This is a genomic window from Streptomyces malaysiense (genome assembly GCF_000980885.2).
Taxonomy (GTDB): Bacteria; Actinomycetota; Actinomycetes; order Streptomycetales; family Streptomycetaceae; genus Streptomyces; species Streptomyces malaysiense.
Genome location: NZ_LBDA02000008.1, coordinates 1 through 56,933, shown reverse-complemented (window position 1 = coordinate 56,933; position 56,933 = coordinate 1). Strand labels below are relative to the sequence as shown.

The 56,933-nt window shown below is 73.4% G+C and carries 47 protein-coding genes and 2 pseudogenes (1 of these 49 running past the window's edge); 13 read left to right on the top strand and 36 right to left on the bottom strand.

Annotation, left to right across the window (positions count from 1 at the left end):
- The 7 genes from VT52_RS05025 to VT52_RS04995 all read right to left on the bottom strand — a co-directional run.
- A protein-coding gene (locus VT52_RS05025) for an alpha/beta hydrolase (protein WP_071387402.1) crosses the window boundary here: on the bottom strand, positions 1–65 show its 5' end (the start). 1,030 nt of this gene lie to the left of the window's left edge; 65 of the gene's 1,095 nt are visible here — the first part of the coding sequence; it begins with the start codon at positions 63–65; its stop codon lies off the left edge, out of view.
- Positions 62–880, bottom strand: a complete 819-nt coding sequence (locus tag VT52_RS05020) for a 2-oxo acid dehydrogenase subunit E2 (protein WP_071387401.1) — start codon at positions 878–880, stop codon at positions 62–64. The genes VT52_RS05025 and VT52_RS05020 overlap by 4 nt, the downstream gene beginning before the upstream one ends.
- Positions 877–1,104 carry an acyl carrier protein gene (locus tag VT52_RS05015; RefSeq protein WP_071387400.1) on the bottom strand — a complete coding sequence of 76 codons (228 nt, stop codon included), beginning with the start codon at positions 1,102–1,104 and terminating at the stop codon, positions 877–879. Before VT52_RS05015 ends, VT52_RS05020 begins: the two co-directional genes overlap by 4 nt.
- Positions 1,101–2,999 (bottom strand): HAD-IIIC family phosphatase, encoded by a 1,899-nt coding sequence (locus VT52_RS05010; RefSeq protein WP_071387399.1) that lies wholly within the window; start codon positions 2,997–2,999, stop codon positions 1,101–1,103. The genes VT52_RS05015 and VT52_RS05010 overlap by 4 nt, the downstream gene beginning before the upstream one ends.
- Before the next feature lie 387 nt (positions 3,000–3,386).
- Complete coding sequence (locus VT52_RS05005) at positions 3,387–4,166, bottom strand: AfsR/SARP family transcriptional regulator (protein ID WP_071387398.1); 780 nt, start codon at positions 4,164–4,166, stop codon at positions 3,387–3,389.
- On the bottom strand, positions 4,163–4,942 hold the full coding sequence (locus tag VT52_RS05000; protein WP_071387397.1) for a thioesterase II family protein: 780 nt from the start codon (positions 4,940–4,942) through the stop codon (positions 4,163–4,165). Before VT52_RS05000 ends, VT52_RS05005 begins: the two co-directional genes overlap by 4 nt.
- 43 nt (positions 4,943–4,985) lie before the next feature.
- Entirely contained in the window at positions 4,986–5,231 is a 246-nt protein-coding gene (locus VT52_RS04995; protein ID WP_071387396.1) for a DUF5988 family protein, read from the bottom strand.
- A 390-nt stretch (positions 5,232–5,621) separates the two neighbouring features.
- Between VT52_RS04995 and VT52_RS04990 the strand changes: the two genes are divergently transcribed.
- From VT52_RS04990 to VT52_RS04975, 4 genes are read left to right on the top strand one after another with little or no spacing between them, the layout of a single operon-like run.
- On the top strand, positions 5,622–6,689 hold the full coding sequence (locus tag VT52_RS04990; protein WP_071387395.1) for a glucose-1-phosphate thymidylyltransferase: 1,068 nt from the start codon (positions 5,622–5,624) through the stop codon (positions 6,687–6,689).
- Positions 6,686–7,678, top strand: coding sequence for a dTDP-glucose 4,6-dehydratase (gene rfbB / locus VT52_RS04985; protein ID WP_071387394.1), 993 nt, complete (start codon positions 6,686–6,688; stop codon positions 7,676–7,678). Before VT52_RS04990 ends, rfbB begins: the two co-directional genes overlap by 4 nt.
- Positions 7,675–8,700, top strand: coding sequence for a dTDP-4-dehydrorhamnose reductase (gene rfbD / locus VT52_RS04980; protein ID WP_071387393.1), 1,026 nt, complete (start codon positions 7,675–7,677; stop codon positions 8,698–8,700). Before rfbB ends, rfbD begins: the two co-directional genes overlap by 4 nt.
- Positions 8,606–9,160, top strand: a complete 555-nt coding sequence (locus tag VT52_RS04975) for a dTDP-4-dehydrorhamnose 3,5-epimerase family protein (RefSeq protein WP_071387392.1) — start codon at positions 8,606–8,608, stop codon at positions 9,158–9,160. Before rfbD ends, VT52_RS04975 begins: the two co-directional genes overlap by 95 nt.
- Positions 9,161–9,203: 43 nt before the next feature.
- Here VT52_RS04975 and VT52_RS04970 read toward each other — a convergent pair whose 3' ends face one another.
- The 4 genes from VT52_RS04970 to VT52_RS04955 all read right to left on the bottom strand — a co-directional run bounded on the left by VT52_RS04970 (position 9,204) and on the right by VT52_RS04955 (position 16,563).
- On the bottom strand, positions 9,204–11,225 hold the full coding sequence (locus tag VT52_RS04970) for an ABC transporter ATP-binding protein (RefSeq protein WP_079174845.1): 2,022 nt from the start codon (positions 11,223–11,225) through the stop codon (positions 9,204–9,206).
- A gap of 43 nt (positions 11,226–11,268) precedes the next feature.
- Positions 11,269–13,002: an ABC transporter ATP-binding protein gene (locus VT52_RS04965; protein WP_071387410.1), complete on the bottom strand. Its 1,734-nt coding sequence runs from the start codon at positions 13,000–13,002 to the stop codon at positions 11,269–11,271.
- Between the two features lie 68 nt (positions 13,003–13,070).
- Positions 13,071–13,697 (bottom strand): TetR/AcrR family transcriptional regulator, encoded by a 627-nt coding sequence (locus tag VT52_RS04960; protein ID WP_071387391.1) that lies wholly within the window; start codon positions 13,695–13,697, stop codon positions 13,071–13,073.
- A 130-nt stretch (positions 13,698–13,827) separates the two neighbouring features.
- Complete coding sequence (locus tag VT52_RS04955) at positions 13,828–16,563, bottom strand: AAA family ATPase (RefSeq protein WP_167377654.1); 2,736 nt, start codon at positions 16,561–16,563, stop codon at positions 13,828–13,830.
- Positions 16,564–17,118: 555 nt separating this feature from the next.
- On the opposite strand from VT52_RS04955, the gene VT52_RS37790 reads away from it, so the two are divergent.
- Complete coding sequence (locus VT52_RS37790) at positions 17,119–17,568, top strand: SRPBCC family protein (protein WP_071387389.1); 450 nt, start codon at positions 17,119–17,121, stop codon at positions 17,566–17,568.
- A gap of 26 nt (positions 17,569–17,594) precedes the next feature.
- Here VT52_RS37790 and VT52_RS04945 read toward each other — a convergent pair whose 3' ends face one another.
- Positions 17,595–18,563 (bottom strand): SDR family NAD(P)-dependent oxidoreductase, encoded by a 969-nt coding sequence (locus VT52_RS04945; RefSeq protein WP_071387388.1) that lies wholly within the window; start codon positions 18,561–18,563, stop codon positions 17,595–17,597.
- A 63-nt stretch (positions 18,564–18,626) separates the two neighbouring features.
- On the opposite strand from VT52_RS04945, the gene VT52_RS04940 reads away from it, so the two are divergent.
- Complete coding sequence (locus tag VT52_RS04940) at positions 18,627–19,199, top strand: TetR/AcrR family transcriptional regulator (RefSeq protein ID WP_071387387.1); 573 nt, start codon at positions 18,627–18,629, stop codon at positions 19,197–19,199.
- Between the two features lie 9 nt (positions 19,200–19,208).
- Here VT52_RS04940 and VT52_RS04935 read toward each other — a convergent pair whose 3' ends face one another.
- Both VT52_RS04935 and VT52_RS04930 read right to left on the bottom strand, forming a co-directional pair.
- Entirely contained in the window at positions 19,209–21,098 is a 1,890-nt protein-coding gene (locus VT52_RS04935; protein ID WP_143070832.1) for a hypothetical protein, read from the bottom strand.
- Positions 21,099–21,118: 20 nt separating this feature from the next.
- Entirely contained in the window at positions 21,119–21,979 is an 861-nt protein-coding gene (locus VT52_RS04930; RefSeq protein ID WP_071387385.1) for a hypothetical protein, read from the bottom strand.
- A gap of 439 nt (positions 21,980–22,418) precedes the next feature.
- Here VT52_RS04930 and VT52_RS04925 point away from each other — a divergent pair, with 439 nt between their 5' ends.
- Positions 22,419–23,567 carry a thiamine-phosphate kinase gene (locus VT52_RS04925; RefSeq protein WP_071387384.1) on the top strand — a complete coding sequence of 383 codons (1,149 nt, stop codon included), beginning with the start codon at positions 22,419–22,421 and terminating at the stop codon, positions 23,565–23,567.
- Here VT52_RS04925 and VT52_RS04920 read toward each other — a convergent pair.
- The 3 genes from VT52_RS04920 to VT52_RS37465 are packed head-to-tail and all read right to left on the bottom strand — an operon-like array spanning position 23,460 to position 25,470.
- Positions 23,460–24,203, bottom strand: a complete 744-nt coding sequence (locus tag VT52_RS04920; protein ID WP_079174840.1) for a histidine phosphatase family protein — start codon at positions 24,201–24,203, stop codon at positions 23,460–23,462. The genes VT52_RS04925 and VT52_RS04920 overlap by 108 nt on opposite strands.
- Entirely contained in the window at positions 24,200–24,865 is a 666-nt protein-coding gene (locus VT52_RS04915; protein ID WP_143070831.1) for a hypothetical protein, read from the bottom strand. Before VT52_RS04915 ends, VT52_RS04920 begins: the two co-directional genes overlap by 4 nt.
- The gene (locus VT52_RS37465) at positions 24,841–25,470 is read right to left on the bottom strand and encodes an HIT family protein (RefSeq protein ID WP_071387382.1); all 630 of its coding nucleotides are present in this window, start codon (positions 25,468–25,470) and stop codon (positions 24,841–24,843) included. The genes VT52_RS04915 and VT52_RS37465 overlap by 25 nt, the downstream gene beginning before the upstream one ends.
- Positions 25,471–25,713: 243 nt before the next feature.
- On the opposite strand from VT52_RS37465, the gene VT52_RS04905 reads away from it, so the two are divergent.
- The gene (locus tag VT52_RS04905) at positions 25,714–28,155 is read left to right on the top strand and encodes a helix-turn-helix domain-containing protein (protein ID WP_071387381.1); all 2,442 of its coding nucleotides are present in this window, start codon (positions 25,714–25,716) and stop codon (positions 28,153–28,155) included.
- Here the strand turns inward: VT52_RS04905 and VT52_RS39360 are convergent.
- Positions 28,103–31,852 (bottom strand): CHAT domain-containing protein, encoded by a 3,750-nt coding sequence (locus tag VT52_RS39360; protein WP_071387380.1) that lies wholly within the window; start codon positions 31,850–31,852, stop codon positions 28,103–28,105. The genes VT52_RS04905 and VT52_RS39360 overlap by 53 nt on opposite strands.
- 142 nt (positions 31,853–31,994) lie before the next feature.
- On the opposite strand from VT52_RS39360, the gene VT52_RS04895 reads away from it, so the two are divergent.
- Positions 31,995–33,311, top strand: coding sequence for an SEFIR domain-containing protein (locus tag VT52_RS04895; RefSeq protein WP_071387379.1), 1,317 nt, complete (start codon positions 31,995–31,997; stop codon positions 33,309–33,311).
- Between the two features lie 90 nt (positions 33,312–33,401).
- On the opposite strand, the gene VT52_RS04890 is transcribed toward VT52_RS04895, so the two are convergent.
- Positions 33,402–34,613, bottom strand: coding sequence for an MFS transporter (locus VT52_RS04890; RefSeq protein WP_071387378.1), 1,212 nt, complete (start codon positions 34,611–34,613; stop codon positions 33,402–33,404).
- Positions 34,614–34,771: 158 nt separating this feature from the next.
- On the opposite strand from VT52_RS04890, the gene VT52_RS04885 reads away from it, so the two are divergent.
- Positions 34,772–35,593 carry a helix-turn-helix domain-containing protein gene (locus VT52_RS04885; protein ID WP_071387377.1) on the top strand — a complete coding sequence of 274 codons (822 nt, stop codon included), beginning with the start codon at positions 34,772–34,774 and terminating at the stop codon, positions 35,591–35,593.
- Between the two features lie 69 nt (positions 35,594–35,662).
- Here the strand turns inward: VT52_RS04885 and VT52_RS04880 are convergent, their stop codons facing one another.
- The 10 genes from VT52_RS04880 to VT52_RS04835 all read right to left on the bottom strand — a co-directional run bounded on the left by VT52_RS04880 (position 35,663) and on the right by VT52_RS04835 (position 44,399).
- Positions 35,663–36,769, bottom strand: a complete 1,107-nt coding sequence (locus VT52_RS04880) for a zinc-binding dehydrogenase (RefSeq protein ID WP_071387376.1) — start codon at positions 36,767–36,769, stop codon at positions 35,663–35,665.
- Positions 36,766–37,578: a phytanoyl-CoA dioxygenase family protein gene (locus tag VT52_RS04875; protein ID WP_071387375.1), complete on the bottom strand. Its 813-nt coding sequence runs from the start codon at positions 37,576–37,578 to the stop codon at positions 36,766–36,768. Before VT52_RS04875 ends, VT52_RS04880 begins: the two co-directional genes overlap by 4 nt.
- 53 nt (positions 37,579–37,631) lie before the next feature.
- On the bottom strand, positions 37,632–38,366 hold the full coding sequence (locus tag VT52_RS04870) for an SDR family NAD(P)-dependent oxidoreductase (RefSeq protein ID WP_071387374.1): 735 nt from the start codon (positions 38,364–38,366) through the stop codon (positions 37,632–37,634).
- Positions 38,367–38,397: 31 nt separating this feature from the next.
- Positions 38,398–38,814, bottom strand: a complete 417-nt coding sequence (panD, locus tag VT52_RS04865) for an aspartate 1-decarboxylase (RefSeq protein WP_071387373.1) — start codon at positions 38,812–38,814, stop codon at positions 38,398–38,400.
- Positions 38,815–38,884: 70 nt separating this feature from the next.
- Positions 38,885–39,403, bottom strand: a complete 519-nt coding sequence (locus VT52_RS04860; RefSeq protein WP_071387372.1) for a flavin reductase family protein — start codon at positions 39,401–39,403, stop codon at positions 38,885–38,887.
- Complete coding sequence (locus tag VT52_RS04855; RefSeq protein ID WP_071387371.1) at positions 39,397–40,587, bottom strand: acyl-CoA dehydrogenase family protein; 1,191 nt, start codon at positions 40,585–40,587, stop codon at positions 39,397–39,399. The genes VT52_RS04860 and VT52_RS04855 overlap by 7 nt, the downstream gene beginning before the upstream one ends.
- Before the next feature lie 44 nt (positions 40,588–40,631).
- A complete protein-coding gene (locus VT52_RS04850) occupies positions 40,632–41,789 on the bottom strand; it encodes an acyl-CoA dehydrogenase family protein (RefSeq protein ID WP_071387370.1) in 1,158 nt (385 codons plus the stop codon).
- A complete protein-coding gene (locus VT52_RS04845) occupies positions 41,786–42,049 on the bottom strand; it encodes an acyl carrier protein (protein ID WP_071387369.1) in 264 nt (87 codons plus the stop codon). The genes VT52_RS04850 and VT52_RS04845 overlap by 4 nt, the downstream gene beginning before the upstream one ends.
- Positions 42,046–43,620: an amino acid adenylation domain-containing protein gene (locus tag VT52_RS04840; RefSeq protein WP_071387368.1), complete on the bottom strand. Its 1,575-nt coding sequence runs from the start codon at positions 43,618–43,620 to the stop codon at positions 42,046–42,048. Before VT52_RS04840 ends, VT52_RS04845 begins: the two co-directional genes overlap by 4 nt.
- Positions 43,617–44,399: an alpha/beta fold hydrolase gene (locus tag VT52_RS04835; protein ID WP_071387367.1), complete on the bottom strand. Its 783-nt coding sequence runs from the start codon at positions 44,397–44,399 to the stop codon at positions 43,617–43,619. The genes VT52_RS04840 and VT52_RS04835 overlap by 4 nt, the downstream gene beginning before the upstream one ends.
- A 572-nt stretch (positions 44,400–44,971) precedes the next feature.
- Here VT52_RS04835 and VT52_RS04830 point away from each other — a divergent pair.
- Positions 44,972–45,826, top strand: coding sequence for a LysR family transcriptional regulator (locus tag VT52_RS04830; RefSeq protein WP_071387366.1), 855 nt, complete (start codon positions 44,972–44,974; stop codon positions 45,824–45,826).
- 10 nt (positions 45,827–45,836) lie between these two features.
- Here the strand turns inward: VT52_RS04830 and VT52_RS37785 are convergent.
- The 6 genes and pseudogenes from VT52_RS37785 to VT52_RS04805 form a co-directional block, all read right to left on the bottom strand.
- Positions 45,837–45,931: pseudogene (locus VT52_RS37785) on the bottom strand.
- A gap of 138 nt (positions 45,932–46,069) precedes the next feature.
- Positions 46,070–48,580 (bottom strand): acyl-CoA reductase, encoded by a 2,511-nt coding sequence (locus tag VT52_RS04825; RefSeq protein WP_071387365.1) that lies wholly within the window; start codon positions 48,578–48,580, stop codon positions 46,070–46,072.
- Positions 48,577–49,743 carry a LuxE/PaaK family acyltransferase gene (locus tag VT52_RS04820; RefSeq protein ID WP_071387364.1) on the bottom strand — a complete coding sequence of 389 codons (1,167 nt, stop codon included), beginning with the start codon at positions 49,741–49,743 and terminating at the stop codon, positions 48,577–48,579. Before VT52_RS04820 ends, VT52_RS04825 begins: the two co-directional genes overlap by 4 nt.
- Positions 49,740–50,879: a GNAT family N-acetyltransferase gene (locus tag VT52_RS04815; RefSeq protein ID WP_071387363.1), complete on the bottom strand. Its 1,140-nt coding sequence runs from the start codon at positions 50,877–50,879 to the stop codon at positions 49,740–49,742. The genes VT52_RS04820 and VT52_RS04815 overlap by 4 nt, the downstream gene beginning before the upstream one ends.
- Entirely contained in the window at positions 50,876–52,210 is a 1,335-nt protein-coding gene (locus tag VT52_RS04810; protein ID WP_079174834.1) for an MFS transporter, read from the bottom strand. Before VT52_RS04810 ends, VT52_RS04815 begins: the two co-directional genes overlap by 4 nt.
- Positions 52,207–53,469 (bottom strand): phenylacetate--CoA ligase family protein, encoded by a 1,263-nt coding sequence (locus VT52_RS04805; protein WP_071387362.1) that lies wholly within the window; start codon positions 53,467–53,469, stop codon positions 52,207–52,209. The genes VT52_RS04810 and VT52_RS04805 overlap by 4 nt, the downstream gene beginning before the upstream one ends.
- A 734-nt stretch (positions 53,470–54,203) precedes the next feature.
- Here VT52_RS04805 and VT52_RS04800 point away from each other — a divergent pair.
- Positions 54,204–54,791, top strand: coding sequence for a hypothetical protein (locus tag VT52_RS04800; protein ID WP_071387361.1), 588 nt, complete (start codon positions 54,204–54,206; stop codon positions 54,789–54,791).
- A gap of 13 nt (positions 54,792–54,804) precedes the next feature.
- Here the strand turns inward: VT52_RS04800 and VT52_RS04795 are convergent, their stop codons facing one another.
- Complete coding sequence (locus VT52_RS04795) at positions 54,805–56,367, bottom strand: FAD-dependent monooxygenase (RefSeq protein ID WP_071387360.1); 1,563 nt, start codon at positions 56,365–56,367, stop codon at positions 54,805–54,807.
- 202 nt (positions 56,368–56,569) lie between these two features.
- Between VT52_RS04795 and VT52_RS04790 the strand changes: the two are divergent.
- Positions 56,570–56,911, top strand: a pseudogene (locus VT52_RS04790) (helix-turn-helix domain-containing protein); the annotation flags it as partial.
- Positions 56,912–56,933: the final 22 nt, after the last annotated feature.

Below are 56,933 nucleotides of genomic sequence, written 5' to 3'. Positions count from 1 at the left end.
CGGGACACCTGCTGCGCGTGCGCGTGGGCGATCATGTACTGCCGGAGCTCGTCCAGGTCGTTCACGACACCTCCTCGGGCACGGCCGCCGCGGGCGGGGTGGTGGGGGGCTCGTCGGCCGCGTCCGTCCGGAACTCCTCCAGGTGCTCCTTCAGTTCCCCGAGCACGTCCGCCGCCTCGGCCCCGTCGATGACACGGTGGTCGAAGGTGAGGGACAGCCGCATGACGGGGGCCACGGTGACGCGCCCGTCGCGGACCACCGGGCGGTCCACGGTCCGGCCGAGGCCGAGGGTGGTCGTGGTGCCGCCCACCGAGTGGAAGCCGTCGACCGGCCGGTGACCGAGTGAGGTGACGGCCACGGTCCCCATCAGCCGGTCGCGTCCCCGCAGGCGCCCGGCGGCCAGCCGGAAGGCCGTCGAACCGATCAGCAGGGGCGCGCGGTGCAGCCTGCGCAGCCGCTCGAACTCCGGCATGGTGTCGGGGTCTCCGTCTCGGAACTGCTCCAGGTGCCGCTGGATCTCCTGGAGGGTGGCCCGCTGGAGGCCGGGGACCACGGTCGACAGCACCACCCGCTGCCCGTCCAGCGTCTTGTCGAGGGTGAGTTTGCCGTTGACGTGCGGGAAGCGCGCGATCCGGGGCCACAGGCGTCCGCCCAGTGCGGCGTTCGCCTCGGGGTGCCGGGCCAGTACGCGTCCGGCCGCGTGCAGGACGTAGGCGGCGGTGGAGTAGCGGGGGCCTCCGCGGGCCCGCGCTGCCCGGCGGTGGCCGCGCACCGCCGTCATGTCGACCTCGGTGTCCAGGTGCACGGGGGCGAACCTGCGGACGGCGTCGAGGAAGAAGAGGGTGTGCCGGCGGGAGCGGCTGACGGGGGTGGGGTTCATGACGCCGTCGCCAGTGCGTACACGCTCTTGAGGTCGGGGCAGTCGAGCACGTCGGGGAGGGAGATGCGGCGGCCCGTCTCGCGTTCCAGGGCGGTCAGGAGTTGCAGGAGGAAGACCGAGTCCCAGCCGGGGAGCTGGTCGAAGTGGCGGCCGGCGTCGTCGGCCTCGACCGGTATGCCGATCTCGTCTCGGATGATCGCGATGAAGTCGTCGATGCTCGTCACGGGGTGTCTCCTCCGCATTGGTCGGTGAACTGCAGGTGGGCGGGGACCGGTAGGGGATCCTCGCTGTCCAGGTCGTGCCGGAACACCGTGGTGGTGCCGTCGTCGGTGACCTGCCGGAATCCGTGCCGCGGGTAGAGGTCCCGCACGGCGCCGTTCTTGGGGCCGCGGCGGTGTTCCCCCACCACCGCGGTCGCGCCGGCGGCGCGCGCGTGGCGCAGGATCGCGCCGAGGCACGCCTGCTCGATGCCCCGGGAGAACACCCGGCAGCTCAGGAGGAAGCCGTCGATGTGCACCACGTCCGCCGCCCGGCGCAGGAACACGGCACCCACCAGCCCGTTGTCACCGAAGCGGTCGGCCGCGTGGACGACCAGCACCGAGGTGGCCGGGCCGGCGACGAGCCGTGCCACGTCGGCCGGCTGCAGCCGGCTCAGGGTCATGTTGAACTGGTTGGTGCGCAGGGACAGTTGGGAGACGCGCGCCACCTCGGACGGTGCCACGGGCGACAGCCGTACCCGCACCCCGAGCAGCCGGAGGTACTCCTCCACGGAGGCGGACTGCTGCAGGAAGTCCCGGCGTTCCACCTCCTGCTGGTACTTCTCGACACGGGCGCGGTCCTCCGTGGTGAGCACCAGGGTGTCGAACCAGCCGTCCCGCAGCAGTGTCGCCACGTGGTGGGCGGGTTCGGCGCCGGCTCGCAGTACGGTGACGCCGGGCAGTTCGGCCTCGACCAGGCCGCACTCGGCGGGCGTGTCGTCCATGAAGACGAAGCTGTCCGTGCCGAGGTTCAGCGTCCCGGCCAGCTCGGCGATGTTCTCGTGCTTCGGGCGCCAGTTGGCGACGACCGTGACCAGGTCCTCCTCCCGGAGCACCATGCGCGGGTGCTCCCGCAGCACCGCCCGGACGGGTTCCACGTCGTTCTTGCTGACGACGCCGAGGAGCACGCCCTGCGAGCCGAGTTGCCTGACCACGCGCTGGAGGAAGCGGAAGGGCTCGCTGTGGTCGCCCTGCAGGACGTCGAAGCCGTCCTCCCCCAGGGTGCCGTTCCACAGGGTGCCGTCGAGGTCGAGCAGCAGGGCCTTCTTGGTCCGGCCGGCGAGGTGGCGCGCCAGGTGGCCGACCTCGCGGGCGTAGCGGGCGAGCAGCGGTGGCGCGAGGTGCACCTTCGCGTACTGGCTCAGCCGCTCGTCGGTGACGGCGATACCCTCGGCGACCAGGGGGTCCAGGTCCAGTACGACGAGGCCCGGGTGGCTCTGGGCGAGTTCCAGCAGCCGGCTGTTGGCCTGCCGCCACACCGCGCCGAGACGGGCCCGGGAACGGTGCTCCAGGAGCTGGGCCGGCAGGAGGGCGGGCAGTGGCACCGTGTTCAGGACGAGGGTGCCGCGTCCGGTCGAGCGGTAGCGGGTGACGAGCCCGGTCAGCAGGCCGAGCTTCTCGTCCCAGGCCCTTTCGACGTCCTCCGGCGTCCACGGCACGGGCAGTTCGTCCAGTACGACGGCGGGATCGAGCACGCACAGCACCACGTCCGCGTCGAAGCGGCGCAGGGTGCTTCCCGGGTCGGAGAGGTCGAAGACGTAGGAGTCGTAGTCGGCCAGGTGCGGGCGCAGCAGCAGGCCGTGGCGCGCCAGTTCGGCCGTCAGGGCGGGCACCAGCGGGGCGAGGGTGCCGTGGCCGGTGACGGCCACGGACACGACCGGTACCCCGGGGTGCGCCTGCCGTACGTCCTCGGGGCGCAGCCGGGACAGCAGATTGCCGGCGCGCCGCAGCTCCGCCTCGGAGCAGCCGGCCAGCAGTCCGCGGACCCTGGGGTACTCGGCGGCGAGCCGACCGGACCGGTGGAGGGTGAGCAGTGTCTCCCCGGTCTCCCGGTCGCTTCCTTCGGTGGTGGGCGCGGCCATGCGGATCCTCTCTGAGGCGGTCGGGCCTCCCGCCCGTCCGACGGCCCCGGCGGCCGCACTGCCATGGTCGGCGCGGGCACTAAACCGTGGCTAAGGGCCGACGCGTCGGCGCCGCGGCCCGCACCGGGCGGGGCGCGGCGCACGCGCGGACGCCCGCCGCGCGCGGCTCCGCCGAGGCCGCGCGCAGCGGGCTGTGCCGCCGCGTCCGTCGCGGGGTGCGCGGCGGACGCGGCGGGTGGACTTCCCGGGAAGGCGCCCTGGGCCGCGTCCTGGAAGTCCCGCCTGCCCAGCGGTATCTGACGCGCCCGGCGGACGAACGACGCCCGTGGTTCGCGGTCGTTCACGCCCAGGCCCCCCGCTCGGCCGGGCGGAGGACGGAGGCCCGGGTCAGCCGGCGGTGGAGACGGCGAGCAGGCTGAGCCGCTGGTCGTCGGCGAGGACGGCCTGGTGCAGGTCGCGCAGGGCACGGCACGGTTCGAGGCCCAGCTCGTCGTTCAGGGTCCGGCGTGCACGCTGGTAGACGTGCAGGGCGTCGGCCTTGCGCTCCGACCGGTACAGGGCGAGCATCAGCTGGCGGTAGAGCGTCTCCCGCAGCGGGTACTCGCAGGTCAGTGAGTACAGCGGGCCGATGAGCTCGCGATGGCGTCCCAGGTGCAGATGGACGTCGGTGAGCATCTCCTGGCATTCCATGCGGGTCTCGGTCAGCCAGGTGGTGAACCCGTCGATGATGGGGCCGTTGCCCAGGTTGGCGAGCACCGGTCCGTGCCACAGGCTCAGGGCCCGCTCGAAGCGGTCGGCCGCCGGCTCGTAGCAGTGGTCCTTGGCGAGCGCCCGCCCCTGCGCCGCGAGGTCGGAGAAGGTGTGCAGGTCGAGGGTGTCGGTCCCCATGCGCAGCACGTAGCCGGTCTGCTGGGTCACGACGGGGTTCTGCTGCCGGTGGGGGCGGTGGAGGAACTTGCGCAGCTGCGAGATGTACACGTGCAGGCCCGCGGTGGCCCGCTTCGGCAGCTGGTCGCCCCACAGCTCCTTCATCAGCTGCGTCGGCGAGACGATCTGTTCGGCGCAGATGAGCAGCACGGCGAAGAGGGTCTCCACCTTCTGCGCGCTGATGAAGGAGTGGTTGTGGCCGTCGACGACGCGCAGCGGGCCCAGGATCTCGTACCTCATGACGCGCTCCGCTCCGGCCGGCCCCCGGTCGCCGTCCCGGCCAGGGCGGTGGCGAGGACGTCGGTCACCTCCGGGCTGGCGGGGTCGAGGTAGAAGTGGCCGCCGGGAAAGGTGTGCAGCCGGAAGGGGCCCGTGGTGTGCGCCGCCCAGGCGGACGCCTCGTCCCGGCTGGTGTGGGGGTCGCTGTCGCCCACCAGGGCGGTGATCGGGCAGGTCAGCGGCGGTTCTGGCACCCACCGGTAGGTCTCGATCGCCTTGTAGTCGGCCCGTGTGACCTTCAGTACCGCCGCGCGCAGTTCCTCGTCCGCCAGGAAGCGCTCGTCGGTGCCGCCCAGCCGCCGCAGTTCACTCACGACGCCCGCGTCGCTCTGCCGGTGGACCGCGCCCTCCCGGTACCGTGACGGCGCCCGCCGGCTGGAGACGAACAGGTGGGAGGGTGACGCCGCGTCCTCCCGCTGGAGCCGCTGGGCCACCTCGAAGGCGATGACCGCGCCCATGCTGTGCCCGAAGAAGGCGCAGGGCGTGCCGGCCCGGCGGCGGAGGACGTCATGCACGCGGTCGGCCAGCCCGGTCAGGCTGTCGACGCAGGGTTCGGCGTGCCGGTCCTGCCGCCCCGGGTACTGGACCGCGAGCACCTCGGTGTCGGGCAGTGCTCTGGACAGGGCGAAGTAGTGGCTCGCCGAGCCGCCCGCGTGCGGGAAGCAGACGAGCCGGCGCCCGCTTCGCGGACGCGGTTCGAAACAGCGTATCCATCGGTCGTTTCCGGCCGGAGACATGGAGATGACGTTTCCCTTCGGTGCACCGCTCTTCGCGGGTGGGCTACTCGGCGATCTTCGTTCGCATGAACCAGCGGAAGACAACCGGGGAAGAGCCGTCCAGATCTCCTGGGCCACGCTCCATCTGGAAGTGTTCGTAGCCGCCGCAGTGCTGGATTTTTATCTTGGTGTCGACGATGGCGGCACGCCGCTCGCGATCCGAATGCCGCATGTCGTCCGGTCCGCCGACCAGCAGGATGTCGACGACTTTGTCGAGGGGGTAGGCGGATTCACTACCGAGGAGATCCATGACGCACGTTCCCTTTCGGCCACGAGTGGGGGAAGCAGTGGACTGGCACACCACCGACTGGGAGCACGCCGACATACTGCGAGCCGCGGGCTTGCGCCGCATACCCGGAGGGCCCCCTAGGCCACCCCTAGCGGCAGGGGGCGGGGAGAGTAGTGGTCGCGGCGGTGCGGAACAGGGGGCCGCTCCGGCACTCCGGCCGTCCTGAGCTGCGTATCATCGCGGCGTGGCGCCCCTCGCAGCAGTCGGCGAGGTACGGAAGGAAGCATTCCGCTCACGTGCGACCCGGGCACTGGCGGAGCGAGGCCCTTGACGGCCGACCGGGTCGACGGCCGCCGCACGCCCGGGTCGACGTCCCACGCCCCCCGATCCCCCGTACAAGGGAAACCCAGTATGAAGGCACTCGTCCTCGCGGGCGGCACCGGAACCAGGCTGCGCCCGATCACCCATACCGCGGCCAAACAACTGGTGCCCGTGGCCAACAAACCAGTGCTTTTCTACGGCATCGAATCCCTGGTGGCCGCCGGAATCACGGACCTGGGCATCATCGTCGGCGACACCGAGGAGGAGATAAGGGCGGCTGTGGGCGACGGCCGCGCATTCGGCGCCACGGTCACCTACATTCGCCAGGAGCGGGCGCTCGGCCTCGCCCACGCGGTGCTGGTGGCGCGCGATTACCTGGCACAGGACGACTTCGTCATGTATCTGGGTGACAACTTCATCGTGGGGGGAATCAATGAACTGGTGCGGAAGTTCGAGGCGGAGAAGCCGGACGCGGACATCCTCCTGACCCGGGTGGACGACCCGAGCGTGTTCGGGGTCGTCGAACTCGACGCGACGGGACGGGTGGTGCGGCTCCAGGAGAAACCGCCTGAGCCGGCCAGCGACCTCGCGCTGGTCGGCGTCTACCTCTTCACCCCCGCGATCCATGAGGCGGTACGGGCGATCCGGCCGTCCCGGCGTGGCGAGCTGGAGATCACCGACGCCATCCAGGAACTCGTCGACCGCGGCCTGACGGTCCGCTCGACGACCATCACCGGCTACTGGAAGGACACCGGCAACGTCCCCGACATGCTGGAGGTCAACCGTTCCGTGCTGGACACCATCGAACCCTGCCTGGAGGGTTCGGTGGACGAGGCCAGCGAGATCATCGGACGGGTGCGGGTGGGACGCGGGGCGCGGGTGCGACGGTCGCGGATCGTGGGGCCGGCCGTGATCGGGGACGACGCCGTGGTGACCGACTCCTACGTCGGCCCGTCCACCTCGGTGGCCGAGAACTGTGTGATCGAGTCCAGTGAGATCGAGTTCTCGATCGTGCTGGCCGGCTCCTCGCTCAAGGGGGTGGGGCGCATAGAGGCGTCGCTGATAGGCAAGGACGTGCAGGTCTCGCGGGCCCTGCACACCCCGCGCGCCCACCGTCTCGTGCTCGGCGACCACAGCAAGGTGCAGATCACACCATGAGGATTCTCGTCACCGGCGGCGCCGGATTCATCGGTTCGTGCTTCGTCCGTTCCGTCCTGGGCCCGCAGGCGCGGGAGTGCGCGGTGGTGCCCGAGGCTGTCACCGTGCTGGACGCCCTGACCTACGCGGGTGACCGCAGGAACCTGGCGCCTGTCGCGGCCGATCGGCGGCTGGCCTTCGTGCACGGCGACATCCGCGACGGCGAACTGGTCAGAAGGCTGGTGGACGGCCACGACGCGGTGGTCCACTTCGCCGCCGAGTCCCACGTCGACCGCTCCATCGTCAGCGGGGCGGATTTCGTCTCCACCAACGTGCTGGGCACCCAGACCCTGCTGGAGGCCGTGCGGTCGCGGCCGTCGACGACCTTCCTGCACGTCTCCACCGACGAGGTCTACGGGTCCGTGGCCCACGGCTCCTGGTCGGAGGCCGAGCCGTTGCGGCCCAACTCCCCCTACGCCGCGTCCAAGGCCTCCTCCGACCTGCTCGCACTCGCCTACCACCGCACCCACGGCATGGACGTGCGGATCACCCGCTGCTCCAACAACTACGGCCCGTACCAGTTCCCGGAGAAGGTCGTTCCGCTGTTCACCACCCGCCTCCTGGAAGGCGGTCCGGTGCCTCTGTACGGCGACGGGGAGAACGTGCGCGACTGGCTGCACGTCGAGGACCACTGCCGGGCACTGATGCTCGTCCTCGCCGGAGGGCGGGCCGGGCGGGTGTACAACGTGGGCGGGGGCACGGAGCTGACCAACCGTCAGCTGACGGAGCGCATCCTGGCCGCCTGCGGCGCGGGGTGGGACCGGGTGGAGCACGTGGCCGACCGGGCGGGTCACGACCTGCGCTACTCGGTGGACTCGGGCAGGATCCGGTCGGAACTGGGATGGGCGCCCAGACACGGCTTCGACGCGGGGCTGGCCCGCACCGTGGCCTGGTACCGGGAGAACCGCTCCTGGTGGCAGCCGCACCTCGTGGGCGGGACCCGGACATGAACGGCACCACCCCCGCGGCCGGTCCCGGGGGCCGCCGGGCCGCCGGCCCGCTGCCGCACCGCTGGTTGGTGACCGGCGGCAGCGGGATGCTGGGGCACGACCTGCTGGCCCTGCTGGCGGCCCGGGACGAGGTCGAGGTGGTGGCCCCGCGCCGTGACGAACTGGACATCACCGACCCCCGGGCCGTGCGCGAGCAGATCGGCGCCCACCGGCCGCAGATCGTCGTCAACTGCGCGGCGTGGACGGCCGTCGACGATGCCGAGGAACACGAGGCGGAGGCGTACGCCGTCAACGGCGAGGGGCCCCGCCACCTGGCGCGTGCCTGCGCCGCGGCCGGCGCCCGGCTGCTGCACGTCTCCACCGACTACGTCTTCTCCGGGCGACGGCCGCCGTCCGCCGCCGGATACGCGGAGGACGCCGGCACCGGTCCGGGCACGGCCTACGGCCGGGGGAAGCTCGCCGGTGAGCGCGGTGTCCTCGAAGAACTCCCCGCCGCGGGGACCGTGGTCCGCACGGCCTGGCTCTACGGCCGTCACGGCCGCAGCTTCGTCCGTACCATGGCCGAGCGGGCGGCCTCCCCCGGAGAGGTGCGCATCGTCGACGACCAGCACGGGCAGCCCACGTGGACGAAGGAGGTCGCGGCGCGGCTGGTCCTGCTGGCCGGAGTGCCCGCGGACCGTGCCCGGGGTGTCTTCCACGCCACCGCCGCGGGCCACACCAGCTGGTACGGGCTGGCGCGGGCGGTGTTCTCGCTGCTGGACGCGGACCCGGAACGGGTGCGGCCCACCGACAGTGCCGCACTGGACCGCCCGGCGCGCCGACCGGCGTGGAGCGTGCTGGCGGACCACCGCTGGCCACACGTGGGGGGCGCGCCCATGCGACCCTGGCGTGACGTCCTGTCCGATTCCCTGGCGGAGGTACTGGATCTTGCGTCCGTTGAGCATCGAGGGAGCCTGGGAGCTGACGCCGAAGGTCCACCACGACCGCCGGGGCAGCTTCCACGAGTGGTACCACGAGGCTGAGTTCCGCGCCGCCGTCGGCCACGGGCTCTACGTCGCCCAGACCAACTGCTCCTCCTCCCGCCGCGGCGCGCTGCGCGGCATCCACTACACCGACGTGCCCCCGGGACAGGCGAAGTACGTCACCTGCGTCAGTGGCGCGGTGCTGGACGTGGTCGTCGACCTGCGCACCGGCTCACCGACGTTCAAGCGCTGGGAGGCCCTCCGGCTGGACGACGTCGGTCATGCCGCCGTCTACCTCTCGGAGGGACTGGGGCACGCCTTCATGGCCCTGACCGAGTCGGCCTCGATGGTGTACCTGTGCTCCACGCCGCACGCGCCGGAGCGGGAGCACGGTGTCCACCCGCTCGACCCGGAGCTGGCGCTCCCCTGGCCGGCGGGGATCGAGCCCGTCCTCTCGGAGAAGGACGCCGCCGCCCCGACCCTGGCCGAGGCGCTGGCGTCGGGGCGGCTGCCCGGATGACGCGGCACGGCCCGCCGCCCCGAGGGCACCCGGGGCGGCGGGGTCAGCCGGTCACCCCGGCGAACTGGGCCTGGTAGAGCCTGGCGTAGGCACCGCCGGTCGCCAGCAGCTGTTCGTGCGTGCCCTGTTCGACGACGCTGCCGGACTCCATGACCAGGATGAGGTCGGCGTCGCGGATCGTGGACAGCCGGTGGGCGATGATGAAACTGGTGCGGCCCTGGCGCAGTGAGGCCATGGCGCGCTGGATGAGCGCCTCGGTCCGGGTGTCGACGGAGCTGGTCGCCTCGTCGAGGATGAGGATGGACGGGTTGGTGAACCAGGCGCGGGCGATGGTGAGCAGCTGCTTCTCGCCGGCGCTGACGCTGGAGCTCTCGTCGTCGACCACCGTCTCGTAGCCGTCGGGCAGGGTCCGCACGAGGTGGTCCACGTGCGTGGCACGGGCGGCTTCCACGGTTTGCCGTCCTTCGGGGTCCCGCACCCCGTAGGCGATGTTCTCGGCGATGGTGCCGTGGAAGAGCCAGGGGTCCTGGAGCACCATGCCCGTGACCGACCGCACGTCGGCGCGGGACATGGTGGCGATGTCCACGCCGTCGAGCGTGATGCGGCCCGCGTCGACCTCGTAGAACCGCATGAGCAGGTTGACCAGTGTCGTCTTGCCGGCGCCGGTGGGTCCGACGATGGCCACGGTCTGACCCGGCTCCACCGTCAGGGACAGGTTCTCGATCAGCGGGGCGTCGGCGACGTAGCGGAAGGAGACGTCCTCGAAGGTGACCCTGCCACGGACCCGGTCGGGCCGGCGCGCCGCCACCGGGTCGGCGGACTCCTCCTCGGCGTCGATCAGCGCGAAGACCCGCTCGGCGGAGGCCATTCCGGACTGCAGCAGGTTGGCCATGCCGGCGACCTGGTTCAGCGGCTGCGAGAACTGCCGGGAGTACTGCAGGAAGGCCTGCACGTCCCCCAGCGAGAGGGCGCCCGACGCCACCCTCAGCGCGCCGGCCACGGCGACCAGCACGTAGCCGAGGTTGCCGGTGAACGTCATGACGGGCTGGATGACACCGGAGACGAACTGCGCCCTGGCCCCCGAGGCGAAGGCCGCCTCGTTGCACTCGTCCAGCTCCTTCACCGTCTCCTCCCCGCGGCCGAAGGTCCTGACCAGAGCGTGGCCGGAGTACGCCTCCTCCACCCGGGAGTTGAGCTGTCCCGTCGCGGCCCACTGCGCCGCGAACTGCGGGCGGGCACGTCTGGCCATGGCGCGGGAGGCGTACAGGGACAGCGGGACGGTCGAGAGCGCTGCCAGGAAGAGCAGCGGCGAGATGGTGAGCATGACCGCCATGACGCCGACGATGGTCAGCAGCGCGGTGATGACCTGGCTGATGGTCTGCTGCAGCGTCTGGCCGAGGTTGTCGATGTCGTTGGTGACCCGGCTGAGGATCTCGCCACGTGACTCGCGGTCGAAGTGGGCGAGCGGCACCCGCGCCAGCTTGGCCTGCGCGTCCGCGCGCAGCCTGCCCATGGCGCGCTGGATGACGGTGCTGGTCAGGCGGCCTTGGAGAAGGTTGAAGAGCGCCGAGGCGACGTAGAGCAGCAGGGCCAGCAGGAGCACCTGCCCCACGGCGTCGAAGTCGACGCCGTGCCCCGGGGTGGACTTCGCGGACCGCACCAGGTGCGCCAGGGAGTCGTGGCCCTCGCGGTGCAGCCGGTCGAGCATCTGGGCCGTGGTCGTCCCGACGGGGAAGCGGCGGCTGATCATGCCCGCGACGAGCAGATCCGTGGCGTGGCCCAGGAGCTTCGGCCCCAGGATCGAGAGGGCCACGCCCACCGCGGCCAGTGCCAGGGTGGCGCCGATCAGGTGGCGTTCGGGACGCAGTGTCCGTAACAGGCGGCGGCCGGCGCCGCGGGCGTCCTCGGGGCCGTTGCCCGCGGCCGCGGGCCGGGCGGCGGTTCGCGCGGAGGGGGCCGCCGCGGGGCCGGCCGGTGCGGGGACGCGGCCGGGTGGTGCGGGCGGCGGGGCGGTGCTCCGCTCGTGTCCGCCGGCCCCGGGGCCGGCAGGCGTGCCGGTGGTCATGGGTTCGGCCTTTCGGTTCGCGTGGCGAGGTCCTGCGGGGCCGTCAGGCGGCCTCGGCTTCGGTCAGCTGGGAGTAGACGATCTCCCGGTACGTCTCGTTGTCGGCGGTCAGCTGCTCGTGGGTGCCGCTCCCGACGACGCGGCCCTCGTCGAGGACGACGATGCGGTCCGCCCGGCGGATGGTGCTGACGCGCTGGGCGACCATGACCACGGCGGCGTCCTGGGTGACTTGGGCGAGGGCCGCGCGCAGGGCGGCGTCCGTGGCGTAGTCGAGGGCCGAGAACGCGTCGTCGAAGAGGTAGATGCCGGGCCGGTGCACGAGGCAGCGCGCGATGGCCAGGCGCTGGCGCTGACCGCCGGAGAGGTTGCCGCCGCCCTGGGCCACGGGTGCGTCCAGGCCGCCGGGCATGCGCTCGACGAAGTCGCGGGCCTGCGCGATCTCCAGCGCACGCCACAGCTCCGCGTCGTCCGCGTCCGGGGTGCCGTATCGCAGGTTGGTGGCGATCGTGCCGGAGAACAGGAACGGCCGCTGCGGCACGATGCCGACGTGGCGGGAGAGGTCCTCGGGGGCGAGGTCGCGCACGTCGGTACCGCCGATGAGCACGGCCCCCTCGGTGACGTCGAACAGTCGGACGATCAGGTTGAGCAGCGTCGTCTTGCCGCTTCCGGTGCTGCCGATGACACCGGTCACCTCGCCGGGCCGCACGACGAGGTCCACGCCGCTGAGCACGGGTTCCTCGGCCGACGGGTAGCGGAACGCGGCGCCGCGCACTTCCAGCAGGCCGCCCGCGGCACGGAAGGGCGCGGGGGCGGCCGGGGCGAGCACGCTGGACTCGGTGCGCAGCACCTCCTCGATGCGCACCGTGCTGACGTGGGCCCTGGGGAGGGACACGACCACGATCGTGGCCATCATGACGGACGCCAGGATCTGCGTCAGGTACGTCAGGAAGGCGGTCAGTGAACCGATCTGCAGGGAGCCGTCGTCGACGCGGTGCCCGCCGAACCACATGACCGCCACGCTGGACGCGTAGACGACGAGCATCGCGGTCGGGAACATCAGGGCCATGATCCGGCCCATGCGCAGCGAGACGTCCACCAGCCGGTCGTTGGCGGCGGTGAAACGGCGCCTCTCGTGGTCCTCGCGGACGAAGGCCCTGATCACCCGGACGCCGCTGATCTGCTCGCGCAGGATGCGGTTCATCTCCTCCAGCCGCCGCTGCAGCCGGCCGGCCAGCGGGTACAGCCGTCGCACGATGAGGCTCACGGCGACACCGAGGACCGGGACGACGACGAGGAGCAGCGACGACATCGCGACGTCCTGCCGCAGCGCCATCACGACGCCGCCCACGCACATGATCGGGGCGGTGACCATCAGGGTGAACAGCATCACCACGATCATCTGCACCTGCTGGACGTCGTTGGTCGTCCGGGTGGTCAGGGAGGGCGTGCCGAAGTGGCCGACCTCCCGCCCGGAGAACCCGATGACGCGTCGGTAGATCGCGGCCCGCAGATCGCGGCCGATGCCCATGGAGACGCGGGCGCTGAGGTAGACGGCGCCCAGCGAGCACAGGACCTGCCCCAGGGTCCCCGCGAGCATCAGCCCGCCCACCCGCAGGATGTATCCGGTGTCGCCGGTGAGGACGCCGTTGTCGATGACGTCGGCGTTGAGTGTCGGCAGGTAGAGCGTGGCGAGGGACTGGAGCAACTGGCAGACAAGGATCACGGCGGTGCTGATCCGGTACCGGCCGAGTCGCCGGCCGAGAAAGCGAACGAACACGTGGCCCCCCTGGGGCGCTTCGAAGGACATGTCGGTCGGGAGAGGCGCGGGCGGGCTCCGGGCCGGCGTCAGCCGTCCCGCTCCGGAGCCACGGCCGCCTCCGTGCCGACGAAGGAGAGGGCTCTGCGCAGAACGGCGTGGTAGGGCGCGCCTGCGGGGTTCTCCAGCCAGTGGTCGGTGGCGGTGCGGGCCGCGGCGACCACGGCGGCCGCCAGCACGCGTGACATCAACTCCCGGTCGGCCGCCGCTTCGAGGCGCTCGGCGATGGCCTCGGCCAGGGCCCGCTCGACCAGTGTCATCGACTTGAGGAACTCACCGCGCAGCATGGGGGCGCCCGCGATCACCCGGACCACGGCCCGGTCCGGTTCGGCCCCGCCGGTGTAGCCGTCGACCGTGCCCACGATGCCGTTGACCAGCGCCTCCGCCAACGGCTCCCCGGCGGGTCGCGCCCGCAGCCCGGCCGCCACCTGCGCCGCACGCTCGACGTTGAGCGAGCAGATGGCCTCCTCGACGCTGGAGAAGTAGTTGTTGTACGTCCGCGGTGCGACGCCGACGGCGGCGGCGATGTCGTCCACCCGCACGTTCTCCGGGCCGCGCTCCAGGGCGAGCAGCAGCGCGGCCCTCCCCAGGGCGCGCCGCGTGGCGAGCTTCTTGCGTTCGCGCAGCCCCAGCGGCGCGCCCTCCTGAGCGGTCATGGCTCGACCTTACCGGAAAGTGCGTGGCACGCAAACTTGCGTGGCACGCTGTTTTGTGGCCCTCGGTGTCCGCCGGACGACGACGCGCCCCGGCCGTGACTCCGGGGCGCGTCGGGCGCGGGGCGTCGGCCTAGGAGGAGCAGAGCGAGTCGACGGCCGCCACGCGCAGACGCGTGCCGAGTTCCGCACGGTGCCTGACGGAGAGTTTCCGGTACACCCGTGTGAGGTGCTGTTCGACGGTGCTCACCGTGATGAACAGCTTCCGGGCGATCGCCCGGTTCGTGTGGCCGGCGGCGGCGAGGTCGGCCACCCGTTTCTCGGCCTCGCTCAGCACCTCGTCCCGCGGCGTGCGCGCCGGTTCCGCGCACTTCACCGCGGGCAGCGCGGGGACGGACCAGATCCTCGGCGCGGCGTAGGGCCGTGCCATGGCCAGTGCCCGTTCGCGCAGGGCACCCGCCCGGTCCTCGTCGCCGGCCGATTCGTAGGCGCCGCTGAGGTCCGCCAGGCACCGGGCGAACTCGAAGCGGTTCGTCGCGGGGGTCAGGAGTTCGACCGCCTCGCCCAGGAGCGAGAGGCGGTCGTCGACGGACTCCGCGGTCGCGGCCAGCAGTCTCAGCGACTCCCCCCTGACGCACGCCAGATCACCGCCCGGCCTGGCCATCTGCTCCTCGACCAGCGCACGGGCCTCCTCGCGGTTCCTCAGCAGCAGGTGCACCTCCGCCGCCCCGCTGCGCCAGGCGATGTAGCAGGGCAGGTCAACCCCCCAGACGTCCATGAGGTGGCCGCAGTTCTCGAAGTCGGCGAGCGCGGCCCGAGGGCGTCCCGCCGCGAGGTGGCAGTGGCCCCGGGCGTGCAGGTACTGCAGACCGAACCGGGTCTCGAAGGTGGCGTCGGGCACGGGGCGGCGCATGTACTCCGCGGCCTTCGAGGCCTCGCCCCGCAGGGAGGCGGCCAGCACCAGGCTCGACAGCGGCCCGCCGATCCCCACGCCCCAGTCCGCCACGGAGAGCCGGCCGATGGCGCTCTCCCCGTAGCAGATCGCCGCGGCCAGCTCCCCCTGCGCAACGGCGGCCTCGGCCCGCAGCGAGCCGAACAGCGCCTGCCAGGTCGCGGCCGACCGGTCGTCGGCCTCCCTGAGCAGTTTCGCGCTCCACAGCGCGGCCCGGTCCGGACGTCCTATGTGCAGGAGCGTCAGCACGGCGGTGTGGAGCAGGTCCAGCGTGGAGACGCCCAGACGGTTGCTGTGCAGCACCCCCTCGGCGTTGGTGAGGGTCTCGTCGTCGGTGATCCCGGCCAGCGTGTCCACCGTCCACCGTCCGACCGCGGAACCGGGCGCCGTCTCCTTGACCTTGAGCACGCAGCCGTCCGGGCCGCTCAGAGCGGGGTACCACCAGTTGAGGGCGGTGAGTTCCTCGGCCACCACGCCGTCCTGACCGCTGGGCCGGGACCGCCGGCCGGCCAGCACCGCACGGGCGTCCTCCACCCGGCCGCTCCACAGGAGGTGGTGCAGGAGCATCGCGACGTCCCGGTCACCGAGGTGGCCTTCGCGCGCGGCCTCGCACAGTTCCGTGACGTACCGCATGGCGCCCGCGGGGCTGCTGCGCCAGGCGATCCGGGCGCGGACGGCGGTGAGCGCCGCCCGCTGGGCCGGGTCCCCGCACTGGCCGTGGGCCAGGTCCAGGCAGCGGAGGGCTGCCTCCGGGCGGTCGGCGGCCACCGCCGCGTCGGCCGCGTCGCGGAGTACGGCGATCATCCACTCCTCCGACGCGCGGCCCGCCGCCACCAGGTGCTCGGCGACGGCGCTCGGCGGCGCGCCCTCGTGGTGGAGCGCGGACGCCGCACGCAGGTGCAGGGCGCGGCGTTCGGCCGGTGCCATGGCCTCCAGGATGATGGTGCGCGCCGCGGGGTGGCGGAAACGGCCGGCCTCCAGCAGCCCGGCCGCGGTCAGCGCGGCCAACCCGTACTGTGCCGACTCGGGGTCGGTGTCCAGTACCTGGGCGAGCAACCGCGCGGAGCCGGCGGGGCCCAGCACCGCCAGCGCCTGCGCGACTTCGGCGGACCGCCCCTGCGAACGGTGGAGGCAACTGGTCAGCGCCAGGGTCAGCGCCTCCCGGGAGGCGTACTCGGCGTCGTGGCGCACCGCCCCCGGCACCGCGGCGGCCTGGTAGTCGTCGATCATCGCCGAGAGCAGCAGGGGGCTCCCCCCTGACACCCGGTGGAAGAAGTCGCCGACCGCGGCCTCGGCATCGGCGCCCAGCCGTGATTCCACCAGGGCCTTGGTCGCCGGCCCGGGAAGCAGCCCGAGGCGGATCTTGACGCAGTTGGGCTGTCGCAGCAACTCGGCGTGGAACTCGGGATGCGCCAGCCTCCCGAGCGACAGTTCGGTGAGGACCAGCAGCAGCCGCGCGGAAGCCATCCGCCGTTGCACGTAGGACAGCACGCGGAGGGAGGCGGCGTCCGCGTACTGCAGGTCGTCGACGGCCACCACGACGGGGCGGGTACCGCTCAGCTCCAGCAGAACGGCGTACAGGCCGTCGGCGACCTGGGCCTCCGAATTCCCGATGGTGACCGTGTCCGAGGCGGCCCGCGCCTCGGGAGAATGTCTGGCACCGAGGAATTCCTCCACACGCCCTCTCGACTCGGCAGGTATTTTCTCACCACTGAAAAGCTGTCCCACCACACCCAGCGGAAGGGCCGCCTCACCTCGCGCCGCCGTCGCCGTCAGCACGATTGCGCCTTCATCCACCGCATGCGCGTAGAAATATTGAAGAAGGGCGGTTTTGCCGCACCCCACCGGACCACCGATAAGGGCGACGCTTCCATTACCGGAAGACGCGTCGATCAGCAGTTGCTGCAGTGTAGCCATTTCCTTTTCGCAGCTCGCGACGATCGGCCCCCGCGGAACCCTCATCCTGCGACCCCCATTGCCTGATGCCAGCACGAATACCTGCACAAGCCATACAGATATGACTACCAGATGTGTCCCCGCCTCCGCGACGGCGTCACTCCTAGGGCAGGCACATTTGACCAAAATAGTCACTACCAAAAGGCATCAAACACTGACAAATCTTTTAACATCGACCGCTTGCATCCCTTCCTTCACAGGTTCCACCTATTGCCCGAACCGCTATACGATAGGGGCCGGAAAAGACGATTAGGGGTTGCCTTGTTAGCCCTTCAAGGCACAATGCACCGCCCCCACACACAATTTCCATTGTTCCGCCACGGGCACCCTGCACCAGGCGTGCGAGCCGCCCGCCGGGGCGCGGCCGCCGCCGGCCCGTCTCCCGCCGTCCGTCCGCCGCCGCCCCGTACCGTCCCGCCGGCTTCAGCGCCGCTTAAGAGTGGCGCGACCGCGCTCCCGGAGACTGCGGCGGACGGACGCGCTCGCCGAGACGAACGACTGGGAGAGGACCACGCGATGGGAACCACGGTCAGCCACACCCTGGAGATCGCTTCGCCGCCGGAGAGGCTGCTGTCCACGCTCCGCGACATCGCCACCTACCCACAGTGGCAGCAGGACGTCGAGTCGGCGGAGGTCGTGGAGTCGGACGAGAGCGCACGGCCGCTCAGGGCCCGGCTCGTGCTGAGCGCCATCGGCATGAGGGTGACACAGGTGCTGGCCTTCGAGCACACCGAGCGGCAACTGGTCTGGCGTCTGGTGGAGGGACAGGAGGACGCGCCGATCTCACGCAACGACGCCGTCTTCCAGCTCGCGAGGACGGCGGACGGCAACACCGAGCTGAAGGTACGCCAGGACCTCGAGTTCAGACTGAAGCTGCCGCAGTCGCTGGCACGGCGTATCGTCGAGCGGCGCTCCACGGCGATGCTCCGCCAGCTCAAGTCGGCCGTCGAGAAGGCACGGCCGTAGGACGGCCCGAGCGTGAACGCACGCCGTCAGGCGCGGAGCAGGTCGGCCGAGACGGTCCAGAGGCGTTCGGCGAGGGCGGGATCGAGTGCCCATTCCTTGACGCCGTGCGGGTGCTGCGCGAGGTCGGCGTCGTTCGGCACGGTGTAGGCCTCTCGCGCGTCGTCGAGGTAGTGGCCTCCGGAGCGGGCGAACTCCGGGGCGACGGCCGCGACGACCGTGGTGGCGGCCCCCTGCTCGACCGTCTTGTAGGTGAAGACTCCGGCGGCCTCGGCCGCGGCGAGCGACTCCTTCTGCCGCGGCGTGAAGTTCCGCTGCAGTCCTGTCGCGATACCGCCCGGATTCACCGCGTTGGCGACGATGCCGTCGGACGCCCAGCGGCGGGTCGCCTCGACGGCGAGGAGGGAGTTCGCCGTCTTCGACCGGGCGTAGGCGATCTGCGGATCGTAGCCGCGACGCTCGAAGTGGAGGTCGTCGAAGTCGACGCCGGACCGCATGTGCGCCGTCGAACTGACCGAGACGATCCGTGCTCCGTCGCGGTCGGCCGCTCCCAGGGCCAGGGCGTCATGAAGGCCGGTGGTCAGGGCGAAGTGGCCGAGATGGTTCGTCGCGAACTGCAACTCCCAGCCCTCACGCGTGCGTTCGAGGCCGGCGGTGACCACGCCGGCGTTGTTGATCAGCAGGTGGAGCGGGCCGCGCCACGCGTCGACGAATCGCGTGACGGAGGTCCGGTCGGCGAGGTCGAGCCGGACGACCCGGGGACGGATTCCTCCGGCCGGCCTCCCGATCGTCTCGGCGACGGTGTCACCCGCCGCCGTGTTCCGGACAGCGAGCGTCACTTCCGCCCCGGCAGCGGCCAGAACCCGAGCCGTCTCGACCCCGAGTCCGGAAGAAGCACCCGTCACGATCGCGCGGACGCCGGTGAGTTCGACGCCTCGCAGCACCTCGTCCGCGGTGCTGGTGGCGGTGAAGGGCGTGGAGATGAGTGCGTGAGCCATGACGTCGACTATACGCACTAGACTATATTTGTATAGTTCGATTATCGCTCGTATGCTTGTTCCATGAGCAATCCCGATGCCGGCCACCCGCCGCCGCCAGTCGCCGATACCGATCGCCGGACCCTGGTCCTGGACTCCGCGATGCTCACGTTCGCGCGATTCGGTTACCGGAAGACCTCGATGGAGGAAGTGGCGCGGGCGGCGGACATCTCCCGGCCGGGGCTCTACTTCCTCTTCTCCTCGAAGGAGGCGCTGTTCCGCGCCGCGGTCACCCAGGCCCTGGAGCGTGACATCGCGGCGGTCGAACACGTCCTGGCCGATACCGGACGCCCCCTCGCGGAGCGTCTCGTGGAAGCGTTCGACCAGTGGGCGGGCCGCTACATCGGCCCGCTGGCGCACGACGTCGCGGCGGTCGTCGAGGACAACCCCGGCCTCCTCGGAGAGATCGCCGAAACCGCGCCGCGGCGCTTCGAGGAGCTGGTCACGGGAGCGGTCGCCGCCGAGTCCGGGCGGGACGCGGCCCCCTTGATCGCGCAGACGCTGATCAGCGCATCGATCGGCCTCAAGCATCAGGCCGCGTCACGGCAGTTCTACCTCGGCCGGCTGAGGGCCGCCGTCGGTCTCCTGGTGCGCTGAGACCCGGCCTCAACGAGCCTCGTGTGCCGGGCCGTTGCCGGTCCTGTCCGGTGTACCGGGGGGCGACCCGGTTCGGTTCCGGCGGGACCGGCCGCGCAGCACCCGGGCCGACCGGACGATCGCGAAGCGGGCGGCGAGGCGGGTGCGGTGGACGGGGCCGTACTGGAGTCTGCGCAGCGCCGTCACGTATTCGCCGAAGGTGAAGACCCGTTCCGCGCCCGGAAGGAGATGGGTGCGCAGTTCCCCGGAGACGGATCCGATCGACGCGTACCGCTCCGCCACGCTCCGGTAGGCCCGGTCGAGGTACGCGTCGTCGAACGCCGGGTCGTAGGTGTCGCGGAGCAGCCGGTGCCGGTAGTTGAGGGAGCCGAGGACGCTGCCGCTCTCCACGTACCAGACCCGGTCCTCCTCCGCCCGGTCGCCCTGCCGGGGTCCGCCCGCCGCCAGTGCCGTCAGGCTGCTCCGCACGTCGTCCACCTTGCGGCGCAGACCGATGTCGCCGCTCGCGCCGAGGTCCGCCGTCTCCCGCAGGAAGCGCCGGATCAGGAGCCGGGCGAGCCACCGTACGCCGGGCACCCGCGCCAGGTGCTCCAGGCTCCTGCCCTCCGTCTCGACCAGACGCGAGACCTCGTCCGGCCGGGCGCGGCACCGGTGGTGGCGCAGCCACAGGTACGCCGGCAGCAGACGCCCCTCGACCCACAGGCAGGCGCCGATGCGTTCGGCGCGTTCCGCCGCGCTCACGCCGTCCGGCCGCGGCTCGGACCACCACAGTCCTCGCAGGTCGCGCCAGCGCCCCTGCTCCCACAGCCACTCGCTGCGGGCCCGGCGGACGTCGGCGGCGGCGCAGGCCGTACGGACGGACTCGTCGTCGAGCAGGGCGCCGACCTCGCCCACCAGCCCCAGCGCGCGGTGGAGGGCGAGGGTCGCCGCGATCCGCTCCCGCGGGGTGACGGGCACATCGGTCCAGACCGGCCCGCCCGGTTCGGCCGGTTCCAGCGGTTCCAGCGGCGGCAGGCCCAGGGCGTGCCCCAGTCGCGCCATGACGTCGGCGGTGTCGCCGCACAGGACGACGACCTCGGCACCGGCCCGTTCGAGCAGGCGCGCCATGGCGGGCCGCCGCGTGGACGGGTGGGTGGCCGGGTGCTCCACGCGGGCCGTCTCGTGGTTGACCCAGACGACGAGCAGACCGGCCAGCGTGCCCGGTTCGAGCCGCGCCAGCATCGGGTCGACGTCGAAGAAGTCGCTGCCGCTGTAGCCGGTGACGACCACGGCGGGGGAGGCCGCGAGGACACCGGTCAGCTCGGCCGCCCTGGACGCGGGGAACCCGGCCTCGATCCGGGCGAGCGTGGCGCCCAGGGACGCGTGGCCGGGGTCGTCGCGGACCGAGTCGTGGAAGTGCAGCAGACGGCGGGGGTCCGGTGCCGTGCCGCAGATCTTCACATGGGCGCGTTCGACGCAGTCGTCGAAGTTGGCGGTGACGTGGGTGCCGCCGGCTGCCAGGTGCCGGGCGAAGAGCCGGTGCAGCCGGTTGGGCGGCGCGGTGCCCATGACGTCCAGGATCCGCAGCGCCCGGTTGCCGCCGAGGACGCGGTCGGCGACGCCGAGAACGGCTTCCAGGCGGGGGAGCCGGACCGACGGGCCGACGTCCGGCAGCCGGTCGCAGAGGGGTTCGGCCGTCCAGCCGACCGCCGCGTGGTGGTCCATCACGACGGAGTACGGGTCCCGGTTGTCGCAGGACGTGAAGAACGTGCCGAAGACCCGTTGGGTGAGCGCGGCCGCCGCGGGCAGTGCCGACGGCGCGTCCCGGGAGACCCCGGCGCCCGACCAGAAGGTCACCGCCGCCGGCCCCAGGGCGGCCAGCCGCGCGTATGTGCCGTCCGGCACGCGGGAGTCGTCCACGGCGAAGTCGTCGGCCCCTTTCACTCCGGCCGCCCGGCGGTGAGGGTGCCCCGCGGGTCGTGCGGCGGTCGTCCGGCACCGGCACCTTCACCGGTACCGCTCCCCCCGTCGGTACCCGTACCCGCCCCCGCGCCGTCCGCCCCCGGCTCGTTCCCCGTCCCCGGGTCCTCGGACGCCGCCTCCCACAGCGCCTCGAAACGGGCCGTCCAGTAGGCGAACCAACGCGCCGACTCCGCCTTGGTGATCCTGATGTGCATGCGGTCGGCGATGCTCTCGTCCTGGAACCCGTGCGTCTCCACGATGACGTAGCCGTCGGGCGCGTCCGCGTTGACGACCAGCAGGCTGAAGCCCGGGTTGAACGGGATCAACCGGTGTGCGAATCGCGGGTGTCCGCCGAGGCGCCGCAGCACCGACAGGGACTGCCGGAGGGTCATCTCCAGGTCCATGCTGGAATCCAGCTGCAGAGCCGTCATCCGCAACTGCGCGGGATCGGGCGCCTGCACGACGACCCGGCAGCTGCCGCCCCGGTCGAGTATCTCCCTCCTGATCTCCGCCGAGTTGACCAGCACGTGCACGGCCGTCGGTCCGTAGACCCGCAGATCCCTGGCGTGCCTCAGCAGTTCGGCGACGGTCCGGTAGTCCGAGCGGTCCCGCAGCACCGCCTCCGTGTCGGGCCGCTGCAGCTGCGGCACCGAGTTGAGGACCAGGAAGCTCACGCCGGCCAGGACCGCGCTGCCCACCACCCTGGTGTCGACCACTCCCGACAGGCCGAGACCGGTCACCGCGAGGCCGAGCAGGAAGGTGACGTACGTGTCCAGCCGGCGGCGGTGCCGGATGTCGTCGAGGCCCGTTCGGAGCCGGGCCGGGAGCCGCATGGGCATCCGCTTCCTCCTTTCACGCGGCCGTGCCGCGCCACAGCGCGGGCCCGCCGCCCTGCACGCCGGGCCCGGTGACCAATGTGCCAGCGCGGCGGCCGGATCCGCGGGGCCGTGCGGTGCCGCCGTGGTGACGTGGTGGTGCGCGGCGCCGGCACCGCGCGGGCGGGGGCACCGGCCGGTCCCGGCCGCTACAGTCGCTGCCACGCTCCGGGACATCCTGTGCGTCCGCACCGGGTCGCCGCCCGTGTGCTGTCCGTGTGCTGTCCACATCCGTCCGTGTCCTGTCCGAGGCGCACCGCGCGCCCGCACCGGGGCCGCCGTCCCCGGGCCGCCCGCGTCCGTCCGTCTCCTGTCGTCCCCTGCCGTCCCCTGTCGTCCCCTGTTCGACGCACCCCGTGCTTCCGCATCGGGGAACCGGCACGACCACATTCCGGGAGGTCCGGTGACCGTACACCCGCCCCAGAACCCGACCGGCGTTCTCAGCTCGCACCGCGCGACCCTGGCCGAACTCGGCGAACGAGCCGTCGTGGAAAGGCTGGTGCTCCCACGGTTGCAGTCGCGCAACTCCCTCGGCGACGTCATCGGCGACGACTGCGCGCTGACCGAGCCGCCGGGCCCGGACGAGGTGGTGGTCAGCACCATCGACCCGTGCCCCAGGCCGGTCGTCTTCGACTTCCGCGAGCCCGACTACCTGTCCTACGGCTGGCTCACCGCCGTCATCAACCTGAGCGACCTGGCCGCCGTGGGCGCGACACCGACCGGGCTGCTCGTGTCCACCGTCATGCCCGGGGACATGACCGTCCACGCCTACGACCGGTTCCTCCAAGGTCTGGCCGAGGCGTGCCGCACCTGGTCCTGCCCCGTACTGGGCGGCAACATCAAGGACGGCCCGGAGTTCACCGCCACGGCCGCGGCGACCGGACGCGTCCGCGCCGACCGGGTGCTGCGCCGCACCGGCGCGGCACCCGGTGACCTGCTGTGCGTCGTCGGGGAGCCGGGGCTGTTCTGGGCGGCGGTGCTGCGCGCCCTGTACCGCCCGGACGTACCCCGGCTGACCGCCGCCGACGCCGCCGCGCTGGAGGCGGCCCTCACCCGCCCCGTGGCACGGGTGCCGGAGGGGATACGGCTGGCCGCCACCGGCGCGGTCAGCTGCTGCACCGACGCCTCCGACGGTCTGGGCGCCGCGCTGGACGAACTCGCCCGGGTCAACGGCCTGGACGCGGTGGTCGACTCGGCGGCCCTCCTCCCCGGGCCGGCGGCCCGCAAGGTGGCGGCGGCGCTGGGCGTCGACCCGCGGGCGCTGGCCCTGAGCTGGGGTGACTGGGAGCTGGTGTGCGGGATCGCCCCCGGCCGGCTCGCCGCGGTCCGTGCGGCCCTCGCGCCGATCCCGGTGCACGCCGTGGGCGAGTTCCGGCCCACCGCGGGGGACGGCCGCCTGCTGCTCGGGGAGGACGGCCGGGCCCGTCCCGTCGCGGACTTCGGGTCACGGCGCTTCGACGCCCGCTCCTCCTTCACCCACGGACTTGAGCCGTACGCCGAACTCCTCGTCCACGGCGAGCTGTACGACACCGGTGTTGCCGATCGGCAGTGACCGGCGCCAGCCGTGGAAGGCGCTCATCGCGTCCGGGTCCACGGGACGGTCCGGCAGCAGGGTCCGCCACAACACGGCACGCATGAACAGCTCATGGGTGAAGACGACGGTCACCGCGGCGTCCGGACCGGCCCCGTACGGCAGGCCGGCCGCCCGGCGCAGGAACCGGGCCGCGCGCTCCAGCAGTTCCTGGAAGGACTCCGCGCCGGGACCGTCCCGGTGCCGCGGATCCGCCCGCCGCCAGTACGCGTCGGCCAGGGGCCGTCGCCCGGCCGGCGAGGCGAGCCGCGCCGGCGGACCGGACAGGTAGCGGAACTCGCCCACCGGCCAGACCCGGCACGGCACGCCGGGGAACCGGCGTGCCGTCGCCCCGGCCGTCTGGCGGGCCCGGACGAACGAGGACGTCACGATCAGTCCGGGAGCCGCCCGCCAGCCGTGCGCCACCCGCTCCGCCTGCCGCAGCCCCCGCGCCGTCAGCGGCGAGGAGCAGGGGTCGGGGCACGGCCGGCCGGCGTTGGCCTCGCTCTCGCCGTGCCGTACCAGGACCAGCCGCCGCTCCCCGGGCGCCCCTCCTGGCGCCGGCGCGCACCCGGCCGTCGTCCCGTCGTCCGCGTCCCCGGCGCCCGCCCGCGTCATCCGGCCGCTTCCAGCCAGGCACGCACCGACGCGGTGCCGTGCGCGGCGGCGTAGCCGGCCAGCACCGCGCGTTCGGCCGGCCGTCTCTCCGCGCGCAGCAGGTCCCGCAGCGCGAACACCGAACTGATGGGGCAGCCGATGCGGGCCTCCACCGCCCGGGTCGGATCCACGCCGTCCGTGTCCAGTTCCTCCCGGTCGAAGAAACGGACCCACAGCCGGGGCCGTACCCCGATCCGGGACAGCGCCCGCGTGGTCGTCTCGGCGGTGGCACCGGTCACGACCGAGTTGTCCACCACCACGGTGAAGTGACCGGGGCCCGGCCGGGCGACGTGCTCGACGGAGCCGTCCCCGCCGACGGTGGACAGCAGGACGTCGTCGCCGCCGAGGTGCCGGGCGATCGCCGTGGCCGGCGGGATGCCGCGGGAGGCCACCCCCACGAGGTGCGGCGGGCGGCCGTCGCCGGCCGCGGCGACGACCGCGGCCCCCCGCCCGCCGATGATCTCCAGCTGCCGTGCGGTGACCGGGCAGGGGAAGCGGAAGACGTACGGCGAGGTCCGCCCGAGATACGGCAGATACGCCGTCAGGAACTCGTAGCAGGTGTCGGTCGAGGTGAACGCCTCGATCCCGGTGCCGTCCATCACGCGTGCGGATGCCGTGTCCAAAAGCCGATCGTCTCCTTGATCATGTCCCAGCCGGGGCTGAGCGCCCAGTCCCAGTCGTCGATCTGCAGCGCGCGGCCGATCGCCCGCCGGGCCTCCTGCCCGATCGCCCGGGTGGCGTCGTACCAGCGGGTCTCCGCCGCGTTGCGCACCCACAGGTAGGGCCGGGCGGCCGCTTCGGCGGGCGGTGCCGCCTCCCAGCGGGGCAGCCGCCCTTCCAGCACGTCGATGCAGTGGCTCAGCCCCGGCAGCAGATGCACATGGGTGTGGTCGATGCACGGGCCCCGGCCGCCGGTTGTCGTCCCGCCGTGCTCCAGTTCCAGGAGGTCCCTGCCCAGCAGCGCGCAGTGGGCGCGCAGCCGGGACGCCAGCCGTTCGTAGTCCGCCTGCACCCGGTCGGCCGTGGTCAGCAGTCCGCCCGCGTGGCGCCGGCCGACCACCAGGGCGTGCCCCGGCACCAGCGGGCCCAGCGCCGGCACCACCACGAAGTGCCGGCTGCGCAGCAGCACCCTGTTCACCGGCTGCGGAAAGTGACGGGGCGTCATGCCGACAGCGGCGGTGCACAGTTCGCAGTCCGAGCGGTCGGGGGCGGTGGTCGTAAACGCCATGGGGCGGTCATCTCCGTCGGGTTGCGGGGCGGACTGCGCCGGAGCGGCTCGGGCGGGCGGAACGGCGCCGGCGGCGCGGTGTCGCGTGCGACCATGAGCAGACGGGCACGCGCCGGGCCGCGGCGTCACCACGATGCTGGCAAGCCGCGGGCGCGGCGCACAGGGGACCGGCGGTGCGGCCGTGGTGCCCCTGGTGCCCGCACGCGCGCACCGCCGCGACGAGTGCAAGGGGGGACCGAGGCCGTGGTGGAGGACCCCGCCGCCCTGTTCGGCGCCTCGCTCAAGCGACTGCGCGCGCGACGGGGCCTGTCGCAGCGCCAGTTGGGCAAGGCCGTGCACCTCGACCACAGTGTGCTCAGCCGCTACGAGAACGGCGTCCGGGTCCCCGACCCCGATCTGGCGGAGCGGCTCGACACGCTGCTCGACGCCGAGGGCGCGCTCCTCGCGCTGGTTCCCGCGGCGGCCGCGGCGGACCTGCCGGACCCGGCCGCCGAGAGCACCGGCGGCCGCACGGGCGCCGACGGCCACGCGAGCGCCGACGCCGTGCGGCGCCGCGCCTCCGGGCTGCCCTCGCTCTCCCGGCACTTCCTGGGCCGCGACACCGAGACCGCGGTGCTGCTCGCGGCGCTGCCGGCGCCGCCGGCCGGCGGGACGGGAGACGGCGGGACGCGGGACGGGGCCGGGGCCGGGCAACCGCCGGCTCCGTCCGCTGCCGGCCCGGTGGTCCCCGGCGATCCCGTCGTTCTCGCCGTGCACGGTATGGCGGGCAGCGGTAAGACCGCTCTGGTCGTGCGCACGGCGCGGCTCGTACGGGACGCGTTCGCGGACGGCTGCCTCTTCGTCGACCTGAACGGCCATACGGCGGACACCGAGCCGATGCCGCCCGCGGAGGCGCTCGGCCGCCTGCTGCGCCGTCTGGGCGTGAGCGCGGCGCAGCTGCCCGCCGAGACCGGCGAACGCTCGGCGCTCTTCCGTGCCGTGACCGAGGAGCTGGCGCTGCTGCTGGTCCTGGACAACGCCCGTTCCACCCGGCAGATCCTGCCCCTGCTGCCGTCCGGTCCGCGCTGCGCGGTGCTGGTGACCAGCCGCGGCCGGCTGACCGCCCTCGACGACGCCGAGCACCTCGCGCTCGGTCCGCTTCCGCCGGCCGACTCGCTCGCCCTGTTCCGCTCGATCGCGCGGACGCCGGACACGGCCGCGACGCGGGCCGCCTGCGAGGAGATCGTCCGGTACTGCGGGCATCTGCCGCTCGCCGTGCGCATAGCGGCGGCGCGGGCCCGGCACAGTTCCCTGCGCGAACTGGCCAGCCGGCTGGCCGACGAGTACGAGCGGCCGGCCGAACTGGACGACGGCGAACGCAGCGTCGTCGCCGTCCTGGAATCGTCCCTGTCCGCCCTTCCCGCGGAGCAGCGCGAGATGTTCGCGCTCCTCGGGCTGCACCCCGACGAGCCCTTCGACGCGCTGACCGCCGCCGCGCTCGCGCGGATCTCCCCCGGCCGGGCCCGCCGCAGGCTGGAGGGGCTGCACGACGCCGGTCTGCTGCTGCGGGCCACGGCGGACCGCTACCGGTTCCACGACCTCGTCGGCGCGTACAGCCGCACCACCGCCGTCTCCCGGCTCGCCGCCGAAGGCCCGGCCGCCGCGCTGCGGGCGCTGCTCGACCACACCCTGCGCGGCTGCGCCGAGGCCGATCTGCTGATCAGCCCGCACCGCCACCGCTTCCCGTCGGCGGCGGGCCCGGCTCGGCCCGGTGACCGTGCCTTCGCCGACTACGAGGACGCCCTGACCTGGCTCACCGACAACCTGGGCGCGCTCACCGGGCTGTGCGGCACCGCCCGGCGGCACGGACTGGACGCCCACTGCTGGCAGTTGGCGTACGCGCTGCGCGGTGTCTGCTTCCTCGGCAGACACTGGGACGCCTGGGACCGCTCGCACGCCTGGGCCGTCGAGGCGGCCCGCGCCTGCGGGGACCGGATCGCCGAGGCCACCTCACTGGGCAACGCGGCCCTGTCCCACTCCACCCGCGGCCTGCTCGAACCCGCGGAGGAACTGCTCGACCGGGCGATCACCGCGGCGCGCGCCGGCGGCGACCCGTTCGCCGAGACGACCGCGCTCGCCCACCACGCCTGGGTGCTGCACCAGCGCGGCAGACACGCTCAGGCCGTCGCCGAGCAGCACACGGTGCTCGCGTTCCGGCGGGGCAACGGCCTGCCGCGCAACCTGGCCATCGCGCTGCGCGACGCGGCGGTGATGGAACGGGCCGCCGGCCTCGGGCAGGCCGCCGAGGAGCACCTGGCCGAGGCGCTGGCCCTGTTCACGGCGCTGGACATGCGCCTGGACGCGGCGATGGCGTTGAACGTGCGGGGCGAGTTCGCGGCGCGGGACGGCCGGGCCCGGGAGGCCGCCCGGCACTTCGTCCGCGCCCTGGAGGCCGCGCGCGACTGCGGCAGCGCCTACGAACGGGCCCGCGCCCACCACGGACTCGGGCTGCTGGCCGCCGCCGAGGGACCGGACCGGCGGAGGCGGGCCGGCTGGCATCTCGACGCGGCCCGGTGGCGGTTCACCGCGCTGCGAGCGGAGCGGGAGGCGGCTCGCGTCGCCGCCGACGCGGCCGGCCTCGGCGTACCCGTCCTCACGCCCCCCAGTGGACATGGCCCGCCCAGTGCAGCGGGGACCCCGGCATGAGATCCCGCACCGACCGGGCGGCGGCCGAGACGGCCGCGGCGGCACGCCAGGTCTCCAGCGTTCCCCCGGGTCCCCGCAGGGCTTCGTAACAGCGGGTCGCGACCGTGGCCGCGTGCACGTCGCTCACCGGCCACAGCGTGCCGATCACATGGGAGAACCCGGCCAGTTGGAACGCCGACGTGATGTGCACGAACTCGTCGGCCAGCCGGGGCGCCGACATCGTGGTGGCACAGGCGGACAGGTAGCAGAGCGCGCCCGCCGGGTTCGACACCCCGGCGATCTCACGGACCGTCAGCGGCCGCTCCCGGTGGTCGTAGAGCAGGAGCCTGCTCCGGGACGGCACCCGGCGGTCGGCGACGGCGTGGCAGGCGAAGTGGACGGTGCGGCGCGCCTCCAGGGCGGTCAGCACCGCGTCGTGCCCGGCGTCGGCCGCCCTCAGCACCGTGCAGTCGGGCAGCAGCACCCGCAGCGCCTCGGTCTCCCGTTCCGCCCCCGGCAGCGGGGGCGCGTCGGGGGGCTCGGCCACCGACACCACGAGCGGGGCACCCGGCACATCCGGGCCGGCCTCCGTTCCGGGGACGGTGTCCGCGTCCGGGCCGACGCCCCCGCGTGCGTAGTCGAGGGCGCGCAGCGTCGGCGTGTACGAGCTGGTCGTCCGGTCCATGACGGTACGTCCGGACCGCTGACGGTGGTACCCGGCGGCGTGCAGCGGCAGCGTCGTGAACACCCCGATCGGACACCACCACAGCCGGTCGGCGACCGTACCGCCGCCGTCCCCGCCGTCCCCGGCCCTACCGCCCTCGGCCGCACCGGCCGGGCCCCCGACGCCTCCGCCCGCCCCGTCCGTCCCGTCCGTCCCGTCCGTCCCCTCCGTGTCCGCCAGCGCCGTCAGCACCGGCTCCGCCACGGTGTCCCACAGCCATTCCAGCACCCGGCTCATCTCCCGGTGGGCGCGCAGCCGTTCGCCGTACCCGGCGGCCGTCGAGGCCGCGCGTACCGCGGTGTCGAACGCCTCGGCCCGGTGCGCCGCGGCCGCCGCCGTGACGCCCTCGCAGGGCACGTGCCGGGGCGGCCCCGCGGCCGGCAGGATCACCGCGCCGCCCGCCTCCTCGGCCGCGTACACGTACACCAACGGGCCGTCCGCGGACGTGCGGTGCGGCTCGGCGGGCGGTCCGGGGTCCAGGAAGTCCCGCATCCCGTCCTGCTCCCGGATCCGGGCGAGCAGCGCGTTCCACCGCTCGTCCAGCCGGGCCCGGCGGGTGGCCGCGGCGGCGGCCCGGGACCCGTCGGGGGTGTACAGGTCGCCGCCCGGTCCGGCGTCGGCGGCGTACTCCTGCCGCAACCGCGTGAACTCCGCGGCCAGTTCGGGCGCGACGGCGGTGAGCGCCGCCAGGTCCGCCGACCGTTCCAGGATGGACTCGGTCAGCAGCACGCCCCGCGCCCGCTCCAGCAGCCCCACCCCGTACGCCACCCGGCCTGCCGCCACCGCCGTCGCCACGACCTGCGCCGCGAGGCCGCCGACCCGCCCCAGCGCGTGGTCGCGGTCGGGCCGGTCCAGAGCGCGCCCGGCCAGCCGGGGCAGCAGGGACACGGCCGTCTCCAGCAGCGGCAGGGCGGCCCCCGGATCGCCCCGCCGCGCGACGATCCTGGCCTCTTCGCGCAGCGCCCAGATCCGCAGCACGACCGGGGCGCCGGGACCGCGGGACGCCTGCGCGTAGACCTCGGCCGCCTCGGCGAGCGTGCCGTCGTCGCCCGTCCGGGAGGCGAGCGTGGACAGGGCGAGCCCCAGATTCGCCAGCACCGAGGGCCGGTTGCCGTGGCCGGGCGGCAGCGCGGCCAGCGCCCGGCGCCCCGCCGTGACCGCGTCGTGCAGGGCCGTCACCGCGCCGGAGGCCTCGTACTGGGCGCGCAGCACGATCATCAGGTTGGACAGCCGGCCCGGCAGGTCCGGGTCGCCCTCCCCGGTGGTGTCGGCCACCTCGGTCATCACGCGCACCGCCTCGCGCAGGCTGTCGTGGTCCCCGGCGGCCCCGAGCAGCCGCAGCAGCAACCCGAGCGTGCTCAGGACCGCGGGACGGTCCGGGTCGGTGTCGGGCATACGGGACGCGGCCTCCCGGCACACCGCGATGCCCCGCTCGGCCTGCGCGAGGTCGCCGGTCCGCTCCGCCGCGCCGCGCAGCACGATCCCGAGGTTCGCCAGCCGGCCGGCCCGGTCGGGATGGGCGTCCGGGGTCGACGCCACCGCGGCGGCGCCCCGGGCCACCGCCTCCTCCAGCAGGGCGGTGTCCCCGGTCGCCCGGTACGACAGGTGCAGCGACAGGCTCAGGTTGGCGAGGGCCGCCACCCGGTGGGCCGGGCTCAGCGGCCCGGTGAGCGACACCCGGCCGACGGCGACGGCCTCGGCGAGGAGGTCGGGATCACCGGTCACCTCGGCGCGGGAGCGCAGCACCAGTCCCAGCCCCGACAGCAGGGCGAACCGGACCGGCGGGGCGGTGCCCCGCGCCGCGCAGGCGTCCCGCAGCAGGGTCTCCGCCTCGGCCAGTGCCTCCGTGTCACCGGACGCCTCGTACCGGGCGAGCAGACACATGGCGAGGTTGCCCGCCGGGTGGCCGCGCGCCGGGTCACGGGGCCCCAGCAGGCCCAGGGCCGTGCGGCACGCCGCGACGGCCTCCTGGAGGACGCCGGCGTCGCGGGTACGGGTGTGCAGCGCGCTGAGCGCGGCGGCGTGGTTGGTCCAGATCCTGGGGTCGGACTGCGGCCCGGCCGGGCCCGGCGCCACCGACGCCCGGGTCATCGCCACGGCCTCGTGGAGCAGCCCGGCGTCCCCGCCGCGCGTGTGGCAGACGTGCGGCACGTCGGCGAGGAAGCTCAGCCTGCCGGGCAGCTCCGGGGAGTCGCCGGGCGTCTCGGCGACGGCCCGGCGCATGACGGCCAGGGCCCCCTCCAGCAGACGGCGCCGCGACCGGTGGGCCCCCGAAGCGGCCAGCGCCTGGGCGAGGTTGGCGAGCCGCCCCGGACGGGCGGAACCGGAGCGGGGGGTCAGCTTCACGGCCTCCCGGCAACAGGCCAGCGCCTCGTCCAGGATGCCGCCGAGGGTGTCGCCCTCACCGGTGTGGTCGGCCAGCATCAGCAGCGCGGCACCCAGGTTGGCGAGCGCGGTGGCGCGCTCCCCGGCGCCCGCCGCTGTCGCCGCGTCCGCCCTCGTGTCCGGCCCCGCCTCCGCCTTCCCGGCCGCGCTCGCCCTCGCCACCGACCGGCGCAGGAGTCGTACGGCCTCGTGGAGCCGGGCGGGATCACCACCGGCACGGTAGGCGTCCAGATGGCCGAACGCCGATTCCGGGGCGGCCGGGAACGCCGGCTCGGGTACGGGTGAGCGGGAGAGCGCGGGATGCCGGCGCAGCGGTTCGGGCACCAGGTCCGGCGCGCTCTCGCACAGCGGGGCGAGCAGGGCGACCGCCCGCGCCAGTTCGTCCGGATCACGGTTCAGGACCAGGTGCCGGAGCCAGTGCAGGACCCCCAGGGCGCTGCGGGACCCGGCATCGGCCTCCAGGTCCGTCGCGGCGACGAGGGCGGCCCGGTCGGTGTCCGCCTCCGGACAGGTCAGCAGGCCGGGATCCCGGGTCTCGCCGAACTCCGCGATGCGCTGCCTGACCGCCGCCAGCGCACGCCGCCCGGCGACCGCGTCGTCCCCGTCCACGGTGCCCCGCCCTTCCGCCGCCGAACCGCTCCCCGGCCGACAGCATTGCCGAAGAAGGCCGTTGACGACCACCGGTGGCCGGGAACCGGCGCGGCGACCGTGGCATGATATGCCGCCCGTGCGCACGCTCCAGGAGCAGCCAGTGACCGACCGTGTTCCCGCCGCCGACGGTGTCCCCGATGCCGATGTCGCCCTGCTGCTGTCGGACGGCGCGGGCAGATGGCTCGACGCCGAGCCCGCCGACATCGCCCTCGGCGCCGTTCGCGTCGGCGCCCGGCAGATCCACCCGGTGCTGCCGCCCCCGCCCGCGTTCCCCGGGCACGACGCCTATCTCGTCCGGTTCCCCTACGAGTTGCTGCTGGAACCGGACGTGCCGGGCCCGCTCTGGTTCGAGGTCGCCTTCGCGCTGTCCGGCGCCGACGGGTCGGCGGTGGTGGTGACGGACGCCGTGCCCCGCACGGTGCTGGCGGAGCAGGCGCCGTCCGCCGTGGCCCTCGACGGGCTGCTCAACTTCACGGCCGCCGGACCCGGAGAGCCGGGAGCGTTCGCCCTGCCCGAGGCGCGGCCCGTGGTCGACGTCTTCGGCATCGGCGGTTCGACACCCCGCTGGCGGCACAGCACGAAACAGCCCGACGGGGTGCGGCCCGGCTCCTACTCGGGGTGGGTCGCGATGCTGGTGCCCGAGGGCTGCGACGCCGTCGACGTCGTGTGCTCGGCACGCTTCGACCTCGGTCCCGACGACGCGATGGGATGTCTGCCCGCCGCCGTTCCCACCGCGTTCACGCTCCGCCTCGCCGAGGCACGGGCCGCCACCGGCGCCGCGCCGCGGGCGCTCCCCGTGATCACCACCGGGACCGGCGCCCAGGCCGGAGCCGAGGCCGGGGACGGGGACGTGGGTGAGGCCGGAGCCGGGGCCGGTCCAGGCGTCCGACGCACCGACGGCGTGCCGCGGGTGTTCGTGTCCTACGCCCACGACGACGAGCCGCACGTCGAACAGGTGCGTCTCTTCGCCGACTTCCTCGCCCGGGACTGCGGGCTCGACGTCGTCCTGGACCGCTGGGACACCGACCGGCGGCGCGACTGGTACCTGTGGGCCGCGGAACAGGTACGGGAGGCCGACTTCGTCCTCGTGGTGGCCTCGCCGATGTGCCGCAGGGTCGGGGACGGACAGATCGAGAACACGCGGCACCGCGGACTCCAGTCCGAACTCGCCCTGATCCGCGAGAACCTGCACGCGGACCGTGCCACCTGGACCACCAGGCTGCTGCCCGTGGTGCTGCCCGGCAGGACCCCGTCGGACCTGCCCGCGTTCCTGCAACCGAGGTCCGCGGACCACTACATCGTCACCGGCAACACGGTGGACGGCGCGCAGGACCTGCTGCGCGCCGTCCTCCGTCGGCCCCTGCACCGCCGCCCCGCGCCCTCCGAGCGCGTGCTCCTGCTGGACAGGCTCGGCTGACGCACGCGCGGCTGCCGGCTCCGCCGACGCACGGGCGGCTCCGCCACCCCGGCAGGCCCCTTCCTCACGGAACCCGGCCGACGCGGCCGGTCAGTTCCGGTAGCGGGCGCGGCCCACGGCGGCGGCCACGGTCAGCGGGACGCTGAGGATCGCGGCCGTCAGGAACATGCCCTGGTAGGCGTGGTGTTCCGCGGGCCCGGCGGCGATGGCGCTGGCCAGGGCGCTGCCGACGTAGAGAGCCACGCCGAACATGGCGACGCCGGTGGCGCGGGCGGCCGGGGACAGGGCGGTGGCCCAGGACTGGATCGTGGAGTGCATGAACGACCAGCCGCCACCGAGCAGCAGGGCGCACCCCACCAGCGCGGGCACGGACCGGCTGGCCGCGGCCAGGGCGAACGCCACCGTCATCTGCGCCCCGCCGACCACGATCAGCCGCACCGGCGTCCAGCGCCCGACCAGCCGCTTGACGATCTGCGCCGCCGACATCGAACCCACGCCGTACAGCGCGGAGACCACGCCGGCCAGTGTCGCCGAGGCGCCCTGGGCCTCCAGCGCCGGCGCGATGTAGGTCAGGAACCCCAGCAGGACGGCGCCTTCGAGCATCGCGACGGCCATGACGTACCACTGCCAGCGGGAGCTCAGCACCACCTTGAACGGGGTGAGCAGCGCACCGGGCGCCGCGCGCGGCGGTTCCGGCAGCCGGCGCAGGGCGACGACCAGGTAGGCGGCGATCAGGCCGGGGAGGGCGAAGACCAGCCGCCAGCTGACGTAGTGCGCGAGCGCCCCGGCGACGACGGTGGCCACGGCGGTGCCCAGCGCGAACGCGGTCATCAGCTCGCTGAGCGGGCGCTGGCGGACCGCGGCGGGCACGGTGTCCCCGACGTAGGTGATGGACGCGGCGATCGACGCGGCGAAGAACGCGCCGGCCGCGACGCGTGCCGCGATCAGCACCGTCGCGTCGGGCGCGAGCACGGACAGGAGCGCGGCGGCGGCGGCCCCGGTCAGCGAGATCCGCATCACCCGCACCCGGCCCAGCCGGTCGCTCGCCAGGCCCCAGACCGGCTGCATCAGGCCGTAGGCGAGGAAGTAGCCGCTGGCGGCGAGCATCGCCGTGGTCAGCGGGACACCGAGCCGGGTGCCGATGAGCAGCAGCATCGGGGTGATGCAGAAACGGTCGAAGTTGCTGACGAAACCGGCCGCGCGGAGCAGACGTAAGGAGGCGGCGGGCATCGCCGGGCCGGCCGGACCGCCGGCAGCGGTGCCCGGACGGGACGTGGTGCGGGGTGAGTCGGCGGTCTCCATGGGACTCCTCGTGTCGTTCCTGCCGGTGCTGTCGGACGGGATCCAGCTCATCACCGCGGCCGGCCGGGACGGCCCGGTAGCCGATTACCCTTGCTCACAGCCTGGGCGCGTCGCGCCGGCCCAGGGAGCGGGCCGGCGGTGCGAGGAGGAGCGGGGGCGTGCACGGCAGCGGACTGGACGGCCCACGCCGGGAACTGGGCGCCTTCCTGCGCTCTCGCCGCGAGCGGCTGAAGCCCGCCGCCGTGGGGCTGCCCGGCTCGCCGCGGCGCCGCACTCCGGGGCTGCGGCGCGAGGAGGTCGCCGAGCTGGCCGGGGTCAGCCGGTCCTGGTACGCCTGGCTGGAGCAGGGCCGGGTCCGTACCTCGGAGCAGGTTCTGCGGTCGGTGGCGCGGGCGCTGCGGCTGACCGCCGACGAGACCGCGCACGTGCTGTCGTTCGTGGAGCACCCCGGGCCGGAGGAGCTCCCGCCCGGGTGGGTGTCGCGGAACCTGCTGTCGCTGGTGGAGTCGCTGGCGCCGAACCCGGCCGTGGTGCTCGACCCGCACTGGGACCTGCTGGCCTGGAACTCGGGGTACACGGCGCTGCTCACCGATCTGGCGCGGCTGGCGCCCAGGCAGCGCAACCTGCTGTGGCTGGTGTTCCGCTGGCCCCCGGCCCGTACGCTGCTGGCCAGTTGGGAGCCGGAGGCGCAGAGCCTGCTCGGCCAGTTCCGGGCGAAGGCGGCCCGGCACCCGGAGGACGGCCGCTACGCGGAGATCACCGGGGAACTGCTGGCCGACCCGGACGCGGCACGCTGGTACGACCGCCGTGAGATCTCGGCGTTCCATCCCGCCGTACGGCATTTCCGGCACCCGGTGGCCGGTGATCTCCGGCTGCGGTACGTGAAGCTCGCGGCGGTGGACGAGCCCGGCCACCACCTGCTGGCCTACCTCCCCGACGACCGGGCGACGAAGGAGGCGCTGGAGGCGCTCACCGGGTGAACGGGCGCCGCCCGCCGTGCCCGGCGCACCGCTCGGGGGCGGCGGGAACGGTGAGCGGCGCCGCGAGGGTCAGGACGTGAGCACGGCCTTCATCACCGACCCGTCGGCGACCGCGGCGAGTGCGTCGGCGTGCCGCTCCAGCGGGAACGGCGTCACGAGGCTCGCCAGGTCGAACCGGCCGGTGAGGGCCGGCAGCAGGCGTACGTACTCGACGAGATGGGCGCCGGTGAACGCCCAGGAGCCGACGACGTCGAGCTGCCGGTGGACGATCTGGTGCGGGTTGATCAGGGTGTCCCCGGCGTCGGTGTACTGGCCGATGACCAGGTAGCTGCCGCCCCGGCGGCACAGGGTGAGTCCCTGTCCGACGGCGGCCGGGACGCCGGCGCACTCGATCACCAGATCGGCGCCGTCCCCGCCGGCCGCGGCCCGTGCCGCGCGCAGGACCTCCGCGGGATCGGCGGCGTCGGCGATGTCCAGATGGACGTCGCCGATGCCGGCCGCGGCGGCCCGTTCCAGCCGGGCGGCCGGACCGCCCACGACCACGACCTCGGCGGCACCGGCCAGTTGCGCGAACGCGGCCGCCGCCAGCCCGACCGGGCCGCTGCCCTGCACCACCACCGTCTCGCCCAGTCGCACCGGCCGCCTCTCGTACAGCGCGTGCGCCACGGTGGGGCCGGCGCAGGCCAGCGACATGGCGGCGAGCGGGTCGGTGCCGTCCGGGACCTTGATCACGGTGGTGCCCGGTTGCAGCACGATGTGGTCGGCCCACGCCCCGGAGAGCTCCGGGCCGTCGGCGAGGGCCCGGTTGACGCCGTAGGTGCGGCGCCGCTCGCACAGGGTCGGTTCGCGGTGCAGCCGGCAGGGCGGGCAGACGCCGCAGGCGATGGAGGAGGCCCACATCACCGTGTCGCCGGCCGCGAGGGGCGCCCCGGTGGCGTCCCGGTGGGTGCCCTCGCCCAGCTCCGCGACGACGCCGAGCCCCTCGTGCCCGAGGACGAGCGGGACCGGGATGTCCAGATGGCCCTCGCGCAGATGCAGGTCCGTGCCGCAGACACCGCCGTATCCGCAGGCGACGACCATGCCGCCGGCGGGGGCCGCGGGCAGCGGGAACTCCCGCAGCCGCAGCGGCTTGCGGAACTCCTCCAGGACGACGGCGCGTCCGGTCCGCCCGCTCATGCCGACACCCCGCTCAGGGTCCGGGAGAACGGTGCGGCCAGCGGACGCAGCGGCTCGGTGTCGCGGCACACCACGTGGTCCGGCCGGGGCTCGCCCGTGGGGCGGGGCAGGTTGGCGGTGTCGTTGTAGGTGACGATCAGGAGCCGGCGGGCGTACGGCGACATGTTGGGGGACGAACCGTGCACGATCTCCGGGGAGAACAGCACCACGGAGCCGGCCGGGCCCTTGGGGCTGGTCATGCCGTGCCGGTCGACGTGCTCGGCGAGCTGCCGCGGCGACAGCGAGATGTCGTCGGGGTCGAGGTGCTGCTCGGACCTGGCGGCGGCCGAGCGGCCGTCGTGGACGAGCCCGTGGCGGTGCGAGCCGGGCAGGAAGATGACCGGGCCGTTGAACTCGTTCACGTCGTCGAGGAAGACGCCGATGTTGACCTGGCGCGGAGCGGGCAGGCCGTCGGCGAGCCGCCAGGCGAGGTAGTCCTGGTGCCAGGCCCACTTGTCGCCGCCGAACGCCGGCTTGGCGTTGATCTTGAACTGGTAGACGTAGACGTCCTCGGTGAGCAGCTGCCGGACGGGCTCCAGGAGGCGCGGGTCGCGGATCAGCCCGGCGTACTCGGGCTGCCGCTGGTGCGAGGAGTAGACCGCGCGCACCTCCGTGCCGCCGTCCTCGGTCACCACCTGCGGACCGGGCACCCGCGCGTCGCGCTCGAAGGCGGCGCGCAGCGTCTCCACCTCCTGCGGTGCGAGGAGGGAATCGAGCAGGAGGAACCCCTGCTCGTGGTACTGGTCGGCCTGTTGCTGGGTCAGTCGCATGCGCATCTTCTCCTGAGAGGCGGGGGATTCCGTCGGGGCGGGCCGGTGGCGTGTCATCCCATGAAGTGGCCTCCGTCGACGATCAGTTGCTGTCCGGTGACATAGCCGCTGCGCGTGGTCACCAGGAATTCGAGGGCGTCGGCCATGTCCTCGGCGGTGCCGAGCCGGCGACCGGGGATGGTGTCCAGGACGGCGGACAGCCGCTCCGGGTCGTCGAGGCGGTAGCGCTCGGTGACCTCTTCGGTGTCGGTGAATCCGGGCAGCAGGGCGTTCACCCGGACGTGCGGGGCGAGTTCGAGGGCCAGGCACTTGGTGAACTGGAGCAGGCCCGCCTTGCTCGCGCAGTAGTTGGCGCCGTTCCCGCGGGGCCGGATCGCCGTGGTGGAGGCGACGTTGACGATGCTGCCGCCGCCCGCCCGGACCATCGCGGGCGCCAGCGCCCTGGTGAGGTGGAAGGGACCGGAGAGGTTGGTGGCCAGCACCGTGTCCCAGTCCTCGGCGGTCATGGACAGGAACGGCCGGTCACGGTTCACACCGGCGTTGTTGACCAGCACGGACGGTGCGCCGTACGTGCCGGTGATCCGGTCGCCGACGGTCCGGATGTCCGCGGGGCGGGCGAGGTCGCAGCGCAGCGCCTCGATGCGGCCCCCGCCCGCCCGCTCGGTGTCCTGTGCGGCGCGGTCGTCGCCGCGGTAGAGGGCGATCACCCGGTGGCCGAGGGCGGCGAGCCGCAGGCTCAGTGCCCGTCCGATGCCGCGGGTGCCGCCGCTCACCACGGAGATCGTCATGGCGTCCCCTCCGGGCGGCGTGCGCGGGCCGTCACCCGGCGACGAGGTCGCCGCGCTTGAGACCCGCCCCCTCGGGCACCTCGGCCGGGTCGCCGCCCACAGCCGCGATGGCGTTGTGCCCGTCGACGAAGACGACACGGGGGACGAAGGAGGCGGCCTCGGCGTCCGTCATGGAGGCGTAGGCGATGAGGATGACGAGGTCTCCGGGGCTGATGAGGCGGGCGGCGGCACCGTTGATCCCGATGACACCGGAGCCGGCCGGGCCCTCGATGACGTACGTGGACAGCCGGGCTCCGTTGTCGATGTCGACGATGTCGACCTTCTCGCCGGCCATCAGGTCGGCTGCCTTCATGAGGTCGGCGTCGACGGTCACCGAGCCGACGTAGTGCAGGTCGGCCTGGGTGACGGTGGCGCGGTGGATCTTCGACTTCATCAGGGTGCGGTTCATGCGGGTTCCTCACATGGGGTGGGGGCTCGGACGCGGGTCGTGGGCGGACCGGTCGGTGGCAGGGGCCGGATCAGGCCGGCCAGGCGGCGTAGCGGCGCATGCCGTACAGCAGCGGCGCCTCTTCGGCGGCCGGGGAGTGGGTCTGGATGTGGAGCACCTCGCCGATCACGATGGTGTGGTCGGCGGCCGGGACCAGCCGGGCGACCCGGCACTCGGCGGTGGCGTGCGCGTCCTCGGTGAGCGCCGGCAGGCCCGTGGCGGGCGCGGGCCGCCACGGCACGGAGCGGAACCGCTCGGCGGCCGGTCCGGCGAACACCTCGGCGGCGTGCCGGCCGCGGGCGTGCAGCAGGTTGACGGTGAAGGCGCCGCGGGCGGTGAGGACCGGCAGGGTGCTCCCGCTGTCGGCGGCGCAGACCAGCAGCTGCGGCGGGTCGAGGGAGAGCGAGCACAGGGCGGTGCAGGTGAAGCCGTACGGCGTGCCCTGCGCGTCGGCGGTGGTGATGACGGCGACACCGCTGGGGTGGGAGCCCATCAGTGCCCGGAAGGCGTCGTGGGTGACGGCGTGGCCGTCCCGGACCGGGGTCACCATGCGAACGCCCGAGCGTCGTAGAGGTTGACGCCGACCGCAGCCTTGCCCAGGTATTCGAGGCACTCCTGCGGCTTGGCCGGCATCACATGGGCGAACTGGGCCTCGCGGATCAGCCGCTCCAGCGGATGGCTGCGGCTGACCGCGGCCGAGCCGCACAGCCTCAGCGCGTCCTGGGCGAGCCGCGGACCGACCTCGCCGACCACGTACTTGGCGGCGTGCACCATGGCGTTGGCCTCCAGGCTGCCGCGCTCGGCGGTGACGAGGTCACCGGCCTCGTGCACCAGGGCGCGGGCGGCCCGCAGCCGGGCGGACATCCTGCCCAGCTCCTGCTGGACGACGGGCGAGTCGGCGCGGGCCGGGGACGCGGTGACATGGTCGACGGTGTGCCGGAAGAGGGCCTCGGCGATGCCGAGGTAGGCGCCGGTGTAGCCGGCGATCATCCAGTGCGGTTCGCGTACGACCTTGAACAGGGACATGCCCTCGACGCCGAGGTAGAGGCGGGAGCGGGGCACCGGGACCTCGTCCAGCGTCATCGGGGCGGTGCTGGTGCCGTACAGCGCCGACATGTGGTGCGCGGTGCCGAAGCTGACGCCGGGGTCGTCGGCGGCGACGACGAAGTGCGAGACCTCGCCGGTGTTCTCGTCGCCGTTGTCGGCGGCCGCCGCGACGACGTAGTAGTCGGCGGCACCGGCCAGCGAGACGAAGTGCTTGGTGCCGCTGAGGATGTAGTGCGTGCCGTCGTCGGACAGCCGGTAGCGGGTCCGCATGCCGCGGAGTTTGGCGCCGCGTCCGGCCTCGGAGGTGGCGGAGGCGAACAGCTTGCGCCCGCGCACGACCTCGTCCAGCATCCAGGCGCGGAACGTCTCGGCGGCCGGGGGCAGCCGGGTGCCCGCGGCATCGGCGAGCGCGCCGATGACGACGTGGTGCATGTTGAGGCCGAGGGCGGCGGCTCCGTGGTGCGAGCCGAGTTCGGCCAGCACCCGCCAGTAGTCGCCGAAGCCCAGGCCGGCGCCGCCCGCTTCCCGGGGCACGAGCAGGGCGAGCAGACCGGACTCGCGCAGGACGCGGTAGGCCTCGTGGCCGTCGTCGCGTCCGGCGTCGGTGGCGGCCGCGAGCGGTGCGATCCGCTCGCCGGTCCGCGCCGCGAGTTTGAGCAGGCTGTCGAGTGAGGTGGGCAGCGTCATCGAAGTCCTTCGGGTCGGTGGTCGGCCGATCGGGTCTCGTCCGGTCAGTTCTCGACCGGCAGGCCCAGTTGCCGTGCGACGCCCACCCGCAGCAGGTCGTTCGGACCGGCGTAGGTGAGGGCCGCCATGGGGCCGGCCAGGTCGGTGACGAGGTCGAAGCCGGGGAGGAAGGCGCGGACGCCGGACAACGCGGCGGCCTGCTCGGTCATCCGCACGTAGTCCTCGGAGACGGAGATCTTGGTGAGGGCCGCCTCGGTCGCCAGCTGCCGGGCCGGGACGCCGGCGTCGAGCCGGGCGGCCATCGCGTAGAGCTGGACGCGGGAGCGGTGCAGGGCCATGGCCATGTCGCTGATCCGGGCCGCGACCTGGTGACTCGCCCCCATCCGGCGGCCGAAGTGCTCGCGGTCCGCGGCCCAGTCGGCGGTGCGGGCCAGCAGGCGCTGCATCGGGCCGAGGGCGTAGCCGAGGATCACGGAGCGCTCCCAGGCGGTGGTGGAGGCCATCACCGCGAGGCCGGATCCCTCCTCGCCGAGCAGCGCGCTCCCCGGCAGCCGGACGTCCTCGAAGAGGAGTTCCCCCATCGGCACGGTGGGCAGCGCGGTCTTGGTGAAGGTCTCCCCCCGGCGGACACCCGGCAGGTCGAGCGGGAAGAGGAACGCGGACAGCGCGAACGGCGAGCGCCCCTCGGCGGTGCGGGCGAAGACGATCGCCCAGTCGGCCACCGGGGCGGCGGTGATGAACGTCTTGGCGCCGTCGAGGACGAAGCCGTCCCCCTCGCGCCGGGCCCGGGTCCGCATGGAGAACGGGTCGCTGCCGCCGCCGCGTTCGGTCAGCGCGTGGCACAGCAGCATCCCGCCCCGCTGGACGTCGGCGACCGGGCGCCAGGCGTCCGCGCCGAGGGAGTCCCGCAGCGGGAACTGCATCCCGAAGATCTGCGAGGCCAGCGCGTAGCACAGCCCCGGGTCGGCACCGGCCAGGCCGATGCCCTCGATCATGGCGAGCGAGCGGGTGACCGGGCCCGGCTCCGCGTCCGGGGCGGCGAGCCGGAGCACACCGAGGTCGGCCATGGCCTGCCACTGGGTGCTGAAGTCCTCGTCCGCGATCCGCTCGACCACCGGTACGGCGAGGTCGCGGCAGGTGTCGACGAGCCGTTCGGTCGCCGGTGCGCCGGTACGCAGTGCCGCGAGGGCCGCCACGCTCATTTGCGGACCTCGCCGGAGAGGTTCTCGATGGCGTTCCACAGTGCCTTGGGGCTGCGGAAGTTGGCCGCGACGATCTCGGTGTCGGGCAGCACGATGCCGGCTTCCTTGTGCAGCGCGGTGACGATCTCCATGATCGCCAGCGAGTCCACGAGGCCCATTTCGAGCAGCGGGGTGTCGGCGTCGAGGGACCGGGCGTCCTCGCCGCGTCCCCAGGTGATGCGGCTGCCGATGAGGGTGCAGAGTTCTTCGACGCTGATCATGCGGTGATCTCCTCCAGGAGTGCGGGGGCGGCGGGGTGGCCGGCGGCCTCGCTGAGAGCGCGGCGGTCGACCTTGCCGCTGCTGGTGGTGGGCAGGGCGGTGAGCGGGACGACCCGGTCGGGGAGCATCCGCTTGGGCAGTACGTCGCGCAGGGCGGCCAGGACCTCCGGCGGGCTCGCGTCGGTCTGCGCGTAGGCCCAGATCTGGCCGGAGTGGGGATCGCCCTTGGCGACGACCGCGGCGGCGGCCACCCGCGGCAGTTCCAGGACGGCGTTCTCCACGTCCATGAGGTCGATGCGGTGGCCCCGCCGCTTGACCTGGTTGTCGCGCCGGCCGCGCAGGAAGACCACGCCGTCGCGGGTGATCCGGCCGATGTCGCCACTGGGGTAGGCCCGGCGGGCCACGCCGTCCCGGCAGGTGACGGTGACGGTAGGGTCGTCGATCGCGCCGCCGCGCAGATAGCCCTGGAAGACGACCGGTCCGGCGATGTGGATCTCGCCCTCGCCGTCGGTGGGCCGGCCCTGCGCGTCGAGCACCTCGATGTGGACACCGCCGATGCCGCGCCCGATGGGCAGTTCCCGGTCGGCGGTCCAGTCGGCCGGCACCCGGTGATAGGTGCAGGCGTTCGTCTCGGTGGGCCCGTACAGGTTGTAGAAGGACACCCCGTCGAGCAGTCGCAGGTACCGTGCCAGCGGTTCGGGGGCGAACGCCTCGCCGCCGAAGGCCGCGAGGCGCAGGTCGGGCAGGGGGACGTCGGCGATGCCTCCCTGCCGGAGCATGTTGTGGTAGAGCGACGGCACGGCCATGAAGGCGGTGATGCGCTGCTCGGCAAGCCATCCGACGACGTCGCGCGGGAAGGCCCGCAGCACGTCGGGCATCAGGACCGTGCAGGCCCCCGCGGCGGCGGCGCTGAACAGGTCGAAGGTCGTCAGGTCGAAGGTGAGGGCGGCCTGGGAGCCGATCCGGTCCTCGGGGGTGAGGCCGAACTCCGCGGCGGCCCACAGCGCGTAGTGCGCGACGTTCTCGTGCGACAGCAGAACGCCTTTGGGCCAGCCGGTGCTGCCCGAGGTGAAGAGGATGTACCCGCCGGCATCGGTGGGCGCGGGCAGCGGCGCGGGCCGCTCCCGGGGGCCGAGGACCCGCAGCCAGTGCAGGCCGTGCTCGAAGGAGCCCTCGTCGGCCGGCACGCCGTCACGGGCGCGGGCGGCGGCGCGGTGGGCCCCGGCCAGGGCTCGGTCGCAGGTCAGCAGCAGGGAGAGTCCCGCGTTGCGGATCATGCGGGCGGTGCGTTCCGCCGGGTCGGCCGTGTCGAGGGGCGCGGCGACCGCGCCGGCCCGCAGCACCGCGTACAGGGCGATGACCGTGGCCGGGGTCTTGGGCGCGTGGACGCCGACCCGGTCGCCCGGCGCCACGCCGGTCTCCAGCAGCCGCTGCGCCAACGCGTCGACGGCGCGGTCGAGTCGGGCGTACGTCCACCGCTCACCGGCCCCCTCCAGGGCGGTGCGGTCCGGGTGGGCCCGCGCGGAGCGGGCCAGCAGGGCGTCGAGGCGTACCGGTGTCCCGGCGGTCATCGGGCGGCCTCCTGGGACCGGGCGTGCGCGGTGTGCTCGGCGAGGAAGCCGCGGACGGTCTCGGTGACCAGGTCCGGGCACACCAGGTGGGGGTAGTGGTCGCAGCCCTCGGGGACCAGTCGCCGGAACGGGCCGCCGACCGCGCGTTCGACGGCGTCGACCTGGGCCAGGGAGCCGTACTCGTCCGCGTCGCCCTGGATCATCAGCACCGGGGCGGTGACGTCCAGTTCGTCCTCGATGGACCAGTCGCGGAAGGCGGGCGACAGCCAGACATCGCTCCAGCGGTCGAAGACCCCCTGGGGGTCGGCGTGCACCATGGCCATCCTGCGGGCGAGCGGGCCCGCCTCGTAGGCGGCGCGGGCGTTCTCGATGCCGACGCGGTTCGCGTCCTCGAAGTACATGTGCGGGCCCATCCCGACGACCGCTTCGACGGGGTGCGCGCAGGCGTGCAGCAGGGCGATGGAGGCGCCGTCGCTGTGGCCGACCAGGACGGGGCGGTGCAGGCCCAGCGCGTCCAGCAGTTCGGGCAGCACGGTCAGGGCGTGCTCGTGCATGTAGCGAGGGGTGCGGGGCAGCGGGTCGGGACCGCTGCCGCCGCTGCCGTGGCGGGAGTAGACCAGGGCGCGGCGCCCGGTGGCCTCGGCCAGCCGGGCGGGAAAGGGGCCCCAGGCCGCGAGGCAGCCGAGTCCGCCGTGCAGGAAGACCAGGGGTGCCAGGTCCGGGTCACCGTCGATGAGGACATGTTCGACCGGACCGTTGCTCATATCGATTACAGGCACAGCGAAAATCCTTCTCAGTGTTCTACGGCAGCAGCACGAGAATTCCGGAAACCCCATGCGGGCGGCACCTCACGACAACCCGCCGCACGGCAGGGAAAAGTCGATCCGCGCACCGGAAAGTCGCCAGCGGAGACGATGAAGGTGATAACTGCCTGGACGGCAGTGAAGAAGATGTGCGCACAAACGGCGCAGCACTGGAAAGCCAACGCGGCGCATGGCGCCGGAACACCCGTGCCAGGTATTCCACACCACCGACGGCCGCGCGGCCGACACTGATCTGTGAAAGGGCCTCAAGGGCGGCAAAGAAGCGGATTCCGGGCCGCGGACACCATCCGGACGGTCCGGTCGGCCACGCGTCGCTCTACTTTCTCTTGGCCATTTCCGCGCGGTACCGATCCGCGGCGCGCAGCAATGCTCCTCGCATGTTACCCCCGTTGAAAATTGGACTACACGCCGGTGGCGACCGGCACCCGTCTTCCCGGGCACCCCGTTCGCTCGGCGACACCAAGAAGACTAGACACTGAGTCCAGGGGGGAGAAATAGCTTTGATGCATCACCTATACACTCGACGAATGAACATCGATCTACGCCATCTGCGATGCTTTCTGACCGTGGCGCAGGAAGGGGGCTTCACGGCTGCCGGTCGCCGTCTGCATCTCACCCAGCCGACCTTGACCCGCAACATCAGGACGCTGGAGCAAACCCTGGGCGTGAAGCTTTTCGAACGCAGCACCCGCAGAACGGAGCTGACCGAGAAAGGGAAGGCCCTGCAGGAAGCCGTCGCCCCCCTGCTGCGCCAGCTCGATTCGGCACTGCGGGATTTACAGAAGGGGGAGAAACTGCGCATAGGGTTCAGCTGGGGACTTCCCGAGGGTTTGTCCCGGCTCGCCGCCCGGTTCAGCGAGGAGACCGGGGTCGGGGTCGAATTCATCCGCTGCGACACCCCCCAGGCCGGACTCGACACCGGCGAGGCGGACCTGGGCCTGCTGCGCAGCGCGTCGATACCGAAGGGGCTGCGCGGCGTCCACCTGTACGAGGAGGACCGCATCGCGGCCGTCCCCGCGAGCTGGCGGCTCGCCGAACGCACCGAACTCGACTGGGCGGATCTCACCGAGGTCCCGTTGATCATCAACACCGTCAGCGGCACCACCTTCCCCGACATGTGGCCCGCCGGCCGCCGGCCGACGGTCGGTGCCGAGTGCCGGAACTTCGACGAGTGGCTGGAACAGGTGGCCGTCGGCCTCGGCGTGGGCACCGCGCCGGTCTCCGCCGCCCTCCGCTACACCCACCCCGCCGTCCGCCTCGTCCCGCTGACGGGCGCCCCCACCGTGCCCGCCTATCTCGCCCATCCGTCCCACGGCGCCCACCCGCAGGCCGCACGCTTCGCCCACCAGGTCTGGCAGGCGGCCGGCGAGTTGCATCCCTAGATCCCGGAGGCGGAGAGGGCAGGATTCGAACCTGCGTGGGCCCCGAAAGGCCCGACCTCGAGACGAGCTCGGCGGTCCCCGATCAACCACTCCGGGCACCTCTCCCTGTTCCCGGCCCCGGTGGTTCCCGGTGCCGTTCACAGGAAGAAGACTGGCAGGAACCGCTGACGCGCCGCTGACGCGGGCGCGCCGCCGCGCCGGCGTCGCGCCCGCGTCGCGCGGGCCCGCCGCCGGCGCCCCCGGCTATGCCGCGCGAAGGTCGATGACCGTGCGCAGCTTCCCGCTGGTCGCGGTGCGCTCGAACGCCTCCCTCGGCACCGTCTCCACGGTGAGGGCCAGCAGGCCCTCCGCCTCGGCGGAGGCCAGCTCCGGCACCTCCGCCGCCAGCGCCCGGTGCGCCGCCCCGGGGTCGCCCGCGTACTGCTCGTCCAGGCGGATCGTCAGCTCCTCCCGGCCGGCGCCGGAGCGGACCAGGAGCTGCACCTCGCCGTGGTAGGCGAGCCGCTCCTGCGCCGCGGTCAGGACGCGCCGGTAGTTGACGAAGTACGTGCCGACGCGCACGACGTCGCCGTAGCGGCCCAGCAGTTCCAGCCGGGGTACATGGCTGCCGCAGGCGCACGGGCCCTCGACGGCGCGCCCCAGGTCGCCGATCTCGTAGCGCTCCAGCCGCTGGCCCGCGCGCGCCCGGGAGGTGAACACCAGCCGGCCGGGCTCGCCGGGTGCCACCGGCCGGTCGGCCCGCGGGTCCAGGATCTCCAGGGTGTGCAGGTCGGTCAGCACGTGGTGGACCGAGCCGCCGGAGGAGGCGCACTGGTAACCCAGCGGCCCCAGATCGGTGCTGCCGTAGGCGGCGGACCGGATCACCTCGACACCGAACTCCTCCATGAGGACGCGGCGTTGCTCGCCGGTGAAGTGCTCGCCGCCGTAGAACACCGTCCGGATGCCGCCGTACGCGCGCAGCCGGTCGGCCTCGGCGTGGAACAGCTGCCACAGGTAGGACGGCATGCCGAACACGGTGTCCGCCCGGTGGGCGACCAGCGCCTCGGCGACCGCGGCGTGGTCGGGTCCGGCGGCCATCGGCAGCTGGGTGGCGTTCAGCCGCTCCAGGATCGAGAAGAAGCTGATGAAACTCCCGTACATCCCGCCGCAGTAGAACAGGTTGGCCGCACGGTCCCGCGCCGGATCGAAGCCGGCGGCGAGCAGCCCGTCGGCGGCGGCCCGCATCTGGTTGTCGTAGTCGTCGACGGTGAACACCGACAGCGCGGGCGCGCCCGTGGAACCGCCGCTGCGGAAGTACAGGTGCGCGTGGCGCGCGTCCAGAGAGGCCAGCGCGCGCTGCACGCCCTCCTTGCCGAGCAGCGGCGCGTCCGGGACCGGGGGGAGGACCGGGGCCGACACCAGGTCGTCCAGGCAGGCCACCGGCCCGAACCCGGCGTCCGCCGCCCGCACGCTCACCCGGCGGCTGTAGCGCTGGAGCGCGTAGACGCCGTCGTGCGGCTCACCCTCGTAGCCCTCCAGCATGGAGCCGACCGGGGTGACCCGGGTGACGCCGGCGGCGAACAGGGCACGCGACAGCGCGGCCACGTCCGCCCGGCCGCCGCCGACCGCCGCGGTCTGCAGGTAGCGGCGCATGGGCCGCAGCGTCCCGGTGACCCGGTGCCGGGGCAGCGGCTTGACCCAGATGCTGCGGTGCAGCGGGGAGGCCGCGAGCGCGGAGCGGGTGTCCGCCAGCACCCGCCAGGAGCCGTCGTCACCGGTGAACACCCGGGTGAGGCCCAAGTGCTGTTCGAGCCGGGCGAGTTGCTGCACGGTGGTGATCTCCGCCAGCTCGGCCGGGCCGGGCCGGGGCGCGGGACGGGCGCCGGAGACCTTCGCGAGCCGCTCGGCGAACCGGCCGGCGAACGCGAAGACCTCCTCGGTGTCCTCGGTGTCGAGATAGACCACCTGCGGGCTGGAGCAGGCCTGCTGCTCGAACCGGCAGACGTCCGCGGCCAGCGCGTCCAGCAGGCCGTCCTCGGCAGCCGCCTCCCGGGTCAGGTAGGCGAAGGAGATCCGGTGCCCCCAGGCGACGACGCGGCAGCCGGGCGGCGCCAGTTCACGCACCGCGCCCTCCGCCTCCTCACCGCCCCAGACCGCGATGGCGTCGGCCTGCCCGCACAGGGCCTCCAGCCAGTCGCGGCGCGACGAGGGGAAGCGCAGGGCGATCACCCGCTCGGCGATCAGTCCGCTCGGGTCGGCCGCCGCGAGCGCGGCGAGCAGGTCGAGGGCGAGCGCCGTGTCCGAGCCGCTCGTCTTCAGGACGTTGACGTTCCCCGCCAGCAGTCCCTCCACGACGCTCAGCGGGGCGACCGCGGCCGCGTTGCCGGGCGCGATGTGCACCAGGAGCCCCACCGGCGCCCACGACTCGAACACCGTCTCGCGGCCGTCCGGCCGGGTCAGCCGCTCCGGACGCAGGCCGCCCAGTTCCCGGCGCAGCTTGCGTTCCAGGGCCTGCCGGGTGAGCGCGCCCGCCAGTTCGGCCAGGGTGGACGCGGCTTCCGCGGCGGGAAGGTGGGCTGCCAGCCGGGTGTGGAGGGCGGAGCGGGGATCGGCCAGGTCCGCGCCGACCGCCGCGCAGGCGCCGAGCACGACGTCGGTGGGCAGCGGGCGCTCCAGGACGCGGGCGGCCGCCTCCGGCAGACCGGCCATCCGCCGTCCCGCCTCGGCGTCGTCGACGAACTCGCCCTGCCAGAGGTGGAGTACGGAAGCGGTCACGACATTCCCTTCATCATTTCGGCGGCGGCGACCGCACAACTGCGGTTGCGGCTCACCCCGGCACGGCCGAGCACGGTGAACCAGTCGGTGGACAGCGGGCAGGGGCACTCCTCGCCCGGGTGCAGCGAGGCGAGGTCGCCCATGACGACGCTGTGCGCCGGCACGGAGGTGATGTACGGGCTGACCAGGTGCAGGAAGCCCGGCTCCCCGTAGGCCAGCGGGCGCAGCGTCCCCGGGTCGCGGACCGCGGCGCGCGACCACACGGGGACGTGCAGCCTGTGGTGCGCGCACTCGACGTACGGCACGCAGTGCTCGACGGAGCCGAAGGTGTCGCGGACGGACGCGGCCGGGATGCCGAGGCGTTCGGTGACCGCGGCGCGGAAGTCGTCCTTGCCGATCTGCCGGTCGGCGTGGCCCTTCCAGCCGCCGCCGAGCACCACCAGCGAGCCTTCGGGCAGCCGCAGCGGCGCCATGCCCATCGACTTCATCCGCTCCAGGGTGAAGTACAGGAACGCCGGGAAGCCGAGGATGCGCACCGGCGCGTCCTCGTCGGCGTAGCGCTGGAGCGCCGCGATGCAGCCGTGCACGTCGAACTCGTGGCCGGAGCCGGTGTGCCGCAGCGCGTGCGTGGTGTGCCGGGCCGGGGCGAAGTCGCACAGGTAGTTGTCGGTGAACGACGTTCCCAGCTTCAGCGACGGCGCGGGCTCGTAGCTGTAGAGCAGGTAGTTGACCGGCTGGTCGGGGGTGATCCAGCCGTAGTGGTCGAAGATCCGGGCCACCATGCGCTGTGCCGAGCGGATCGTCCACCGGTCGAAGAACATCTGGGACTTCTGGCCGGTCGTGCCCGAGGAGGTCAGGTGCAGGAAGACCTCGTCGCGGGGGACGGAGAGCACCTCGTGGCGCTTGAAGAACGCGGCCGGCACCAGCGGTGTGCGCACGCCGTCGCCGACGGTGGGCGCCGGGGTCTCGGGCGGGTCCTGGAGCAGGGCGGCGAAGAACGGGGACCGCTCGGCGTGCCAGGCGTTGGTCTCGGCCATGGCGGCGGCGAACAGCCCGTCGGCCTCGGCGCCGCTCGCGTACGGGTCCGCCAGGTCGCACAGACGCTGCACCTGGCCGAGCTCCGCCGGGTCGGGGACCTCGACGGGAGCGAGATGGGGGTTCATCGGGACACCTCGTGAAGGGGCAGATAGGTGGAGGCCCAGGCGCTCAGATAGGCGCCGAGATAGGGCTGGAGCAGCGGGCTCACGGCCGTCGTGCGGAAGTCGATCTGCCGGCTGGTGCGGGAGAGCACCACGTAGTCGTGCAGCCGGTCGCCGACGCGCCGCATCGCCGGGTAGACCGCGCTGGGTACGAACCCGGAGGCCAGGAAGATCTCCAGGGCCTCGGTGTCGGCCAGCGGCAGCAGGGTCTCGGCGTAGTCGGCGCCGGCCCGGGTGACCGTGGCCATCAGCGCCTCCAGGGCGCCGGTCAGCGCCGCGGGGCGCGGGTGGACCGCCACCAGCGCGCAGCTGCCCGCCACCGGGTCGAGGTCGGCGTACGCCTCGAAGGCGCCGTCGGCCGCGACCAGCAGCGCGTTGGGGGTGTGCAGGGGGAAGAAACGGTCGGCGGCGCGGGGGAAGCGTTCGAGGAAGCGGCGGCGTACGAAGGCCGGGGCGGGGATCAGCTCGATCGGCTCGGCCCCGGAGGCCCGGCGCGGCGCGCTGTCGAGGGTGACGGCCCGCGCCGTGCCGGCGCAGTCGATGCCGATGCCCGCGGACGCGGCGGCCAGCAGCCCCGTGAGGCGCTCGGGTACGCGGTCCACGGGAGCCCGCCGCTCCAGCACGCCGTCGGCGTAGCGGGCGAAGAGCGCGAGGCTCTCGCAGCCGTCGACCTCGACGGCGTTGGGCAGCAGGCCGAGGGGCCGGAACCCGTTGCGCACGACGACGTGCTGCGGGCCCTCGGTGACGACCCGCACGGTGGCGTAGAGCGAGTCGGGCACGCCGGTGGCGAGGGCCGCCTCGCACACCGCGCCGGTCAGCCGGGAGGCGAGTCCGCCGCCGCGGTGCCCGGGATGCACGGCGAGCCCGAGGAGCTTGCCGACGCGGCTGCCCGCGTCGGTCTGCACGACGGCGGAGCCGACGAGGTCCCCGCGGGGTGTCCGGGCGGTGAGCCAGTGCGCGGAGCCGTCCGTGATCAGCCGGCGCATCACGGCCGGGTCGCTGCCGAGCGGCACCGGGTAGCCGTGCCCGTACACGTCGAAGTACAACTGCCGCAGTTCGGCGATGTCCTGGAGCGCCGCAGGGGCGAGTACGACGGTCATGACGTCTCCCCCGCCGGGGTGAGGTGCGCCGTCGCCGCGTCGCCGGGGCGGGTGCGCGGCGCGTCGGGCCGCGCACGGCCGCCGAGCAACCACAGCGCGAGCGCGACCGGGACCAGTCCGGCGCCCTGGACGAGGCAGAGCGTCCGCGCGCCCAGGTGGTCGCCGAGCGCGCCGAAGACGAGGGAGGACAGCGGGAAGGTGGCTCCGAGGAGGGCCTGCATGACCGCGAAGAACCCGGGCTTGTCGGCGGTGGGCACGAGCCGCTGGAACAGGGCCACGAACCGGACGCCGATCACACCGACGCACCAGCCGGCGACGGCCAGCGCGCCCGTCACCGTCGCGTGCCCGGCCCACAGGCCCGGCAGCCCGAGCGCCACGGCCATCACGGCCAGGCAGGCGCTGCCGACGGCGACCGGCCGCCCGGGTACCCGTGCCCCGGTGAAGGAGCCGACGAGCGTGCCCGCGCCGAGCGCGGCCTCCAGGGAGGCGACGGTCGACCCGGTGGCGTGCAGCACCCCGCGGGTGTACAGCGGCATGACGACGTAGACGGCGGTGGTGAACAGGTTCGCGGCGGCGAAGCAGAGCAGTACGCCGCGGAGGAACGGGAGCCCGGCCAGGACCTGGCGCAGCGTCCGGCGCGCGGGGGGCGTGCCGTTGCCGTGCGCCGGGGCCGGGGAGCCGGCCGGCGCGTCCTGCGGCGCGTCGGACGCGCCGTCCGCGTGGCGGAAACGGGCCGAGGCGACCAACGGTGCGGCGAGCAGGTAGGCGGCGCCGCAGACGGCCACGACCGCCGCAAGCCCGCCCGCGTCGACCAGGAGCGGCCCGAGCAGGCCGCCGCCGAGTCCGGCCAGCGACTGGGTGGACAGCTCGAAGCCGGTGGCCGCCTCGATGTCGGCGTCCTCGACCAGTTCGGGCACCGACGTCGTCAGACACGGGTCGAACACCGCCTGGCAGGCGGCCAGTGCCGAGCCCACCGCGTACACCGCGGCCATGGGCAGGTCACCGGCGTACGCCCAGAGCGCAGCCGGTACCGCGACGGCGCCCGCAAGGGCCGCGGCGACGGCCAGCACGGTGCGGTGCGCGTGGCGCGCGACGACACGGGCGACCACGGGGGCGAGCGCGACGGCGGGGAGGGTGCTCACCATCAGGAACAGGCCCGACTCCAGACCGCGCCGCTCGCCACCGGCGAAGCCGACGAGCCACCAGACCGCGCCCACCTGGAACATCCGGCCGGCGGCCTGGGTGAGGAGCTGAGCGGTCCAGACCCGGCCGAAGGAGGGATTGCGCAGCACCAGCGGCAGGCGCCGGCCGCGCGCCACGGGCGCGCTCATGAGTGCGGCCGTTCGTCGACGACCCGTACCAGCTTGCCGGAACGGGAGTTGACGGCGAGATCCTGGTGCCGTGCCCACTCGACGGTGAGCGGGTTCACGTGTCCGGCGTCCGCCGCGCCGACGTAGGCCGGCCGCTGGGCGAGGACGGCCGCGGCCACGGCGGCTCCCAACGCGTCGTGCCGGCTGCCGGGTTCGCCGGTGGCGAGGCGCAGCACGAGGCCGTCGCGGCCGTCCCGGCGGCGCACCACGAGCTGGAGGCCGGTGATCTCGCCCGCCGTGTCGGCGCCACGCACGATGTCGTGCACGTCCTCGGTGTAGAGGGAGACGGGGCCGACCCGTACGCCCTCCTCGGCGCGGCCGAGGATGCGGAACACGCCCGCGTCCCGGTCCACCCACTCGGCGCGGTCGCCGGCCGGGTAGCGCAGCACCGGCATCAGCCGGCGGCGCAGATCCGTGACGACCAGCCGTCCCGGGACGCCGATGCCCGCGACGGGCACGTCGGCCTCGTCGTCGAGGATCTCGACGGCCGTGTGCGGGGCGAACGCGCGGTGCACCCGCGGGTCCCCGCCGGGCACGGCCTCGCCGAGGAGGCCCGCGTCCACGCTCGCGTAGCCGAGCGAGCGCGCCTCGGCGTTCGGGAACGCCCTGCCGAGCAGCGGGAGCTGGTCGCCGAAGAGGCACTCCCCGCCGAAGAAGAGGAGTTCGACGTCGGGCAGGGTCCGGCCGGCCGCGGTCAGGCGTTCGGCGAGCGCGCACAGCGTGGTCGGGGTGCCGGCGACCACTTCGACCTGGAACTCCTCCAGGGTGGCCGCGGTGGATTCCCAGGGCGTCGCACCGCCCAGTGGAAGCCGCACGTTGGCCACGGGGGAACGGTGCAGTGAATCCAGTATGAAACTGAAACTCGCGTACAGGTCTCCGGCGTAGAACAGATCGGCCACTCGATGGCCCGGCCGCAGACCGGCGTTGACGAGTCCGGCACCGAAAGCGGAGGTGAATTCCCGCCATTCCGTGCGTGTGTAGAAGGAGAACTTCGGGGATCCCGTGGTGCCGCCGCTGCGAAAGACGACCGCTTCCCGCAGCGGGGCCGTCAGCAGCCTGTTCCCGCGCGGTGAGTTGGCCCGCCAGAATTCCGCCTGGGGTACGACCGGCAGGTCCGTGAGCTGTGTGACCTGGTCGGGAAGGTGGGAGTAAAGCTCCTGGTAGAAAGGTGAGTTGAGGCGCGCGAAGCGTATCAGCTCCGCCAATGGTTGAACGGGCATCAATTCCTGCTCGAAGAGGGGTACCGTCGGCGACCCATGGGCACGACGGGAGTACGGAGGATTTGGTCCATCCCGGAGGTCGGGCCGGAGGACCGTTTCATCAACCGGTGCGACTAATCGTATCTCACCATTTGGAACGGACTTGCATCAACGTCCCTTTCAAGCCCCGGGCTTGATCTCGGGGGCAGACGGATCGACACCACTCCCGGTTCCCGCCGGAACGGAGACGGTGATCACATGTCACCCCGTTTCCATAAGGAATGGTTGACCGCGCCAAAAGAACTTCTTGTGCGCGAGGCGCCGGCCGAAGGCGGCCGACGCTCCGCACGAGGAGAGGTGACCGGAGGACTCCGGGGCGGCGGATCGCGGCGACGACTCGCACCCTTTGCCAATATTTGAACTGCTCGCCGGAGAGCGGTGGTTCGGGACGGGCGGGGTCGGAGCCACCGGACGGTGAGATCGCTCGCGCGCAGGTACCCATGGGAGAGCACGTGGTCCGCGGCCCGCGCTGGCCGGTGGTCCGCCACCGCGCTCACAGCGACGGGTAGGGGCTTCACCTGACCCCCGGCCCACCCGCCCAGCCTCCGTCGACGCAACAACCCTGCCATGGCCGCCAGTTGAGTGTGGACGAACCGTCGCGCGCTGCCGTCCCGGTCGCTTACGCTGCTCTCTCAGGTGATCTCACCGGCCGTTGTGACCTGGTGCTTCGTCCGGTCCTGGAGCGAGGGGGGCGTATGCCACCTGGGGCGAGGAAGCTGCAGAAGATCGCCGACCGCGAGAGCAAGGCGGCGATCCGGTATCTGCAAGGCGGTCATCCCGAGCGTGCGTTGGCAAGCAGCGCCAAGGCTCTGGAGGCGGTGCGGCAGTTGCGGCAGGCGGAGCCGGATGAGGTGGACCACACGCTGGCTCTGGCGTCGGTGCTCTACAACCACGCGGCGTTCCTCGCGGCGTCCGGCGACGCCGGTGAGGGGGTACAGGCCGCACAGGCCTCGTTGGCGCTGTACGAGTCACTGCTGCCGCACGGCTATGCCGAGCGGGTCGCGGTGCTCGTCCGCCGCGCCTCCCGGCAGGCGGCGACGCACCCCCAGGGGCCGGGACCGCTGGAGGTGGCCATGTGGGCGGCGGATGTGAAGGTGCGGTTGTGCCGCCTGCTGGCCGAGGCCGAGGGCCCCGGGGCACTGGCGGAGATCCACCGGCTGGGCGGAGCGGCCATGGCCCTCTACGAGCAGATCGCCGGTGTTCTTCCGCAGCTGGGCGAGGAGTTGGAGCGGGTGGAGGAGGAATACCGCCGGGTCCTGGACTTCCTCGGTGAGCCCGCCTGACCAGAGTGGTGGATCACCCCGGCGTCACCGCACCCGCTGGCACTCCGAACCACTCCTCCAGCGCCTTTGCCGGTCCGGCCGTCGACGTCGGCGCCTTCGCCCCCGCGTCGGCTGCCCAGGCCGTGAAGCCGTCCGGACGGACGAGGACCGCTGCCAGTTCCGGGCGGGACGGGCAGCCGGTCGTCAGGGTGTCGACGCGGTCGGCGTATCCCGCGGCCAGCGCCCGGAGTTCCGGGTCGTCGGTGAGGTCGAGCAGGAGCGCCCGGCCGCCGTGGAGGTGGTCCGCGAGGCGGCCGCCGCCGGTGAGTTCGAGGTCCGGGGTGCTGCGGCCGGTCAGCGGGTGCTCGCCCGGCAGCTCGTACCGTACCCCGCCACCGTTGAGCCGCGCGGTGAGGTACGTGGTGCCCACGACCGTCCCCGCCAGGTCGCCGACGATCTCGCGCAGGGCCCGGGACCGCGGGTCCGGGCGCATCGCCGCGACCTGGGACCGGGTCCAGTCCAGGACCCACGCACCGACCGGGTGCCGCTCGGAGGTGTACGTGTCCAGCAGCCCTTTTGGCGCCCGGCCGGCGATCACCGCGGCGAGCTTCCAGCCGAGGTTCATCGCGTCCCCGATACCAAGGCTCAGCCCCTGGCTGCCGAACGCGGAGTGCACGTGCGCCGCGTCGCCCGCCAGCAGCACCCGGCCCTTGCGGTAGTCGGTGACCTGGCGGGCGTGGTCGGTGAAGCGGGTCGCGGTCCGCACCTCGGTGATCGTGACGTCCACGCCGGACACGCGGCGCAGCCGCGCCTGGAGGTCCTCGGTGGTGACCGGCGCGTTCCGGTCGGCCGGCGGGCCGTCGAACTCCACGGTGACGACGCGGCCCGGCATCGGCCCGTGGGCGTACACCCCACTGTCCGTGGCGGTCCAGCCGACCTTCAGGTCCTCGGCGCCGGTCATCTCCACGACCGCCTGGTGACAGGTGATCTCCGGTTCCGTACCGGGAAATTCGAACCCCGCGAGCTTGCGAACCCTGCTGCGGCCGCCGTCGCAGCCCACGAGCCAGCCGGCGCGTACGGTGCCGTGGCCGGTCCGCACGGTGACGGCCTCGTCGTCCGCGTCGAAGCCGGTCAGCTCCACTCCCCGGCGCACGTCGACGCCGAGCTCGTCCGCCCGCACGCCGAGCAGCCGCTCGATGTCCTGCTGCGCCACGAATGCGATCTCGGCGGCGGGTCCGGCGTCGCCGAGGCCCGGCTCCGTACGGTCGACCAGGTCGGCGCGCAGCATGATTCCGGCGAAGTGCCCGATGATCCCGAGGCCTTGGCCCGCGGTCCCGCCTCCGTTCCCGCCGTTCCGTTCGCGCATGAATGCCTGGAAGCGGTCCATGGCCTGCCGCTGCACCTCGGCCAGCGCGGGCAGCATGCCCCGGCGGTAGAGCGCCTCGGCGCCGGGCGTGGTGATCGCCCCGCCCTTGATCGTCGTGTCCACTTCGGTGAGGCGCTCCAGGACGGCCACACGCGCGCCTCCGAGTCGGAGCTCGCAGGCCAGCATCAGTCCGACCGGGCCGCCTCCGGCCACCACTACGTCATAGTCCATGGCGCCGACTGTGCCCGAGAGTTGAGAAGGCCAAAAAGGCACAGCGGTGTCAAGGGACCAGCTTTGCGAGGAGAAGGGAGTGTTCAATGAGCTTCTTCGAGCGGGCCACCGATCGGGTGATGTCCGTGAAGCGCAACGAGCGAGGCTCCCGGGCTGTTGATCGAGATGTCTGACATCTCAGCCACGCTGCTCAGGGACCTCGTTGGTCATCTATCCTGCCGCACTCGACCTGCCACATGCGCTCGTGGAGTGGGTCACTGTGCTCATCGTCACCCGTGAGGGTGACCGTCACTGCAAGCTCCCGCCGCACCAGCGTGCTCTCGTCGCCCTGGTCTACCTCCGGCGGCACGACACCCTCACGCAGCTCGCCGCGGGCTTCGGCATATCGGTCGGCACCGCCCACGCCTACGTCACGACAGTCGTCCGGCACCTGGCGGACAAGGCGCCGGGCCTGCTGAAGGTGCTGCGTGAGACGGACCCCGGCTACGCGCTCCTTGACGGCACCCTCGCCGAGTGCGACCGGGTCGGCGACGGGCAGGCCGACTGTTGAGTCGGCACGGAGCGCG

Coding starts and splice junctions, on each gene's coding strand:
- VT52_RS05020 (WP_071387401.1), bottom strand. CDS start 880: ATGAACCCCACCCCCGTCAGCCGCTCCCGCCGGCACACCCTCTTCTTC.
- VT52_RS05010 (WP_071387399.1), bottom strand. CDS start 2,999: ATGGCCGCGCCCACCACCGAAGGAAGCGACCGGGAGACCGGGGAGACA.
- VT52_RS05005 (WP_071387398.1), bottom strand. CDS start 4,166: ATGAGGTACGAGATCCTGGGCCCGCTGCGCGTCGTCGACGGCCACAAC.
- VT52_RS05000 (WP_071387397.1), bottom strand. CDS start 4,942: ATGTCTCCGGCCGGAAACGACCGATGGATACGCTGTTTCGAACCGCGT.
- VT52_RS04995 (WP_071387396.1), bottom strand. CDS start 5,231: ATGGATCTCCTCGGTAGTGAATCCGCCTACCCCCTCGACAAAGTCGTC.
- VT52_RS04990 (WP_071387395.1), top strand. CDS start 5,622: ATGAAGGCACTCGTCCTCGCGGGCGGCACCGGAACCAGGCTGCGCCCG.
- rfbB (WP_071387394.1), top strand. CDS start 6,686: ATGAGGATTCTCGTCACCGGCGGCGCCGGATTCATCGGTTCGTGCTTC.
- rfbD (WP_071387393.1), top strand. CDS start 7,675: ATGAACGGCACCACCCCCGCGGCCGGTCCCGGGGGCCGCCGGGCCGCC.
- VT52_RS04970 (WP_079174845.1), bottom strand. CDS start 11,225: ATGACCACCGGCACGCCTGCCGGCCCCGGGGCCGGCGGACACGAGCGG.
- VT52_RS04960 (WP_071387391.1), bottom strand. CDS start 13,697: ATGACCGCTCAGGAGGGCGCGCCGCTGGGGCTGCGCGAACGCAAGAAG.
- VT52_RS04955 (WP_167377654.1), bottom strand. CDS start 16,563: ATGGCTACACTGCAGCAACTGCTGATCGACGCGTCTTCCGGTAATGGA.
- VT52_RS37790 (WP_071387389.1), top strand. CDS start 17,119: ATGGGAACCACGGTCAGCCACACCCTGGAGATCGCTTCGCCGCCGGAG.
- VT52_RS04945 (WP_071387388.1), bottom strand. CDS start 18,563: ATGGCTCACGCACTCATCTCCACGCCCTTCACCGCCACCAGCACCGCG.
- VT52_RS04940 (WP_071387387.1), top strand. CDS start 18,627: ATGAGCAATCCCGATGCCGGCCACCCGCCGCCGCCAGTCGCCGATACC.
- VT52_RS04930 (WP_071387385.1), bottom strand. CDS start 21,979: ATGCCCATGCGGCTCCCGGCCCGGCTCCGAACGGGCCTCGACGACATC.
- VT52_RS04920 (WP_079174840.1), bottom strand. CDS start 24,203: ATGACGCGGGCGGGCGCCGGGGACGCGGACGACGGGACGACGGCCGGG.
- VT52_RS37465 (WP_071387382.1), bottom strand. CDS start 25,470: ATGGCGTTTACGACCACCGCCCCCGACCGCTCGGACTGCGAACTGTGC.
- VT52_RS04890 (WP_071387378.1), bottom strand. CDS start 34,613: ATGGAGACCGCCGACTCACCCCGCACCACGTCCCGTCCGGGCACCGCT.
- VT52_RS04880 (WP_071387376.1), bottom strand. CDS start 36,769: ATGAGCGGGCGGACCGGACGCGCCGTCGTCCTGGAGGAGTTCCGCAAG.
- VT52_RS04875 (WP_071387375.1), bottom strand. CDS start 37,578: ATGCGACTGACCCAGCAACAGGCCGACCAGTACCACGAGCAGGGGTTC.
- VT52_RS04870 (WP_071387374.1), bottom strand. CDS start 38,366: ATGACGATCTCCGTGGTGAGCGGCGGCACCCGCGGCATCGGACGGGCA.
- panD (WP_071387373.1), bottom strand. CDS start 38,814: ATGAACCGCACCCTGATGAAGTCGAAGATCCACCGCGCCACCGTCACC.
- VT52_RS04860 (WP_071387372.1), bottom strand. CDS start 39,403: ATGGTGACCCCGGTCCGGGACGGCCACGCCGTCACCCACGACGCCTTC.
- VT52_RS04855 (WP_071387371.1), bottom strand. CDS start 40,587: ATGACGCTGCCCACCTCACTCGACAGCCTGCTCAAACTCGCGGCGCGG.
- VT52_RS04850 (WP_071387370.1), bottom strand. CDS start 41,789: ATGAGCGTGGCGGCCCTCGCGGCACTGCGTACCGGCGCACCGGCGACC.
- VT52_RS04845 (WP_071387369.1), bottom strand. CDS start 42,049: ATGATCAGCGTCGAAGAACTCTGCACCCTCATCGGCAGCCGCATCACC.
- VT52_RS04840 (WP_071387368.1), bottom strand. CDS start 43,620: ATGACCGCCGGGACACCGGTACGCCTCGACGCCCTGCTGGCCCGCTCC.
- VT52_RS04830 (WP_071387366.1), top strand. CDS start 44,972: ATGAACATCGATCTACGCCATCTGCGATGCTTTCTGACCGTGGCGCAG.
- VT52_RS04820 (WP_071387364.1), bottom strand. CDS start 49,743: ATGAACCCCCATCTCGCTCCCGTCGAGGTCCCCGACCCGGCGGAGCTC.
- VT52_RS04815 (WP_071387363.1), bottom strand. CDS start 50,879: ATGACCGTCGTACTCGCCCCTGCGGCGCTCCAGGACATCGCCGAACTG.
- VT52_RS04810 (WP_079174834.1), bottom strand. CDS start 52,210: ATGAGCGCGCCCGTGGCGCGCGGCCGGCGCCTGCCGCTGGTGCTGCGC.
- VT52_RS04805 (WP_071387362.1), bottom strand. CDS start 53,469: ATGCCCGTTCAACCATTGGCGGAGCTGATACGCTTCGCGCGCCTCAAC.
- VT52_RS04800 (WP_071387361.1), top strand. CDS start 54,204: ATGCCACCTGGGGCGAGGAAGCTGCAGAAGATCGCCGACCGCGAGAGC.
- VT52_RS04795 (WP_071387360.1), bottom strand. CDS start 56,367: ATGGACTATGACGTAGTGGTGGCCGGAGGCGGCCCGGTCGGACTGATG.